General features: G+C 37.9%; 53 protein-coding genes, 1 pseudogene and 2 other annotated features (2 of these 56 cut by a window edge). Of the genes and pseudogenes, 47 read left to right on the forward strand and 7 right to left on the reverse strand.

Going from position 1 to position 57,671, the window contains the following annotated elements:
* From GLW08_RS07725 to GLW08_RS07825, 21 genes are all read left to right on the forward strand, one after another.
* Positions 1 to 224, forward strand: partial view of a response regulator transcription factor gene (locus GLW08_RS07725; protein WP_160848029.1) — the final stretch only. Its footprint begins 487 nt before the window's first position; 224 of the gene's 711 nt are visible here — the last part of the coding sequence; its start codon lies off the left edge, out of view; its stop codon occupies positions 222 to 224.
* Complete coding sequence (gene pnpS, locus GLW08_RS07730) at positions 217 to 1,959, forward strand: two-component system histidine kinase PnpS (protein ID WP_160848030.1); 1,743 nt, start codon at positions 217 to 219, stop codon at positions 1,957 to 1,959. Before GLW08_RS07725 ends, pnpS begins: the two co-directional genes overlap by 8 nt.
* A 395-nt stretch (positions 1,960 to 2,354) precedes the next feature.
* Positions 2,355 to 3,332, forward strand: a complete 978-nt coding sequence (gene hflK / locus GLW08_RS07735) for an FtsH protease activity modulator HflK (protein WP_160848031.1) — start codon at positions 2,355 to 2,357, stop codon at positions 3,330 to 3,332.
* Complete coding sequence (gene hflC / locus GLW08_RS07740) at positions 3,325 to 4,260, forward strand: protease modulator HflC (RefSeq protein ID WP_160848032.1); 936 nt, start codon at positions 3,325 to 3,327, stop codon at positions 4,258 to 4,260. The genes hflK and hflC overlap by 8 nt, the downstream gene beginning before the upstream one ends.
* Before the next feature lie 314 nt (positions 4,261 to 4,574).
* Entirely contained in the window at positions 4,575 to 7,214 is a 2,640-nt protein-coding gene (gene polA, locus GLW08_RS07745) for a DNA polymerase I (RefSeq protein ID WP_160848033.1), read from the forward strand.
* 15 nt (positions 7,215 to 7,229) lie between these two features.
* On the forward strand, positions 7,230 to 8,063 hold the full coding sequence (gene mutM / locus GLW08_RS07750; protein WP_160848034.1) for a DNA-formamidopyrimidine glycosylase: 834 nt from the start codon (positions 7,230 to 7,232) through the stop codon (positions 8,061 to 8,063).
* 113 nt (positions 8,064 to 8,176) lie between these two features.
* Positions 8,177 to 8,818 (forward strand): sporulation membrane protein YtaF, encoded by a 642-nt coding sequence (ytaF, locus tag GLW08_RS07755; protein WP_160848035.1) that lies wholly within the window; start codon positions 8,177 to 8,179, stop codon positions 8,816 to 8,818.
* A 16-nt stretch (positions 8,819 to 8,834) separates the two neighbouring features.
* A complete protein-coding gene (gene coaE / locus GLW08_RS07760; RefSeq protein ID WP_160848036.1) occupies positions 8,835 to 9,434 on the forward strand; it encodes a dephospho-CoA kinase in 600 nt (199 codons plus the stop codon).
* Positions 9,435 to 10,501: 1,067 nt separating this feature from the next.
* Positions 10,502 to 11,533 (forward strand): glyceraldehyde-3-phosphate dehydrogenase, encoded by a 1,032-nt coding sequence (locus GLW08_RS07765; RefSeq protein WP_160848037.1) that lies wholly within the window; start codon positions 10,502 to 10,504, stop codon positions 11,531 to 11,533.
* A 276-nt stretch (positions 11,534 to 11,809) separates the two neighbouring features.
* The gene (gene speD, locus GLW08_RS07770; RefSeq protein ID WP_160848038.1) at positions 11,810 to 12,187 is read left to right on the forward strand and encodes an adenosylmethionine decarboxylase; all 378 of its coding nucleotides are present in this window, start codon (positions 11,810 to 11,812) and stop codon (positions 12,185 to 12,187) included.
* Positions 12,188 to 12,453: 266 nt separating this feature from the next.
* Complete coding sequence (locus GLW08_RS07775; RefSeq protein WP_160848039.1) at positions 12,454 to 12,861, forward strand: cytosolic protein; 408 nt, start codon at positions 12,454 to 12,456, stop codon at positions 12,859 to 12,861.
* A gap of 32 nt (positions 12,862 to 12,893) precedes the next feature.
* The gene (gene nrdR / locus GLW08_RS07780) at positions 12,894 to 13,358 is read left to right on the forward strand and encodes a transcriptional regulator NrdR (RefSeq protein WP_160848040.1); all 465 of its coding nucleotides are present in this window, start codon (positions 12,894 to 12,896) and stop codon (positions 13,356 to 13,358) included.
* A gap of 107 nt (positions 13,359 to 13,465) precedes the next feature.
* Positions 13,466 to 14,881, forward strand: coding sequence for a replication initiation and membrane attachment family protein (locus GLW08_RS07785; RefSeq protein WP_160848041.1), 1,416 nt, complete (start codon positions 13,466 to 13,468; stop codon positions 14,879 to 14,881).
* 34 nt (positions 14,882 to 14,915) lie between these two features.
* Positions 14,916 to 15,842, forward strand: coding sequence for a primosomal protein DnaI (dnaI, locus tag GLW08_RS07790; RefSeq protein WP_160848042.1), 927 nt, complete (start codon positions 14,916 to 14,918; stop codon positions 15,840 to 15,842).
* A gap of 122 nt (positions 15,843 to 15,964) precedes the next feature.
* Positions 15,965 to 16,828: a sporulation protein YtxC gene (gene ytxC / locus GLW08_RS07795; protein WP_160848043.1), complete on the forward strand. Its 864-nt coding sequence runs from the start codon at positions 15,965 to 15,967 to the stop codon at positions 16,826 to 16,828.
* A 116-nt stretch (positions 16,829 to 16,944) separates the two neighbouring features.
* Positions 16,945 to 17,167: a binding site (T-box leader), on the forward strand.
* A 66-nt stretch (positions 17,168 to 17,233) separates the two neighbouring features.
* The gene (thrS, locus tag GLW08_RS07800) at positions 17,234 to 19,171 is read left to right on the forward strand and encodes a threonine--tRNA ligase (RefSeq protein WP_160848044.1); all 1,938 of its coding nucleotides are present in this window, start codon (positions 17,234 to 17,236) and stop codon (positions 19,169 to 19,171) included.
* Positions 19,172 to 19,472: 301 nt separating this feature from the next.
* Positions 19,473 to 19,600 (forward strand) — a sequence feature (ribosomal protein L20 leader region).
* 91 nt (positions 19,601 to 19,691) lie between these two features.
* Positions 19,692 to 20,198: a translation initiation factor IF-3 gene (gene infC, locus GLW08_RS07805; protein ID WP_160848045.1), complete on the forward strand. Its 507-nt coding sequence runs from the start codon at positions 19,692 to 19,694 to the stop codon at positions 20,196 to 20,198.
* Positions 20,199 to 20,246: 48 nt separating this feature from the next.
* Positions 20,247 to 20,444: a 50S ribosomal protein L35 gene (gene rpmI, locus GLW08_RS07810; protein ID WP_160848046.1), complete on the forward strand. Its 198-nt coding sequence runs from the start codon at positions 20,247 to 20,249 to the stop codon at positions 20,442 to 20,444.
* Positions 20,445 to 20,499: 55 nt separating this feature from the next.
* Positions 20,500 to 20,856, forward strand: a complete 357-nt coding sequence (gene rplT / locus GLW08_RS07815; protein WP_160848047.1) for a 50S ribosomal protein L20 — start codon at positions 20,500 to 20,502, stop codon at positions 20,854 to 20,856.
* A 230-nt stretch (positions 20,857 to 21,086) separates the two neighbouring features.
* Positions 21,087 to 21,365, forward strand: coding sequence for a DUF1294 domain-containing protein (locus GLW08_RS07820; protein WP_237458369.1), 279 nt, complete (start codon positions 21,087 to 21,089; stop codon positions 21,363 to 21,365).
* A gap of 42 nt (positions 21,366 to 21,407) precedes the next feature.
* Entirely contained in the window at positions 21,408 to 21,986 is a 579-nt protein-coding gene (locus GLW08_RS07825) for a TVP38/TMEM64 family protein (protein WP_160848048.1), read from the forward strand.
* A gap of 92 nt (positions 21,987 to 22,078) precedes the next feature.
* On the opposite strand, the gene GLW08_RS07830 is transcribed toward GLW08_RS07825, so the two are convergent.
* Entirely contained in the window at positions 22,079 to 22,483 is a 405-nt protein-coding gene (locus GLW08_RS07830) for a sigma-w pathway protein ysdB (RefSeq protein WP_160848049.1), read from the reverse strand.
* A 189-nt stretch (positions 22,484 to 22,672) separates the two neighbouring features.
* Here GLW08_RS07830 and GLW08_RS07835 point away from each other — a divergent pair, with 189 nt between their 5' ends.
* A complete protein-coding gene (locus tag GLW08_RS07835) occupies positions 22,673 to 23,161 on the forward strand; it encodes a dUTP diphosphatase (protein ID WP_160848050.1) in 489 nt (162 codons plus the stop codon).
* A gap of 74 nt (positions 23,162 to 23,235) precedes the next feature.
* Positions 23,236 to 24,321 (forward strand): M42 family metallopeptidase, encoded by a 1,086-nt coding sequence (locus GLW08_RS07840; protein ID WP_160848051.1) that lies wholly within the window; start codon positions 23,236 to 23,238, stop codon positions 24,319 to 24,321.
* A gap of 139 nt (positions 24,322 to 24,460) precedes the next feature.
* Here GLW08_RS07840 and GLW08_RS07845 read toward each other — a convergent pair whose 3' ends face one another.
* Together GLW08_RS07845 and sspI are read right to left on the reverse strand one after the other, a co-directional pair.
* A complete protein-coding gene (locus tag GLW08_RS07845; RefSeq protein WP_160848052.1) occupies positions 24,461 to 24,706 on the reverse strand; it encodes a hypothetical protein in 246 nt (81 codons plus the stop codon).
* A 649-nt stretch (positions 24,707 to 25,355) separates the two neighbouring features.
* Positions 25,356 to 25,580 carry a small acid-soluble spore protein SspI gene (sspI, locus tag GLW08_RS07850; protein WP_160848053.1) on the reverse strand — a complete coding sequence of 75 codons (225 nt, stop codon included), beginning with the start codon at positions 25,578 to 25,580 and terminating at the stop codon, positions 25,356 to 25,358.
* Positions 25,581 to 25,699: 119 nt separating this feature from the next.
* On the opposite strand from sspI, the gene GLW08_RS07855 reads away from it, so the two are divergent.
* The 5 genes from GLW08_RS07855 (at position 25,700) to GLW08_RS07875 (ending at position 32,243) form a co-directional block, all read left to right on the forward strand.
* Positions 25,700 to 26,437, forward strand: a complete 738-nt coding sequence (locus GLW08_RS07855) for a TrmH family RNA methyltransferase (RefSeq protein ID WP_160848054.1) — start codon at positions 25,700 to 25,702, stop codon at positions 26,435 to 26,437.
* Positions 26,438 to 27,013: 576 nt separating this feature from the next.
* Complete coding sequence (gene pheS / locus GLW08_RS07860; RefSeq protein WP_160848055.1) at positions 27,014 to 28,048, forward strand: phenylalanine--tRNA ligase subunit alpha; 1,035 nt, start codon at positions 27,014 to 27,016, stop codon at positions 28,046 to 28,048.
* Positions 28,049 to 28,063: 15 nt separating this feature from the next.
* Positions 28,064 to 30,496, forward strand: coding sequence for a phenylalanine--tRNA ligase subunit beta (gene pheT / locus GLW08_RS07865; RefSeq protein WP_160848056.1), 2,433 nt, complete (start codon positions 28,064 to 28,066; stop codon positions 30,494 to 30,496).
* A 363-nt stretch (positions 30,497 to 30,859) separates the two neighbouring features.
* Entirely contained in the window at positions 30,860 to 31,690 is an 831-nt protein-coding gene (locus GLW08_RS07870; protein ID WP_160848494.1) for a YitT family protein, read from the forward strand.
* A 46-nt stretch (positions 31,691 to 31,736) separates the two neighbouring features.
* Positions 31,737 to 32,243: a hypothetical protein gene (locus GLW08_RS07875; RefSeq protein WP_160848057.1), complete on the forward strand. Its 507-nt coding sequence runs from the start codon at positions 31,737 to 31,739 to the stop codon at positions 32,241 to 32,243.
* A gap of 354 nt (positions 32,244 to 32,597) precedes the next feature.
* Here GLW08_RS07875 and rnhC read toward each other — a convergent pair whose 3' ends face one another.
* Positions 32,598 to 33,548, reverse strand: coding sequence for a ribonuclease HIII (rnhC, locus tag GLW08_RS07880; protein WP_160848058.1), 951 nt, complete (start codon positions 33,546 to 33,548; stop codon positions 32,598 to 32,600).
* Positions 33,549 to 33,789: 241 nt separating this feature from the next.
* Between rnhC and zapA the strand changes: the two genes are divergently transcribed.
* The 5 genes from zapA (at position 33,790) to GLW08_RS07905 (ending at position 39,207) form a co-directional block, all read left to right on the forward strand.
* The gene (gene zapA, locus GLW08_RS07885; RefSeq protein WP_036823119.1) at positions 33,790 to 34,062 is read left to right on the forward strand and encodes a cell division protein ZapA; all 273 of its coding nucleotides are present in this window, start codon (positions 33,790 to 33,792) and stop codon (positions 34,060 to 34,062) included.
* Positions 34,055 to 34,612: a CvpA family protein gene (locus GLW08_RS07890; RefSeq protein WP_160848059.1), complete on the forward strand. Its 558-nt coding sequence runs from the start codon at positions 34,055 to 34,057 to the stop codon at positions 34,610 to 34,612. Before zapA ends, GLW08_RS07890 begins: the two co-directional genes overlap by 8 nt.
* Before the next feature lie 73 nt (positions 34,613 to 34,685).
* Positions 34,686 to 36,410 (forward strand): DNA polymerase/3'-5' exonuclease PolX, encoded by a 1,725-nt coding sequence (polX, locus tag GLW08_RS07895; protein WP_160848060.1) that lies wholly within the window; start codon positions 34,686 to 34,688, stop codon positions 36,408 to 36,410.
* Positions 36,411 to 36,435: 25 nt separating this feature from the next.
* Positions 36,436 to 38,781 carry an endonuclease MutS2 gene (locus GLW08_RS07900; RefSeq protein ID WP_160848061.1) on the forward strand — a complete coding sequence of 782 codons (2,346 nt, stop codon included), beginning with the start codon at positions 36,436 to 36,438 and terminating at the stop codon, positions 38,779 to 38,781.
* A 21-nt stretch (positions 38,782 to 38,802) separates the two neighbouring features.
* Positions 38,803 to 39,207 (forward strand): DUF350 domain-containing protein, encoded by a 405-nt coding sequence (locus tag GLW08_RS07905; protein WP_160848062.1) that lies wholly within the window; start codon positions 38,803 to 38,805, stop codon positions 39,205 to 39,207.
* A 164-nt stretch (positions 39,208 to 39,371) separates the two neighbouring features.
* Here the strand turns inward: GLW08_RS07905 and GLW08_RS07910 are convergent, their stop codons facing one another.
* On the reverse strand, positions 39,372 to 40,928 hold the full coding sequence (locus GLW08_RS07910) for an ABC-F family ATP-binding cassette domain-containing protein (protein ID WP_160848063.1): 1,557 nt from the start codon (positions 40,926 to 40,928) through the stop codon (positions 39,372 to 39,374).
* 248 nt (positions 40,929 to 41,176) lie between these two features.
* Here GLW08_RS07910 and GLW08_RS22235 point away from each other — a divergent pair.
* Positions 41,177 to 41,808, forward strand: a pseudogene (locus tag GLW08_RS22235) (DUF421 domain-containing protein).
* A 41-nt stretch (positions 41,809 to 41,849) separates the two neighbouring features.
* On the opposite strand, the gene GLW08_RS07920 reads toward GLW08_RS22235, so the two are convergent.
* A complete protein-coding gene (locus tag GLW08_RS07920; protein ID WP_160848064.1) occupies positions 41,850 to 42,056 on the reverse strand; it encodes a hypothetical protein in 207 nt (68 codons plus the stop codon).
* A 249-nt stretch (positions 42,057 to 42,305) separates the two neighbouring features.
* On the opposite strand from GLW08_RS07920, the gene GLW08_RS07925 reads away from it, so the two are divergent.
* From GLW08_RS07925 to uvrC, 7 genes are all read left to right on the forward strand, one after another.
* Positions 42,306 to 44,012 (forward strand): long-chain-fatty-acid--CoA ligase, encoded by a 1,707-nt coding sequence (locus GLW08_RS07925; protein WP_160848065.1) that lies wholly within the window; start codon positions 42,306 to 42,308, stop codon positions 44,010 to 44,012.
* A gap of 147 nt (positions 44,013 to 44,159) precedes the next feature.
* Complete coding sequence (locus tag GLW08_RS07930) at positions 44,160 to 44,750, forward strand: TetR/AcrR family transcriptional regulator (protein ID WP_160848066.1); 591 nt, start codon at positions 44,160 to 44,162, stop codon at positions 44,748 to 44,750.
* 14 nt (positions 44,751 to 44,764) lie between these two features.
* A complete protein-coding gene (locus tag GLW08_RS07935) occupies positions 44,765 to 45,538 on the forward strand; it encodes an enoyl-CoA hydratase (protein ID WP_160848067.1) in 774 nt (257 codons plus the stop codon).
* Positions 45,539 to 45,555: 17 nt separating this feature from the next.
* Positions 45,556 to 46,329 (forward strand): electron transfer flavoprotein subunit beta/FixA family protein, encoded by a 774-nt coding sequence (locus GLW08_RS07940; protein ID WP_160848068.1) that lies wholly within the window; start codon positions 45,556 to 45,558, stop codon positions 46,327 to 46,329.
* A 42-nt stretch (positions 46,330 to 46,371) separates the two neighbouring features.
* Positions 46,372 to 47,352 (forward strand): electron transfer flavoprotein subunit alpha/FixB family protein, encoded by a 981-nt coding sequence (locus GLW08_RS07945; RefSeq protein ID WP_160848069.1) that lies wholly within the window; start codon positions 46,372 to 46,374, stop codon positions 47,350 to 47,352.
* A 345-nt stretch (positions 47,353 to 47,697) separates the two neighbouring features.
* Positions 47,698 to 48,012: a thioredoxin gene (trxA, locus tag GLW08_RS07950; RefSeq protein WP_160848070.1), complete on the forward strand. Its 315-nt coding sequence runs from the start codon at positions 47,698 to 47,700 to the stop codon at positions 48,010 to 48,012.
* 216 nt (positions 48,013 to 48,228) lie between these two features.
* On the forward strand, positions 48,229 to 50,031 hold the full coding sequence (uvrC, locus tag GLW08_RS07955; RefSeq protein WP_160848495.1) for an excinuclease ABC subunit UvrC: 1,803 nt from the start codon (positions 48,229 to 48,231) through the stop codon (positions 50,029 to 50,031).
* A 68-nt stretch (positions 50,032 to 50,099) separates the two neighbouring features.
* Here the strand turns inward: uvrC and GLW08_RS07960 are convergent, their stop codons facing one another.
* Complete coding sequence (locus GLW08_RS07960; protein WP_160848071.1) at positions 50,100 to 50,528, reverse strand: DUF2507 domain-containing protein; 429 nt, start codon at positions 50,526 to 50,528, stop codon at positions 50,100 to 50,102.
* Between the two features lie 392 nt (positions 50,529 to 50,920).
* Here GLW08_RS07960 and GLW08_RS07965 point away from each other — a divergent pair, with 392 nt between their 5' ends.
* From GLW08_RS07965 to GLW08_RS07990, 6 genes are all read left to right on the forward strand, one after another.
* Complete coding sequence (locus GLW08_RS07965) at positions 50,921 to 51,535, forward strand: succinate dehydrogenase cytochrome b558 subunit (RefSeq protein ID WP_160848072.1); 615 nt, start codon at positions 50,921 to 50,923, stop codon at positions 51,533 to 51,535.
* A gap of 60 nt (positions 51,536 to 51,595) precedes the next feature.
* Positions 51,596 to 53,356 (forward strand): succinate dehydrogenase flavoprotein subunit, encoded by a 1,761-nt coding sequence (gene sdhA, locus GLW08_RS07970; protein ID WP_160848073.1) that lies wholly within the window; start codon positions 51,596 to 51,598, stop codon positions 53,354 to 53,356.
* A gap of 2 nt (positions 53,357 to 53,358) precedes the next feature.
* Positions 53,359 to 54,126, forward strand: coding sequence for a succinate dehydrogenase iron-sulfur subunit (gene sdhB / locus GLW08_RS07975; protein WP_036816682.1), 768 nt, complete (start codon positions 53,359 to 53,361; stop codon positions 54,124 to 54,126).
* A 190-nt stretch (positions 54,127 to 54,316) separates the two neighbouring features.
* Positions 54,317 to 54,763 carry an acyl-CoA thioesterase gene (locus GLW08_RS07980; protein WP_202406307.1) on the forward strand — a complete coding sequence of 149 codons (447 nt, stop codon included), beginning with the start codon at positions 54,317 to 54,319 and terminating at the stop codon, positions 54,761 to 54,763.
* Positions 54,764 to 55,110: 347 nt separating this feature from the next.
* Positions 55,111 to 57,468, forward strand: a complete 2,358-nt coding sequence (locus tag GLW08_RS07985) for a sensor histidine kinase (protein ID WP_160848074.1) — start codon at positions 55,111 to 55,113, stop codon at positions 57,466 to 57,468.
* Positions 57,465 to 57,671, forward strand: the start of a protein-coding gene (locus tag GLW08_RS07990) for a response regulator transcription factor (protein WP_160848075.1). 450 nt of this gene lie beyond the right edge of the window; the window shows 207 of its 657 coding nt (coding positions 1-207); its start codon is at positions 57,465 to 57,467; its stop codon lies off the right edge, out of view. Before GLW08_RS07985 ends, GLW08_RS07990 begins: the two co-directional genes overlap by 4 nt.

A 57,671-nucleotide genomic window follows, 5' to 3' on the forward strand; every position in this document is an offset into this window, starting at 1 on the left:
TTGAATTACTTCTCTATTTAACAAGAAACAAAGGACGCGTATTATCCAGAGATCAACTTTTGAGCGCTGTCTGGAACTATGACTTCGTAGGAGATACTCGTATTGTTGATGTTCATATTAGTCACTTGAGAGAAAAAATAGAACCTGATACGAAGAAGCCTGTATATATAAAAACCATACGTGGATTAGGCTATAAGATGGAGGATCCTTCTAAAGATGCGTAATTATGATTCACGTCCTTTTTTAAGTTATTCCATACTAGCTATTCTTTTGATGCTTAGCTTAGGGCTTGTGCTAGCACAATTAACCAAAAATTTTGTTACAGATATAGTAGAGGAACGAGTGAAAAATGATGCTCATTATTTGGTAGAATATATTGATTCTGCCTCAGAAGTATCACAATTAGTGGATCTAAGCAATCAGTTAGATATAGGAATAGTTTATAAAGAGAGTAATGAAAAGGAATTGGATACAACTGATCAAATCCTTAACCCTACGAATGATGAAAAATCCAGCATTCAAGAATTTATAACAAATTATGATAGTGATGGAGAACCTCTAAATAAAGGTCAAATCCATGGTAATCTATTCTACTATCCTTTCCAAACCAATGAACTTGAGGGAACTTTAATCATGGTAATTAAAGTTACTTCTCTAACAAATATCACAAAGAATATATGGCTAATAATTGGTATAACTGTGCTTATAGGAATTTTAGTGATGGCGACATTAGGTAGAAGTATTTTCGAGAAGTATATTAAACCTATTCGTTCTGCAGCACGTGTAGCTGATGAATTAGCACAAGGGAATTATCGAGCTCGTACTTATGAAGGCAACTATGGAGAAGCTGCACAATTAACGACTTCAATCAATGTTCTTGCTCGGAATCTTCAAGAGATGACCATGATGCAGGAAATGCAGAAGGACCGTCTTGAAGCAGTAATCAATAACATGGGAAATGGGTTAGTGCTAATAGACGAAAAAGGGTATGTTCACCTTGTGAATAAGGCATTTCTTGAAAGCTTTGGTGGAAGTGGTACAGATTACTTAGGTCACTTGTATTACCATGCTATTGAAGAAGAGGAAATTCATAAAGCAGTGAAGGAAGTGTTTATGACAGAAGAAAGAGTACGGTACTCCTTTATTCGTTCCTTACAAATCGAACGAAGATTTCTAGAAGTCTTGGGTGCTCCAATAATAAATGAATCCAATGTTTGGAAAGGTGTTGTATTGGTATTCCATGACATCACAGAGTTGAAAAACCTAGAACAAATGCGTAAAGACTTTGTGGCGAATGTATCTCATGAATTAAAAACGCCTATTACTTCCATTCGTGGTTTTTCTGAAACCTTATTAGATGGAGCTATGCAAGATGATGCACTTCGTGAACAATTTATTAATATTATTTTAAAAGAAAGCCAGCGACTGCAGTCATTGATTCATGACTTACTAGAGCTTTCAAAATTAGAGAAAGAAGAATTTCAACTTAATATAGAAAATGTGTATGTAAAGGGAATGATCCAAGACATTGTTCCGATTGTGGAACACCAGGCTGATGAAAAAGAAGTACATTTGGAACAGCATTTAACAGATGATGTCATGATAGAAGGAGATTCGGCAAGATTAAAGCAAGTTGTGATTAATCTCCTTACTAATGCTATTAATTACACACCAAAACAAGGCGCGGTATCAGTAGCATTAACAACACATGATACAGAAGTGGAAATAACAGTTACAGACAGTGGTGTGGGGATACCAGAAGAAGATATTCCTCGTATATTTGAACGTTTTTATAGAGTGGATAAAGCCAGAAGTCGTAATTCTGGTGGTACCGGTCTTGGGTTAGCTATTGTAAAACATATTGTGGAAGCTCATCATGGGCATATAAAAGTACAAAGTGTTAACCAAGAAGGAACAACATTCCGTATTTTCCTACCTGAAAAATTTACAAAAAATTAATAACTCCTTAATCCTTTATTTAAACTCTATTGATAAAGTAACAATTGAAACCCTTTCATCCAAGGTGTTTTCTTTTTTTGGACGGAAGCCCATCCCGCTTCCGTCTTTTTTATGGTTTTTTTTAAGTAAAGATAATATAACATTAGTACTTACATTTCTAGCTTCAGCGCTTACCCGCTCGAGGTCATAAGTAAATTCTATTCCTGAGTAAGGTATCTAGCGATGTTATTTATGTACATTATAAAATTTTAAGCTTATTAATTAAGCTTATTCTTTTTGGATAAGCTTTTTTGTAGGTGTAGGTGGATAATAATAAAAAATAAAATGTGAAACAAAAGATGTATTATATTCGTAAATAGATTGTAATGATATTGAAACATAAGGGGAGAGAACCTATGACATTAAGGCAAATCTATACTTGGATTGCGATTTCAATTGGTATCGTGGTACTCGCTATAGTGGGGACGACAAGTTGGTACACCGTAGATGAATCTGAACAAGCCGTCATTCTTACATTCGGTGAAGCGGAGGAAAGTATAACGAATCCTGGTTTACACTTTAAAATGCCATGGCCTATACAAGAAAAACAAAAACTTTCCAAAGAGACGTTCAGTTTAAATTTTGGATACAATCAGGGTCAGGAGGATAAAGGGAAAGCAAATCAAGTTCAAATGATTACAGGGGATGAAAATATTGTCTTAGCTGACCTAGTAGTACAATGGAAAATTACTGAACCTGCTCAATACTTATATCAATCTGCTCAACCAGAATTAGTATTAAACAACGCTACTTCTGCTTCATTGCGTCAGATTATTGGTACATCCAAGATTGATGATGCTCTTACATCAGGTAAAGCAGAAATTGAAAATGAAGTGAGAGAGCTACTCGTATCACTTGTAGAAGATTACAATATCGGTATTTCTGTTATTGATGTAAAACTTCAAGAAGTTGATTTACCAAATTCTGAAGTGAGAACAGCTTTTACGAAGGTAACAGATGCAAGAGAAACAATGAACACAAAAATAAATGAAGCCAAAAAGTACAAAAATGAAAAATATGAAGAAGCGTTAGGGGAAAAAGATGCAATCATTTCGCGTGCTGAAGGGGCTAAAGTAGCCAGGATAGAAGAAGCGAAAGGTGATGTAGCTCAATTTGATGCTTTATATACTGAGTATGAAAACTCCCCAACTGTTACAGAAAATCGTCTTGTTATTGAGACGCTTGAGGATGTGTTGCCTCAAGCTAATGTGTATATCATGAACGATGAAAGCAATACAGTTAAATACTTACCAATTGGAAATAGCCAAGTTCAATCAATGCCTCAACAACAAACACAAAAGCAAGAACAGGAAGGGGGTTCTAATAATGAGTGATGAAAATGTAGTAAACGTGGGAAACGGTTCAACAAATGGAAACTATCGAAAGTATATTAAAGCAGGGGTTTCTTTACTTGTACTTATTCTTCTGTTGGCCGTTTTGTTTACGAGTATGATGATTGTAAAAGAAGGAGAGTATAAAGTAGTCCGTCAATTTGGGGAAGTTGTATCTATTAAGGAAGATCCTGGCCTTCACTTTAAGCTACCATTCATACAAACTGCCACTACATTACCAAAAAAGAAACAGGTATATGATGTAGCTCAAAAAGAGATTAATACATTGGATAAAAAACGAATGATTATTGATAACTACGCGGTATGGCAAATAACAGATCCACAGAATATGATTGAAAACGCCAGAACAGTTATTAATGCTGAGGCACGGATGGGCGAGTTTATTTTTTCTGTTATTCGAACTCAACTTGGTCAAATGAATTATGAAGAAATTATAAACGATGAAAAGTCTTCAAGAGGAAATATTAATTTTCGAGTGACAGAGCAGGTAAATGAATTATTGTCACGATACAATTACGGTATTCAAGTAGATGATGTTCGTATTAAACGAACAGATCTACCAGATGAAAACGAGCAGTCTGTTTTCCGTCGTATGATTTCAGAACGTGAAACGAAAGCTCAGGAATATTTGTCAAAAGGGGAAGCGGAAAAGAACCGTATCATTGCCCAAACCGATCGTGAAGTTCAAGAAATGCTAGCAAAAGCTAATAAAGATGCTGCTGAGATTCGTGCACAGGGTGAGCAAGAAGCGGCACAAATCTATAATGAGTCCTTCCAAAAAGATGAAGAATTTTATAGACTGTACCGTACGTTGGAATCTTATAAGAAAACAATTGATGGCGGAACGACAATTATTCTTCCACAAGATTCACCTTATACACAAACATTATCAGGCTATTTAGGACAGTAAAGGTAGGGCGTTTTTTTCTTCTATCACCGAACATGGTAAAATAGGAGAAAATAACGCCTTTTTTTAAAAGTAAAAAAAGCTGTAGCTCGTCTATTTCTAGCTCAAGTGCCTGCGTGTAGTTTGACTGCCCCCTCATCTTTTTGGGGGGGGAGGTCTGATAAACTTGTTACGTTACACGCCAACATTCATTCTATCTGTGTAGTTCATGTTGCAGTAGATACCGGGTGTTCAAAGCTTTTCATTATACTTTTAGAAAAGACAAAACATTTAGATTGAAATTCTAGTCTGAAACGAATACAAAGGAGTGCCTCTAGATGACGAAGAAATTAATACTAATTGATGGAAATAGTATCGCTTATCGTGCTTTTTTTGCTTTACCATTGTTGAATAACGATAAAGGTGTACATACAAATGCGGTTTATGGATTTACCACCATGTTACTGAAAATCTTGGAGGAAGAACAGCCAAGCCATGCTCTTGTGGCATTTGATGCAGGGAAAACAACATTCCGTCACAAAACATATGAAGAATATAAGGGTGGTAGACAGAAAACACCACCTGAGTTGTCTGAGCAATTTCCATTAGTCCGAGAGTTATTGGATGCCTTTCAAATTTCCCACTATGAACTAGACCAATATGAAGCAGATGATATTATCGGCACTCTAGCTAGAAGAGGAGAACAAGATGGGTTTGAAGTAAAAGTGATCAGTGGTGATCGGGATTTATTACAACTCGTATCCGACCACGTTTCTGTTGCGTTAACTAAAAAAGGCATTACGAATGTGGAGACCTATACGCCATCCTTCATGAAAGAAAAAATGGAGATTAATCCTGAACAGATAATTGATTTAAAGGCACTAATGGGTGATAGCTCTGATAATATTCCAGGTGTACCTGGAGTAGGTGAAAAAACAGCTGTTAAATTACTGCACCAATTTGAAACCCTAGATCAAGTATTTGCAAATGTAGAAGAAGTAAGCGGTAAGAAGCTAAAAGAGAAGCTACAGAATCATAAAGATGATGCATTCATGAGTAAGGAGCTCGTTACAATTGATATCCAATCTCCTATAGCGGTGAAGTTAGATGAGATTCAATATAATGGGCACGATTCGACTAAGGTTGCTCACTTTTTCCGTGACCTTGGATTCCATTCACTTCTTGGACGCATTAATGAAGATGAAGAAGGTGCTGAAGAAGTACAAGATGCCCTTCCAAGTATTGATGTAACTATTGTTGACTCAGTTGATGAAACGATATTAGAAGATCACTCTGCCCTCGTTGTAGAGATGTTAGGTGAAAATTACCATACATCACCTGTTGAGGGAATTGGGTTAGTGAATGATTCCGGAACCTACTTCATTCCAACAAATGTAGCGATGGAATCAGAACTTTTTAAGAAATGGGCACAAGATAAAACGAAGAAAAAGTGGGTATTTGACGCTAAGAAGACGTTAGTTTCTCTAAAACGATTTGATATAGATATTGAAGGAATAGAGTTCGACTTGCTGATTGCTTCTTATCTCATCAATCCTTCAGAAAACCATCATGACATCCCATCTATTAGTCATCGTATGGATAAGAAGGGAATTGCGTATGATGAAGAAGTTTATGGAAAAGGTGCCAAGATGAAGGTTCCTGAGCAAGATTCTCTAGCTGATCACGTAGGTCGTAAAACCACTATGCTTTATGAAATGAAGGATTCTGTTGAGGAACGACTCAGAGAAAATAGTCAGTGGGAACTGTATCATGAGTTAGAAATGCCTTTATCTCTCATCCTTGGTGAAATGGAGCATGTAGGTGTAGCTGTGGATGTAGAACAACTTGAAAGTATGGGAAAAGAACTTCAACGCCGTTTATCTGAGATTGAAGAAGAAGTGTATAAGTTGGCTGGTGAAACATTTAACTTAAATTCACCCAAACAGCTAGGACCAATTTTATTTGAGAAGCTGGAACTTCCAGTTATCAAGAAAACGAAAACAGGTTATTCCACCTCTGCTGATATATTAGAGCAATTAGAAGATAAGCATGAAATCATCCCTAAGATATTACTATATAGACAGCTTGGAAAACTTCAGTCCACATACATTGAGGGATTATTAAAAGTAGTAGATGATCAAACGCATAAAATCCATACAAGATTTAATCAGGCTTTAACTCAAACTGGACGCTTAAGCTCAACTGAACCCAATCTTCAAAATATCCCTATTCGTTTAGAAGAAGGACGTAAGATTAGACAAGCATTCATTCCTTCCGAAGAAGGATGGAAGATTTTCTCGGCAGACTACTCTCAAATCGAACTAAGAGTATTAGCTCATATTGCAAATGATGAAAAGCTAATCCAAGCGTTTAATGATAATGAGGACATTCACACAAAAACAGCTATGGATGTTTTCCATGTAAGCAAAGACGAGGTTACGGATCAAATGAGAAGACAAGCGAAAGCCGTAAACTTTGGTATTGTCTATGGAATAAGTGATTATGGTTTGTCGCAAAGCTTAGGGATAACCCGAAAAGAAGCAAAAAAATTTATAGACCGCTACTTGGAAAGTTATCCAGGCGTAAAAGAGTACATGGATGACGTGGTTCAAGAAGCAAAACAACAAGGCTATGTGACAACGTTAATGATGCGCCGTAGGTATTTACCTGATCTTACAAGTCGTAATTTCAATCGTAGAAGCGCTGCTGAACGTACAGCAATGAATACACCAATTCAAGGAACTGCTGCTGATATTATCAAACAAGCTATGATTGATTTGTACCATAAATTAGCAGATGAAAGGTTGGAAGCGCGCATCCTTCTCCAAGTACATGACGAATTAATTATAGAAGCTCCAGAGCATGAGCTTGAAACATTAAAAGAACTAGTCACCAAGGTTATGGAAGAAACCTTTTCATTACATGTGCCATTAAAAGTAGATCATGCTTACGGTGACACATGGTACGATGCAAAATAAGGAGCGAACAAGTACATGCCAGAATTGCCAGAAGTGGAAACAATCAAGAAGACACTAGAGCACATGGTCATTGGGGAAACCATTAAGAATGTTATCATTTATTGGCCGAAGATGATCAAACAACCTGATGATAGTGAAGAATTTACCAATCTGGTAAAAGGACAAAAGATAAATCGTTTAGAACGCAGAGGTAAATTTCTACTATTTTATTTGGATACACATGTTTTGATATCCCATCTTAGAATGGAGGGGAAATATGGCGTTTTCAGTACGGAAACCCCTCTTGCAAAACACACGCATGTTCGAATCCTATTCGAAGGTGGGCAAGAGCTTCGTTATCAAGATGTACGAAAGTTTGGGACGATTCATCTATATAATATGGGGGAGGAATTTAATGTACCACCATTAGAACAACTAGGACCGGAGCCATTTGAAGACTCCTTCAGTGTTCCATACCTTCATAACAAATTGAAAAGGACCAATCGCCATATAAAAACAGTTTTACTAGATCAAACTATTCTAGCTGGGTTGGGGAATATATACGTAGATGAAGCATTGTTTAAAGCAGCTATTCATCCATTGCGCATCGCTTCGAGTATTACGGAAGACGAAGTACGTTCCTTACATCGTTCCATTCAGGAAACGCTTCGGGAAGCGGTTGCTCAAGGTGGGACAACGATACGATCTTATGTGAATACTCAAGGACAAATAGGAATGTTTCAGCAACAATTAAACGTCTATGGACGCGAAGAAGAAAACTGCAACGTGTGCTCTACCCCTATTACCAAACTAAAAGTAGGCGGAAGAGGAACTCATGTGTGTTTAACCTGTCAGAAAGAGAAAAGATAGTTCAAATTCAGAAGCATCTTAACGTAAATCAATTTATTCAACATGTGGTCAAGGCACAGTGAATTAACTCCTCCCATATACTATTTTAGATTATAGGTGGAAGGAGCCAGCATATGCCTGACATCATGACGTTATTCCTTCTTGCATTTGCAGTGAGCTTAGACAGCTTTACAGTTGGTTTTACTTATGGAATGAGAAAAGTAGGGTTATCGTATCGAGTGATTTTTATCATTGCAGGAGTGTCTGCTTTAACGTTTTTTGTTGCGATGTTAATCGGTAAGACCATAGCTGTTTTCTTGTCCCCTCACTTAACAGAAGTGATAGGAGGAAGCATTTTAATTCTTATTGGATTTTGGGTGATTTACCAGTTCTTTAAAAGCAACAAAACCACCCAATCAAATGAACAGCTAACACCTTATATATTTAAACTAGAGATAAAATCACTAGGAATTGTTATTCAAATCTTGAAAAAACCAATGAGTGCTGACATTGACCGATCTGGTTCTATTAATGGAATCGAGGCTTTATTACTTGGTATCGCTCTTTCACTTGATGCATTTGGAGCAGGTATCGGGGCTGCCATGTTTGGATTTACTCCTTTTCACACGGCGCTTATTATTGCATTTATGAGCAGTTTCTTCTTATGGGTTGGCTTGAAAAGTGGTTACTGGCTATCCTATTGGCGTTGGTTAGATCGACTTTCATTTTTACCAGGTGTACTCTTAATTGTATTAGGTGTTATGAAAATGACATAATTGGAGGCTTTATGTAATGACTGTAGTAATTGGTTTAACAGGAAGCATAGCAAGCGGTAAAAGTACCGTTTCCTTAATGTTTGATGAATTTAATATTCCAGTAGTTGATGCAGATAAACTTTCTCGGAAGGTTGTAGAGCCTGGTAAAAAAGCTTATAACGATATTGTAGAAGAATTTGGTCATGATATTTTGAGAGACGACCAAACGATTGACCGTAAAGCATTAGGAACAATCGTATTTAATGATGAAGAAAAAAGGAAAAAACTTAATTCATTTGTTCACCCAGCTGTACGAGAAGAAATGTTACAGGAACGGGATTATTATGTAGCAGAGGGGTTCAAAGCTGTAGTTCTAGATATCCCATTGTTATTTGAGAGTGATTTGGCTCATTTTGTAGATAAAGTAGTGGTAGTATATGTTGATGAAGAAACACAGTTGAAGAGACTGATGGAAAGAGATGATAGTTCTAGAGAGGAATCATTAAGCAGAATTAACTCCCAAATGCCTGTATCCGAAAAAGCAAACAAAGCAGATGAGGTAGTTGATAACTCTGGTAGTAAATACGAATCTTACAAACAATTAGAGGCAATTCTTCATCGATGGGAGATTATATAGTTGCCCCCAAGCCCGTGAACATTCGTTCACGGGCTTTTTTTACAAGTGAAGAAAGAAGTTTTTGGCTCTTGCATAGGAAAGAAAAGCTATTCAACAAAAGAGGCATAATCTTGAAGACTTGGATTCGAGATAGTTTGGGGGAGTGGGATGTTTCCGTAGGTTTAGTTAGAATAAAGGTGGCCGTGGAACAACTCGCGTCCTGCCAGCGAGCTGGCGATCTACCTTCGGGGAAAAACCCCCTCAGGGGGGCTTGCCTACCCCTTTCTCCGTCGGGAGTCTCCTTGTTCCATGGCCACCTGCTGCGATGTTGGGAGAAACGGAAACATTGCGAACTTAGAGAGGTTGAGGTATTTGAATATCTTCTGACGGTCCACACCCTAGTAAGTTCTAGTATAACAATTGGTTCATAACAAAAAATTCTGTGGCAAGAAAGCTAATGGACAGTAGTTCGCTGTTTGTAAAAAATAAAGTTTTATTTGTCCTTAAGATCCACCCAGACATACAACATTTGGCCTCGGGTCCGATAGCCATTACCAGGTTGGGGTGAAGGGGAACTGCGAGACTCCCGCGGTAGAAGGAGGTTGGTGAGACCGTGAGACCCCGGAGGGAGCAAAGCGACTGAAAAGGCTCACCAGCTCGTCCGCAGGAAAGCGAGTTGCTTCACCGTAACCCTCTTCCACTTTTCAAGTATCGGACCCATCACCTTTTGAATATATCTCGAATCCAAGTCTTCAAGATAATGGGGCTTATATGGATGGTAACTGCATTATGTAAAACCCAAAAAGTAATGAGAGCATAACCTTACTTGTCTAGTAAGTAACTAGTGTGCTTCTATCGTCTTCGATATCTATGACAGACTTACGTTGTGTAGATAGGTGTCTTGGAAGCAATATCTGATATACGTTATGTACGTCGATTTTACAGGTCTCTAATGGGGGACATATGTTTCTCTTTATTTTCTAGCGTCCATTTTTTTATATTTTAACACCCAACAAAGGCTAAATGTGTTATACTATTCATACATAAATGCATTTAGTATATCACATATATGGAGAGGGGTAGTTGTTATGAAGTCACGTGTTGCAATTAATGGTTTTGGTCGTATTGGCAGAATGGCATTCCGTCAGGCCGTACTGGATGAAAATCTTGAGGTGGTAGCGGTTAATGCAAGTTACCCTCCTGAAACGTTAGCCCACCTTTTAACATATGATAGTGTTCATGGTCGTTTTCAAGCAGATGTGAAAGCGCTTCAAGATGGTCTTGAGATAAATGGTAAGAAGATTCATTTGTTCTCTTCTCGAGATCCTAAAGAATTACCTTGGAAAGAACACAATATTGATATTGTTATAGAAGCTACCGGTAAGTTTAAAACAAAAGAAACAGCAGGAGCCCACATTGAAGCAGGAGCTAAGAAAGTAGTCATTACTGCACCTGGAAAAGAAGTAGATGCCACGATTGTTATGGGTGTAAATGAGAGCGTTTACAATCACCAGCAGCATGATGTTATTTCCAATGCATCCTGTACGACCAACTGTTTAGCTCCAGTGGTGAAAGTGTTAGATGAGCAATTTGGTATTGAGAATGGATTGATGACGACGGTTCATGCATTCACAAATGACCAAAAAAATCTAGATAACCCACATAAAGACCTTCGGAGAGCTAGGGGTTGTACACAGTCTATCATCCCGACATCTACAGGTGCAGCAAAAGCACTCGGTCAAGTTCTTCCTCAATTAGATGGTAAATTGCATGGGATGGCTTTACGAGTACCGACCCCAAATGTTTCACTAGTTGATTTAGTTGTTGATTTGAAACAGGATGTTACTGTTGATCAAATAAATAATATATTCCGTCATGCAGCGAAAAATGAGCTAAATGGAATTCTATCTTACTCAGAGGAGCCATTAGTATCAGTTGATTACACAACCACAGAGTACTCATCCATTGTTGATGGTTTATCTACACTTGTGATGGAAGATAGAAAAGTAAAAGTTTTAGCTTGGTATGACAATGAATGGGGCTATTCAAAACGAGTTATTGATCTAGTGAATTTTGTAGGTAGTTATTTGAGAAAAGAACAAGAAGTTCAGGTATCATAAATGTCTATCATTGGAATCCCCCTCTTTCTCATTTATAATGGGAAAGGAAATACCACTTCCACTGGTAAGAGTCTGTTAACCAATTTCAAAAAATCTTTATAGAACTATATTGCAAATTTTAGGGAAACGATATATACTAACTTTTGAGCTTCTGAAAATACTAATAAAAAGATGACTGCTTAAAGGGTTAGGACCTCATCGGACTAACTTTCCCCCGTGGTAGTGCATTAGCTAGATGTATAGAAGTAAACTTATGTGGTTAAAGGGGGACTCCCAATGGATACAATGGGTAGACATGTAATTGCAGAACTTTGGGATTGTAACATTGATAAGTTAAATGATATGAATTTAATTGAACAAATTTTTGTTGATGCAGCGTTAAAATCAGGTGCAGAAGTACGTGAAGTAGCCTTTCATAAATTTGCTCCTCATGGAGTGAGCGGGGTTGTCATTATCTCAGAATCACATCTTACGATTCATAGCTTCCCAGAACACGGGTATGCGAGTATTGATGTGTACACATGTGGTAATCGAATTGATCCAAATGTAGCTGCACAATATATAGCAGACGCTCTTGAATCAAAAACGAAAGAAACGGTAGAAGTTCCACGTGGTATGGGACCTGTCGAAGTGAAAAAATTTAATGTCCTATAATATAAAAAGAGGTGTACAATGTGCATCTCTTTTCTTATTAGCTAGGAAAAAAAGTTGACTTTTGTAGTTATAGAGGTTTAAAACCCGCTCTATAGTACAAATTCCTCCGTCGTGATGCTATATTCCTACCTTCCAATCTCCTGACTAGATTACCCTCAAAATAAATCTCAGCTTCAAGAATTTTGGTGAATTTGTCAAATCACCTCGAGTAATGTATTTAACCTTATAGAATTTTTGATATAATAGATTAGAGGTGTACAAGATATATGAAATTAAAACAAATTTTTTCCACATATTTTACGAATCATGCCGAAACAGAAGAAAATCACTATAACGAGTCATTACGTACCCATTATTTTAAAACAACAAAGGATAAAGCCATCAACATTTTGCACGATATGTATTCGAAATCATCATCTTTTGAAGTGAGATCAGTTTCTGAAGAGCGTGGCGAGTTAAGTGTTCAATTAAAAAAACAAAAGAAAGCATTTATCGTTATCAGTGTCATTATGGTCAAGCCTTATCATACTGCAATTGATTTTTCCGTTACATCGGAAACGACATTACCATTTGATCTTGGTTATAGCCATAAAATAATACGCCAACAATACGATATGCTCAAGAAAGAGCTAACTTTTATAGAAACATCAATGGCTCATAAATTAAATGTGTAGATAAGGCAAACCAGATTTGGAGTTGATATGGAGTGAAGTGCCCCAATTGTAGCTACAAAAGTACAAAAGTATTAGACTCAAGGCCAGTAGAGGAAGGAAAATCTATAAGGCGGAGAAGAGAATGCGAACAATGTGAGTTTCGGTTCACCACTTTTGAGCGCATTGAGGAAGTTCCTCTTATCATAGTGAAAAAAGAAGGAACACGAGAAGAATTCAGTCGCGAAAAGCTCATGCGTGGTTTAATCCGTGCGTGCGAAAAAAGGCCAGTTGCTGTAGAAGAATTAGAAAATATTTCAGGTGATATTGAACGGGAATTAAGAAACCGTGGTGTTTCGGAAGTGCAGAGTAAGGAAATAGGAGAGATGGTAATGGATCGGCTGGCTACAATTGACGAGGTAGCTTATGTTCGATTTGCATCCGTATATAGACAATTTAAAGATATTAATGTCTTCTTAGATGAATTAAAAGATTTAATCAAACATGATTCTGAAGGGTAAATGTTTAGGGCCTTGGTGGCTCTTTTCTTTTTTCTACCCCCCTATTACAACAAGCATTTCACTGAATACTTACCGGCATGGACATCGATGAGAAGGGGAGATCAGGTATGAAGGAAACAAATATTGGAAAGTTGTTGCCGGTAGATGGCTTCAAATTACAAGTACCACACAATATTGCTATAAACATGTCTACCTCTTTAACCCATTTATATCAACCCTTAATTGGTTTGGCTGCAATTTCTTTATACCAAACCCTTCTTTCAGAATATGAGGTTCAAAAACAAGACGACCACCCCAGAACGCATCACTTGTTGATGAATTATCTCCATCTACCATTAGATCAAATATATGAAGCTAGAAAGCGTTTAGAAGCGATTGGACTTATACGTTCTTTCCTCTCAGAGGGAGAGCAACAGAATGTATATACGTATGTTTTACTTAGACCATTTACACCAAATGAATTCTTTGAAGATGATATGTTATCCCTGTTATTGTATCATCATATTGGACAGGAAAAATTTCAGAGGTTACAACATTCATTATATTCTAAACCAATAGTGGAAGAACATTCTACTGAAGTTACGTCTTCTTTTGAAGAAATCTTCTCAATGCGAGAATTGCCGAATGATGTCCCATCAAATCCAGAATCTAACGAAACGACAAAAAACATAATCATGTCGACAACTGGCGCAAATGTACAAGAATCCAGTATAGACTTTGATTGGTTAAAAAAAACGTTTCATGAACGAATGCTTCCAGTTAACGTAATTTTCACTGAAAAGAATAAAAAAGTAATGAATCAATTAGCCTTATTATATAACTTGGCTAATTATGAAATGGAAAAAGCAATTCAATGGGCTCTGTCAGATTCAAATGAGTTACATGTTTCTGAATTAAAGGAAGCCTGTCATGATTTATATCAATCAAAGCATCAAAAAGGTCACGGGAATATTAGGTTAACGGAACACAGAGAAAAAGTTGCTTCTGATGAAGGGGCTTCCAAGCAATCTGACGAAGACCAACAACCTCAAGATAAAGAAGAAGCATTGATTAATCAATTAGAACATATTTCTCCTAGGCAATTGTTAACTGACTTATCTAATGGTGCTGAACCAACAGAAAAAGAACTTAAAATTGTTCGTGATATAATGACTTCACAAGGGTTACCTGCAGGAGTTATGAATGTACTCATTTATTATGTGTTATTGAAAACAGATATGAAGCTTTCTAAGCCATATATGGAAACTATTGCAGGGCATTGGGCAAGACTGAATGTAAAAACAGTACGTCAAGCTATGGACACTGCTAAATCAGAGAATCAAAAATACCAGCAATTGGCTACAAAAGGGAAAAATCGAAGACAAAAGCAAGAAGTTTTGCCTGATTGGTTTAAAGAACAGCAAAAAGAAAAAGAAGCACAATCTAAAACAAAAGGTTCAGAAAAGGCTAGTAAATCTCAACAAGAAATTGAGAAGGAAAAAAAGGAATTAGCTGATGCCTTGAAGAAAATGGATGATGAATAGATATCGTGAATAAATTGATTTAAGGATGAGTGACATGGAACCAATCCAAACAGCTTTGAAAAAATGGATGAGAGAGAGTAAAAACTTTCAAGAGCATTATCAAAATATGCGACAAGCTATTTTGCATGATCAAGACATTCAGAAAGTTTTACAACAAAATTCTCATTTGACTGATGAAGATGTTGAACGACATTTAATGAAATTTTATGAATATCAGTCCCAATCTAAATCCTGTGAGGGATGTCCTTCTCTAGAGGAATGTCAAAACCTTGTACCAGGCTATTCACCTAGCCTTCATGTAGCAGGGAAGGATGTTCGCTTAACTTATGAAATGTGCCCAACCAAGCGCCAATACCAAGAACAGTCAGAAAAGCGTTCTTTTATAAGTAGTCTTTACATGCCAAAGGATATTTTAGAAGCTCGCTTTAAGGATTTAGATCCCGATGATCGCTATGAGGCAATAAGACTTGCAGTTAATTATACTGAGAATGTAGAGACCGAAAAAGCTCAAAAGGGCCTTTATTTCCATGGACGTTTTGGAGTTGGAAAAACACATATCTTAGGAGCTATTGCAAATAAACTTGCAAACAAGCGGATTTCCTCTTATATGATTTACATGCCTGAACTAGTAAGGGAAATGAAGTCCTCACTCCAGGATAATTCATTAAACGAAAAAATAGAAAGATTCAAAACAGCTCAAGTCCTTATGTTGGATGATATAGGGGCAGAATCTATGTCATCTTGGTTCCGTGACGAAGTTTTGGGCTCCATTCTTCAATATCGAATGATGGAACGTTTACCTGTATTCTTTACGTCTAACTATTCTTTAGAGGATTTAGAGAAGCACTTAATGACAAATAACCGTGGTGAAATTGACCAACTAAAAGCAGGTAGAATTATCGAACGAATCAAGGCCGTAAGTACACCAGTTGAAGTAATTGGACAAAATCGAAGGCAATAATCAAAAACATTCATCTTAAAACAACCTTTTGCAGGTTGTTTTTTTATTCTTGTTGAAAAACACACATTTTTTCCTTTCTTGTCCCATATAATGTAACAGTTTCGGGGGAAGGGGGGAACAGTTTGAAAGAAGTCTGCTTTGAGTATAAACAGGAAGCTTTATCATTTTGTGAAAGTATCCTCGATGTACAGGAGGATATTACGATTCAATGGAACCATCAAAGAAAATCGGGTTATATTGTCAACATAGAGAGTGGCAATACATCAGCCATATCGGTTAACAAATGGCTTGTTCACGGGTTGATCCATGTATTCACCCTACATAGAGAACAGTCCTGGATACAAGATATTATTCGTAATTGTTATTATTATAATGATGAAGATGAGGTAGCCCATATTTTTGAATTATGTCAATCTTTCTTAGAAGACAATACAGAGCAACGGATGGTTCCATTGCATGGACTTAGCCATGGACAGCATACAAAATTACTATATCGTGTGTTTGAGAACGCCTTAAATGAAGGAGATAATTTACACTTTGATTCAGTTGTAACCTTTCGATTTCAATACTACAGGGAAGAGTTAATTGATTTTGTTGGCTATGCGATTGATGAATATAAGCGAGAAGAGGAGTACCAAACGTATGTTCAGCAACTTAGAGAATATGTAGGGACTAAGCAATCAAAAATCGACCATCTTATTATCGTGCAGAAGAATGCATCGTTTCTTTTCTTCAATTCATCAGGAAAGCCAATTTCGAATGCCATTATTAAAAACCTCGCGCAACAAGAGCCATTATATTTGTTTGGACTCGGAAGAGAGGAACTTAATTTGACGCCAATCATGGCTCTAGCACCACAACAGATATCTTTTTATGGGGATGATGTAACGGATCCTAAAACACTTACGGTGATGAATGTGTTTCAAGAACGTATGGATATGTATCCATTGAATAAATTTCCCTTTAAAAGATTGTCTTCTTCATAATTCCATATAGCTATCTTGCATAGAAAAAAATATGAATCAAAAAATAGGCTTGCTTTCCAGAATAATTCCACATATAATAAAAAACATAAACTAATTAAACAACCATTCCTTGATATAAAAAAGTTTTGATGAGGATACGAACAACGTGTTCCGACTTAACAGAGAGGGAAGTCATCGGCTGTGAGCTTCCTAAGTACGGCATATTGTTTACCACCTCTGAACTCTAGTCGCGAAATGTAGTAGTGATTAGCGATTTGTCCACGTTACGGATGTACTAATGAAGCCACATTAAGATGTGGAAATTAGGGTGGAACCACGGGTATAACGCTCGTCCCTTCGCTATCGTGCAAGGGATGGGCGTTTTTTAGTGTTTTAAAATAGTAACACATTAAAGGAGTGACAGACATGTCGGAAGCAATTCAACTTACTTTTCCAGATGGCGCAGTCAAGGAGTTCCCACAAGATACGACGACAGAAGATGTAGCTGCTTCCATTAGCCCTGGGTTAAAAAAGCAAGCTGTTGCAGGGAAGCATAATGGCCAGCTTTTGGACTTGCGTCGTGTATTACCTGGGGATGGTTCAATCGAAATCGTTACATTACGTGACGAAGAAGGGATTGAAGTGTTACGCCACTCCACTGCTCACTTAATGGCTCAAGCTGTTAAACGTTTGTATGGAAATGTGAACCTAGGTGTAGGTCCTGTTATAGAAAATGGCTTTTATTATGATATGGACTTAAACGAATCGATTACTGCAGAGGATCTTCCAAAGATTGAGAAAGAAATGCAGAAAATCGTAAGCGAAAACCTTGAAGTGGAACGCTTAGAGGTCAGTCGTGAAAAAGCGAAAGAAATGTACGAAGAAATTGGCGATAATCTTAAATTGGAACTGCTAGAAGATATCCCAGAAGGTGAACAAGTAACGATTTACAAGCAGGGTGAGTTCTTTGATCTCTGTCGTGGACCTCACGTCCCTTCTACAGGGAAAATAAAAGTATTTAATTTATTGAGTGTCTCTGGTGCATACTGGCGTGGAGATAGTGATAATAAAATGCTACAACGTATTTATGGTACAGCTTTTGAAAAGAAAGATCACTTAAAAGAGTATCTTCATATGCTTGAAGAAGCTAAAGAGCGCGATCACCGTAAGTTAGGTAAAGAACTAGACATCTTTACTGTTTCTCAGAAAGTTGGTCAAGGTTTACCTCTTTGGCTTCCTAAAGGTGCTACCATCCGTCGCACTATCGAACGGTATATCGTTGACTTAGAAGAACGTCTAGGTTATGACCACGTGTACACACCTGTTCTTGGCTCTGTAGACTTGTATAAAACAAGCGGACACTGGGATCACTATCAAGAGGATATGTTCCCGACTATGGAAATGGATAACGAGGACCTTGTGCTTCGCCCTATGAACTGTCCACACCATATGATGATTTATAAGAGTCAGTTCCATAGTTATCGTAATTTACCAGTACGAATAGCTGAGCTAGGTACAATGCATCGGTATGAAATGTCAGGCGCATTAGCAGGACTACAGCGTGTTCGTGCAATGACTCTGAATGATGCTCACATTTTCGCTCGACCTGATCAGCTAAAAGAAGAGTTCATTCGCGTTGTTCGTATGATTCAGGAAGTATATAAAGACTTTGGTTTAAATGAGTACTACTTCCGTCTTTCTTATCGTGATAAAGAAGATAAAGAAAAATATGTAGACAACGATGAAATGTGGGATAAGGCACAATCTCTTCTTAAAGAAACAATGGAAGACTTGAAACTTGATTACGTAGAGGCAGAAGGGGAAGCTGCATTCTACGGTCCGAAATTGGATGTTCAAGTAAAAACAGCATTAGGAAAAGATGAAACATTATCTACTGTACAACTCGATTTCCATTTACCAGAACGTTTTGATTTAACCTATGTTGGTGAAGATGGTAACCACCATCGTCCTGTTGTAATACACCGTGGAGTTGTATCTACTATGGAACGTTTTGTAGCCTTCTTAATTGAAGAATATAAAGGAGCTTTCCCAACATGGTTAGCACCCGTGCAAGCGAAAATCATTCCAGTTTCAGCAGATGCTCACCTAGAGTATGCAAAAAAGGTAGAAGATGAGCTTCGATTTGGTGGAGTAAGAGTGGAAGTTGATGAACGGGATGAGAAGATCGGCTACAAGATCCGTGAAGCTCAAATGCAAAAAGTTCCATTCCAACTTGTTGTAGGGGATAATGAAAAAGGGGAAAACGGAGTAAATGTTCGTCGGTATGGTGAACAAGACTCAGAAACAAAACCTCTTGCAGATTTCGTAGATCAAATCAAACAAGAAATCCAAGGCAAATCCTAAAACTTACAAAGTCTCTTTCTTACTTTATAGTGAGGGAGAGACTTTTTTAATGTATCTTACTACGGTTTTAATGGAGGTTTACCTAACCCCATTGCGTTAGGTAACAACTTCCATAGCCTATATGTTGCTCCCAAGTAACCAGCGTTTTTAAAATTTGCAAGTGACTGTTGCATTAACTACGTAAATCTTGTATTCTTAATAGGGATATACACATTCGCACGAAGCAAACGAAAATAGATTTGCTAGTTGACACTTCGTGAAAAACATGCTAACCTTGTGAAAGTGAAATCAAATAACTGTCTGAGACAAGTAGAAGCACCCGCTTCTCACCTGATTGACGTTCTTTTTAGAAGAGCAGTTGACGGGTAACATTTTCTGAACGTAAGGGAAACGTGTGGGTGCAGTGTGTACCGACACTTTTTTAATGTCTTTAAATCCAGCATGATGAAATAGAGCTTGTCGAAGATGACACTATTATTTTTTAACTATACCTTGGAGGTGGCTGGTTATTAGCAAAGAAATGATTGTCAATGAAAAAATCCGTGCTCGCGAAGTACGTCTCATTGATTCAAATGGAGACCAATTGGGTGTTAAATCCAAGAATGAAGCATTAGATATCGCTGCAAATGCAAATCTAGATCTTGTAATGGTTGCTCCGAATTCAAAACCGCCTGTATGTCGTATCATGGACTACGGTAAGTATAAATTCGAGCAACAGAAAAAAGAAAAAGAACAGCGTAAGAACCAAAAAATTATTAACATCAAAGAAGTACGTCTTAGCCCAGGAATTGAGGAGCATGACTTTAATACAAAGCTTCGTAATGCACGTAAATTCCTTTCTAAAGGCGATAAGGTGAAGGCAACGATTCGTTTCCGCGGTCGTGCTATCACTCACAAAGAACTAGGCCAAGAGGTTCTAGATCGTATGGCAGAAGAATGTAAAGATCTTTCCACTATCGAAACGAAACCGAAAATGGAAGGTCGTAATATGTTTATGATGCTTGCTCCAGTTAATGAAAAAGAATAAGTAACTAACTAGGAAGAAGCCAGATAATGCTTAAAGGAGGAACTACTCATGCCAAAAATGAAAACTCATAAAGGTTCACAGAAACGTTTTTCAAAAACAGGTAGTGGCAAGGTGAAACGTTCCCACGCGTTCACAAGCCACTTATTCGCAAATAAGTCTCAAAAGCAAAAACGTAAACTACGTCAATCTACAATTGTAGATCGTAGCGACTATAAGCGTATTAAGGATATGCTTCCGAAAAAATAATGAAATTACATTCTAACGAGATTACTCGAAATTGATATAACAGGAGGGAACTACTATGGCACGCGTAAAAGGTGGAACAGTAACACGTCAACGTCGTAAAAAAGTCTTAAAACTTGCCAAAGGGTATTATGGTTCAAAACATGCTTTATTTAAGCAAGCAAAACAACAAGTAATGAAATCAGGTCAGTATGCTTATCGTGACCGTCGTCAGAGAAAACGTGATTTCCGTAAACTATGGATTGCACGTATCAACGCAGCAGCTCGTATGAACGACATTTCTTACAGCCGTCTAATGCACGGTCTTAAGCAAGCTGGTATCGAAGTGAACCGTAAAATGCTAGCTGACTTAGCTGTAACAGATGAAAAAGGTTTCGCTAACCTAGTAGATCAAGCTAAAACAGCACTTAAGTAAGTTCGACCAAAAAGCCATTCCAGATTGGAATGGCTTTTTTATGTTTACATATTTTCTGTAATATTGGTATGAGAGCTATTCTTTTATAGCCCCATTATAATTACGTAAAGATGGGGCGGGAAATTGGGGCGGTCGCTCCTATTTTTCAAAAATAGCTCCAGTTTTTCGATTCTTGCTCCGAAAGCAGGGAACTTTTCATATAACAAAAAGATTAAGGAGTTACAGAAATTATGATAACTTGGATGATTCTCATTTATGCCATCATAGTAAGTGGGATAGGATTTATATTAATGGGCGTGGATAAAAAACGTGCCCGTAGTAACCACTGGCGCATACAGGAAAGTACGTTTTGGAAGGTAGCGTGGTTAGGAGGAGCAACAGGTAACTGGCTAGGAATGAGTGTGTTTCGTCATAAAACCAAGCATAAATCTTTTGTGATTGGCACCCCTGCTATCATAATTGTACATCTAGTACTGTTTATTGTCATAAAGGCTCGTCTCCTGTCATAAGCTTAAAATAGACCGCTAATGTCTGGAGAGGGGGACTAGACGTTGCAACACCTTGGAGCATTTGTAATGACCATCGTAGAAGCAAGTGGCTTATTTGCTCCATTACTATTCATCAGTTTCCATTTGTTGCGGCCATTATTTTTTTTACCTGTTGCGTTCATATGTGTTTCCGGTGGGGTGCTATTTGGAGCAATAACGGGTTCAGTATACTCCATTGTTGGTGTAACCCTTTCTAGTCTGTTGTTTTATAAACTAAGTGAGTGGATGCCTAAAACCTTAAAAAAACTAGTTGTGTTAAAGAAGAAATTCTTTGGGAAGCATTCATCATTCTCAACAGGCCAGATTGCATTACTACGACTAGTGCCATTTATACACTTTCACCTAATCTCGTTATGCATTATCGAAATGTCAGGTACCTTTAAAGAATACATGAAAACGTCTTTTTACTCTAATATTCCTTTAGCTGTAGTTTATACATCAATCGGTCAATGGATATCAAGTTTATCCCCCTTCTTGATGGGGGCTATTCTGTTATTGTTGCTACCATTATTTTATCTTTTAAGGCGCAAAGAAGTGAGTATAAAATGGCATGACTTTTTTGCCGCAGAAGGAGCTAAATAACAGAAAAGAAGCACAGAGGTTGGTGGGAAACCTTCTGGGCTTCTTTTCTGTTAGGTACTATTCTTGTCATCTAGGTAAAGAGAATGCAAACATTACTGTGTATCGTTATGTTGTTTCGTTAATAATAATTGGTCAATTGGGTTTTTCCATTCAATCTTTGCGTAAGGATATTGAATCAGTATTTCTTCTTCAATAAAATAAAGGTCTCCACGCTCAAACCCTCTTAACTGATTAGGTTGCTTTGCCCAAACGGATATAGAAACGACCTCAAATGAATGCTCTGTGGTTCCTAAATATTTTTCTCCTTCGAATAAAACCCCTTTATAGGTAATTAAAAAATTTCTCTTAACATTGTCAGGGTCATCATAAAAGTAAAACTGCTTCTTCTCTTGTGCAAGCTCAAGTTTACGCTTAGGATTTATGAGATATTTATAAGCTGTATAGATTAATACAAGTATCGCAGCGAAAATGAGCATACGAAATAAAATAATAATCACTGCTATCGACTCCCTTGAAGGTCTTCTATAATAGTATGTACGATTGAAACGAAAAAACGTTTCACCTTTATCATACCAAACCAGACTATAATAAGAAAAAAACATTTGGTACACTTTACTTAGTCGTACATCAAAGGAAAGACAAGCGATTAAAATATAGATAGCTTGTTAAATAGAAGGAGTAAAAAGATGAATTGGAATGAACTATTTCAGATGCAGCAACAATTAGATCAACGTATAGAAGCTGAGCATGGCTTAGAAGACGCGGATTTGTTTTCTAAAAAAGTGCTAGCTTTATTGGTAGAGCTTGGTGAACTGGCAAATGAAACAAGGTGTTTTAAATTTTGGAGCCTTAAGCCTCCAAAGGAGCAGCAAGTTATTTTAGAAGAATATGTTGATGGATTGCATTTCATAATGTCATTAGGATTAGAAAAAACACTATACTATCAAGGGGCATTAGACGCTCAAAACGGCCCATCAAATACAACAGAGCAATTTCAAAAAGTCTTCTCAGGTGTTCACTTGTTCCAAGAATCACCCACTCAAGCTCATTATGAACAGTTGTTCACAGCATTTTTACGACTCGGTATTACACTAGGGTTCTCAGAAGTGGAGATTCAAGAAGCATATTATAAAAAGAATGAAGTGAACCACCAGCGCCAAGAAGAAGGTTATTAGTATTATTTTTGTTTCTAAAAGTAAAAAACGATATAATAAAATATAGTATGAAAGTATTAAGGAGGAATGAAGATATGACTAAGTGGGATGAAACCCTATCTATGCTAAAAGATTTAACAGATGCAAAAGGCATTCCAGGTAATGAAAAAGAAGCACGAGACGTAATGAAAAAATACATAACTCCATTTGCGGATGAAGTGTACACGGATAACCTTGGAAGCTTGATTGCCAAGAAAGTAGGAAAAGAAAATGGTCCGAAAGTATTAGTGGCGGGTCACCTCGATGAAGTAGGGTTCATGGTTACTCGTATTGACGATAATGGCTTTGTTTACTTTCAAACAGTAGGTGGATGGTGGAGTCAGGTTATGCTAGCGCAGCGTGTAACCTTAATGACTCGCAAAGGGAACTTAACAGGTGTGATTGGTTCAAAACCACCGCATATTCTCCCTGCAGAGCAGCGTAAGAAACCAGTTGAAATAAAAGATATGTTTATTGACATTGGTGCTTCATCTCGTGAAGAAGCTCAGGAGTTTGGTGTGCGACCTGGTGATTCCGTTGTTCCATATTTTGAATTCACACAAATGCCTAATGAAAAAATGCTTCTTGCAAAGGCATGGGATAACCGTATAGGTTGTGCCATTGCAATCGAAGTGTTGCGTAGATTGAAGTCAGAAGCTCATCCTAACGTTGTTTATGGAGTAGGTACAGTTCAAGAAGAAGTAGGTACTAGAGGTGCAAAGACGTCTACAAATGCGATTAAACCCGATATTGGCTTTGCGGTAGATGTAGGTATTGCTGGTGATACTCCAGGCATTACAGATAAAGAAGCAGCTAGTAAGATGGGTGAGGGACCACAAATTATTCTTTATGATGCTTCTTTAATCTCTCATAAAGGACTTCGCGACTATGTAATTGATACAGCTGATGAGAAAGACATTCCTTATCAATACGACGTTTTAGCAGGAGGGGCGACTGATGGTGGTTCTATCCACGTTACAGCTGACGGGGTACCAGCTTTAGCAATTACTGTAGCTACAAGATACATCCATTCTCATGCTGCAATGCTTCATCGTGACGATTTTGAAAATGCCGTGAACCTGTTAGTTGAAGTAATAAAAGGATTAGATGACGAAAAGGTAAAAGAAATTACGTTTGATTAGAAATATAAAAGCCACTTCCATTTCAATTTTGGAAGTGGCTTTTGGCATTTAGTCTTAAAGTTTTACTATTACATATTTAAATGATATCTATGTAAAAAGGTGCACGTCTATAGAAGACAGCACCTTAATATCTTTATCCCTACCATTCAGGAAATCTATTTTCTACTGGTGGGCAACCATATGGATAAGGACCGGGAGAATTAGCTGAATACGGGAAAGTTGGAGAAAAGAATGGAGGGTAAAATAATGTGCCAAACACACCCCATACTAAATCACCAGAACCTCCAAATGGAAATCCCGCAAAAGGGAAACCATCTAAAAAGAACCCATCCCCACTTGTTTTCTCTCGAGTTCCAAGAGGAATGAAAGACTTTTGGTTTTGCATTAGGTTGAACCTCCTAACGTGTTGGTATTAGTATGGTATTCAGAGGAAGGAAATTTGTTTTTTCTTTTCGTTATGTATTCTATATATGGGGCATGAGATCTTGAAGACTTGCATTCGAGATAGTTGAGAGGGAGTTTCCGTTGAGCTCTGGAGCGACTTTTCCTCCTTTCGGAGCAAGAATTGAAAAACAGGAGCTACTTTTGGAATATAGGAGCGACTTTTTCAAAATAAGAGTGACTGCTGGTGGGAGGTTGCGATCAACATTTTAAAGTTTCGGAGCAGCTTTTCCAATTTCCGAGCAATATTTCGAATTTGCGACCATCTTTTTACATTTCGGAGCAACCGGGATATGCGGACAGAAATGGTGGGCGACAGCTTACCTGAAGCCCCGTTGCGAACGAGTTATCGGAATAGGACTCTATATCCTGTTAGGCATGTTTGTTATTCCATTACTATTGTTTGGGATTTTTACGGATCGAAAGAACGGTAAGGCTAGTAAAAGAGAGACGAATGAACATAAGGAAAAAAGTTACCATCACATGAGGGAGAACCGTGATTTGTAAATGTGAGAGAGAAAAATAAAAAACGTGCATACTCTAAGGGGTGAGCTTTTGCACGTTTTTTATTTCATATCATATAAGGCAGCGCTTTATGATTCTGTAGAAGCTTGTTGCACACCCTGTTCTAGTGCTTCTAACATTTCTTGTTTTTCGGACTGGTCAGCGTTTTCCCAAATTAATTCAAAAAGAACACCTAGTCCAGGAAGCATTTTTTCTTCCCCGCTATTGATTGCTTCTTTAATTGTCGCTTCAAGCTGGTCAGTATTATTACCAGATACGTTGGATAGGATTGCGTTTCTAAGGTTTAGATTCATCTTTCCACCTCTTTTCTGCATACATTACGTATGAGAATAGTTTGACCATTCCAAACTGAAATATGTATGATGAAAAAGAATATAAAAATGATGTGAATAAATGAAGGATGATCACAAATATGATTACGTCTGTACAAAATGGACAAGTAAAACAATGGAGAAAGTTGAAGCGTAAACGAGGAAGGGAAAAGGAACAGGCATTTCTCGTAGAAGGGTTTCATTTAGTGGATGAAGCATTAAAGAGTGATTGGAAAGTACGAGAGATTATTTTTCGAGAAGATGTGGATATACAAAATGAATGGCAATCATATACTTGGTATCAGGTGAGTCACGATGTATTTGATGCTGTTTCTGAAACAGAGAATCCACAAGGTGTAGCAGCTGTTGTACAAATGGATGAGTTAGAGTGGCAAGGAGGTTCGAGGGTGTTGGTGCTTGACTCCATCCAAGATCCTGGCAACCTAGGTACATTAATTAGAACGGCTGACGCAGCAGGATTTGATGCCGTGTTACTAGGAAAAGGTACCGTCGATCCATTTAATGATAAAGTCATTCGTGCAACTCAAGGTTCTGTATTCCATATACCTCTTTTCTTTGGGGAACTAGATGAGTGGATTCCTAAACTACAAACTCAAGGATTTCATGTCTGGGCAACATCTCTCCAACAAGCAACCGTATATGATGAATTAAAGCCAGTTACACCAATTGCTTTAATAGTAGGAAATGAGGGTGCTGGAGTGAATCAAGACTACATTAACATGGCTGATAACCGAGTAAGTATTCCTATCTATGGCCAAGCAGAATCATTGAATGTTGCCATCGCATCAGGAATTTTAATGTATTATTTACGAAACTAGGGTTGCAAGTTTGCTTTTGCTTTTCTATAATAAGTAATCAGTTAACTAAATATGTTTGAAAGCGAAGAAAGAGCAAGTAAATGATTTGTTCGTTGGCAGTTTGAGGGAAGAAATGTCATAGACTGAAAGCATTTCTACTGTCTGAATCATTGAAAATTCACTCTGGAGCTGGCACTGGGACCTTGCGTGTGTAGCGAGTAAAAGTGTTTCCGGATATACATATCCGTTATCAATAACAAAGTGGACACATAGTAACAAGTGTCAACCAGGGTGGTACCGCGTGATTCGTATATATAAGTCTCGTCCCTTCTAGGGATGAGGCTTTTTTTATGTTTTAGGAAAAAGTGTTGGCCTGTGCATAATTAAAAAATTGTAGAGGCCACGTCCAGCTCAGCGCCCAGCTTATCTCCTACGGAATCAGGTGAAGTTCTGTAGTGATGGAGGATAGATTAAAATCGCTGCATCGTGCAGCAACATCGAATCAACCTACATCGTATAGGCCGCAGCACATACGTCGGTCGCTAACCGGGCGCCCTAGGCTTTTGAAATGTTTTCAAGATAAAAGGAGGATATATAATGAAGGAACGCTTGTTAGAACTGAAACAAGAGGCGCTTGAAAAAGTGACAGCTGCTCAAGATGTTAAAGGTCTTCAAGAAGTAAGAGTGCAATACTTAGGTAAAAAAGGACCAATCACAGAGGTGCTAAGAGGTATGGGGAAACTCCCTGCTGAAGAACGTCCTGTCATCGGTCAATTAGCTAATGATGTTCGAGAAGAAATTTCTAACGCAATCGAAACCAAACAAACGAAGCTTGAAGAACAAGCATTGGAAAAGCAATTGGAGGAGGAAACAATCGATGTCACTCTTCCTGGAAGACCAGCACCATCAGGCGGTCGACACTTGTTGACAAGCATCATTGAAGAGATTGAAGACTTATTTATTGGCATGGGATTCGAAGTTGCGGAAGGTCCAGAAGTTGAATCTGATTACTATAACTTTGAAGCTTTAAATCTGCCAAAAGGACACCCGGCACGTGATATGCAAGATTCTTTTTATATCACGGAGGAAATTCTTATGCGTACACATACGTCCCCTGTACAGGCACGTACGATGGAAAAGCATGAAGGAAAAGGACCTGTTAAGGTAATTTGTCCAGGTAAGGTGTATCGCCGTGATACGGATGATGCTACTCACTCTCATCAGTTCACCCAAATTGAGGGTCTTTTAGTAGACGAGCATGTTCGTATGAGTGACTTAAAAGGTGTGCTAAATGAATTCGCGAAGCAAATGTTTGGAGAGGATCGTGAAATTCGCTTACGTCCAAGTTTCTTCCCGTTTACAGAACCTTCAGTGGAAATGGATATCTCTTGTAAGATGTGCGGTGGAGAAGGGTGTTCGGTATGTAAAGGAACAGGTTGGATTGAGATTCTAGGTGCAGGAATGGTGCATCCAAATGTACTGCAAATGGCAGGGTATGATCCGGAGAAATACACCGGCTTTGCATTTGGTATGGGACCTGAGCGTATTGCCATGTTGAAATATGGTATTGATGATATTCGTCATTTCTACACAAACGATATTCGTTTCTTAAATCAATTTCATAAAGCGTAAAAGGAGGATAATGACATGTTTGTATCATTAAATTGGCTTAAACAATATGTGGATCTTCAAGGATTGACACCTGAAGATTTAGCAGAAAAGATTACGAAAACAGGTATTGAGGTCGATAGTGTAGAAGCATTCGGCGAATACATTGAACATCTTGTAGTAGGGCATGTGAAAGAATGTAGCCAACATCCAAACGCTGATAAACTGAGTGTGTGTCAAGTTGATGTTGGTGATGAAACATTACAAATCGTTTGCGGTGCCCCAAACGTTGCACAAGGACAGAAAGTAGCCGTTGCTAAACCCGGTGCCGTTTTATCAGGTGATTTTAAAATAAAGAAAGCAAAGCTACGTGGTGAAGAATCAGCTGGTATGATTTGTTCCTTGCAAGAGCTTGGAATAGATCCAAAGAATGTACCAAAAGAATTTGAAGATGGAATTTTCGTATTTCCAGAGGATACCCAAGTAGGTGTTGATGCAAATCCATTATTAAATTTGGATGACGTTATATTAGAGCTAGAGTTAACTCCTAACCGTTCGGACGCGTTAAGCATGATGGGTGTAGCGTATGAGGTTGCTGCGATTTTAGATACACCTCTTCATTTCCCATCAGAAGAAGTAGCCATCACGGATGAGAAAGCTATGGATGCAATTTCTGTTGAGGTTGAGAATTCGGAGCTAAATCCTTATTATGGTGCATTTGTGATCAAAAACATTCAAGTAGGTACTTCTCCATTATGGATGCGAAATCAACTCATTTCGGCCGGAATTCGTCCTATCAATAATGTAGTCGATATTACGAACTATGTATTACTAGAATATGGTCAACCATTACATGCATTTGACTATGATCGATTTGGTTCTAAACAGATTGTTACCCGTCAAGCTAAAGATGGGGAGACCATCACAACACTTGATGATGAAGAACGAACTCTATCATCTGACCAGTTAGTTATCACAAATGGAAATGAACCTGTTGCCATTGCTGGTGTTATGGGGGGTGCAGATTCAGAAGTACAAGAAGATACAACATCTATAATCTTAGAAGCAGCTTACTTTAGCCCTCAAGCGGTGCGCAATGCTGCTAAGGAGCATGGACTACGTAGTGAAGCATCCGTTCGTTTTGAAAAGGGTGTTGATCCTGACCGCGTTAAACGTGCTGGTCTTCGTGCATGTCAACTATTGGCTGAATATGCAGGAAGCGAAGTGCTAGATGGTGTTGTGGAGTTTGACGAGTTAAGCTATGAAGAAAAACAAGTTACAATAACAACTTCTCGCATGAACCATGTTCTTGGTACAGAGTTAAAGAATGAAGATATTCAAGACATTTTACGCAAGCTACAATTTGATTATAAGCAAGATGGTGAAACATTCATTGTTTCTGCACCAACCCGTCGACAGGATATTGTGATTGTAGAAGATATGGTGGAAGAAATTGCACGTATGTATGGTTATGACAATTTACCATTTACAATGCCAGGAGGTGCTTCAAAAGCAGGTGGCTTGACGGATCATCAATCCCTTCGTCGTAAGGTGCGAAGTTACTTGGAAGGTTCCGGATTATCTGAAGCCATTACGTATTCATTAACAACAGAAGAACGAGCGAACATGCTTGTTTCTCCTGATATTGAAGGAGAATACACTCGCCCTGTTCACCTTGCTTTGCCAATGAGTGAAGAGCATAGTCATCTGCGACTAAGTATGATTCCAGAGTTATTGACCTCAGCATCCTATAATATCGCTCGTAAACAAAAAGACATCGCATTTTATGAAATTGGCGCTGTTTATGTGACGGAAGAATCTGTGTTAACAACACAACCTCAGGAACAAGAAAGACTAGCCGGAGTTCTTACTGGAAGCTGGTTAGCGCACCCTTGGCAACAAGAGAAGAAAAGCGTTGATTTCTTTGTCGTAAAAGGTGTCTTAGAGGGATTATTCTCATTCTTAGATTTATCTGAGAATGTACGTTTTAAGCAAGCTAGTATTAAAGGAATGCATCCTGGTCAAACGGCGGAAGTTGTGTTAAATGGTCATTCTATTGGTTACGTTGGTCAGGTTCATCCATCCTTACAAAAGCAATTTGATCTAAAAGGAACGTACGTTTATGATTTAAATCTGCAAGCTATTTTAGATACGGTAACAAGGGAAGAAAACTATTCACCAATTCCGCGTCATCCTTCTGTTAGCCGTGATATCGCATTAGTAGTGGATGAACAAGTAAAAGCTGGTGAACTACAGAATACAATTATGCAAACAGGTCAGCCTCTTGTTCAACACGTACTCGTTTTTGATTTATACCAAGGGGAACATCTTCCTGAAGGTAAAAAATCATTAGCATTTACCCTTCGTTATCTTGATCCAAAGCGCACTTTAACAGATCAAGAAGTAGAAGAAACCCATAATGCTATTCTTGAACAAGTTAAAACAACTTACCAAGCTGAATTACGAGGATAAATAAAACCCAGACAGTTTTCTGTCTGGGTTTTTGTATGTGAATAATTGCATGTGTATTACTTAGCTAAGTATAGATGCCTGTCCAGCTCCAGCGCCCAGTGACTAGCAAACTTCCTGATCCTCCTTACGATATGTCAACATCGCTACCGCTCTTAGTGTTTCCATTACTTCCTACGGCTTCAGGGGAAGTTCGGTTAAAATTGCTACATCAGATAGGAACATCGAAGCAACTTACTTCGTATAGGCAGCAGTCCATATGTCGTTAAACGGGCACCCTGAGCTTTTGTTAAAACACTTTTACGAAATGCGATTTATCCCCCATAATAGATACCATCAAGCATAAGTATTAGAGGAGGAGATGTCATCTTGAGACAGGTTATAAACAGAATAGTACTAATCATTTTTGGGTCTATCCTATTTGCATTAGGAGTCAATTATTTTGCAATCCCCAACCAACTTGCTGAAGGTGGCATCATAGGTATTACCATTGTATTGCATTATGTATTTGACTGGTCTACTGGTCTAACTAGTTTTCTGTTAAATATTGCATTAATCGGTGTAGGATATAAATTTTTAGATAAGAAAATGATGGGATATACTTTATTTGGAGTAGTAGCACTTTCCCTGAGTCTATGGGCGACTGAGAACATCGGGAATCCCGTAGTAGACGACACTCTTCTCGCCCCTTTGTATGCGGGTTTATTTGTGGGCGCGGGGGTTGGGGTCATATTTCGCTCTGGCGCTACATCCGGCGGTACGCAAATTATATCCAAAATGTTAAATCAATATTTTGGTTGGAGCATGGCTTCTGCGACACTAATCATTGATCTAATCGTCATTGGTGCATCCGTTTTTGTTATTGGTCAGAAAAAAGCGATGCTAACGTTAGTTGCTATTTATGTAGGAGCCAAGGTTATTGATTTTATTGTTGATGGTATGAATATTCGTAAGGCTATTACAATCATTTCGGATGACTCCGATCATGTATTACAAGAAATCAATGCTAATCTCTCGCGAGGGGTTACAATCCTGAACGGGAAAGGTGGATACTTGAAAGAGGAAAAGAATGTGTTATATGCTGTGGTGAATTGGCAAGAAACTGTTAAACTCCAACGATTAGTGAATCGGGTAGATCCTGAAGCATTTGTTGTCATTCATGATGTACGCGGTGCGTTTGGTGGAGGATTTAAGTAGGAATACTGGTTAAAAAGAAGAAAAGACGTAAAAGGAGTAGATGGATTTGGACGCATTTATTAAGAAGTATGGTAATACGTTAGAAAAGCATATGGGCGAAAAATTAATAGGACAAACGATTACAAATGTATATGATCCCCAAGTATCAGACATGGTTAGGGGGTATATTCAGTACGGAAAGAGGCCACTTTTAGCAGTTCATCACCGCTTTGCAGATGAAACGGAGAAGAACCAAGAGGCAGAAGATGCAAATCGCGCAAAACCTTTCGTTGAGTATGCTACAGAACACTTTGTAGATGAAGAAATTATTAAAGTTGATATTCATGAAGCTGGTGGCCAATATTATGTAGGGCTTTACGTGAATGATGCGAATGAAAGTGGAGAAGACGTATTGCATGTACCCTTGCATATAACGACAGATCAAGTTGATGGGGAAGGAAATCCAGATGTGAAAGAAATTCCTATCTGGATTACAAGAGTTCTTGGTCTTACACCACCAGAAAAAGAAGTCCAACAACAAGAAGTATTAGAACCTGAGGAGCAAGAAGAATAAGTCTTTTATGAGTTTGAGATACGTTTGTACATTATCAAAAGCTTAAACATAAAAAGGGATGAGGGGCTATATATAGCACCTCATCTTTTTTGTTATTTAGCGTACTATAAAATTCAATGCATGTGTATAACTGAAAAAGTGATGTGGCTATGTCCAGCTCCAACGCCCAGCGACTAGCAAATTTCCTGCACCTCCTTACGATAAGTCAACATCGAACGTTTGCGCTCTTCGTGTTTCCTTTATCTCATATCGTGCAGCAATATTGAACCAACCCACGTCCTGTAGGCAGCAGTTTGTATGTCGCTAGCAGGGCGCTTGCGCTTTTGTTCTAATATAAGTAATAGTGGTCCACTATCAATCTTTTTTCATTTGTTGAAACTTTTTTAAGGCTTTATTCGTATTTGCGAAGTGCACCTTCGCATACTTGTCTAGTTCTTCTTGACCTTTGATGCGAATTAATGTCGCTGCTGCCTCATCAACTCGTTGAGATGCACCTTTGGGTAGCGTGATGCCCGCTTGTTGAGATAGTTTGTTCATATGCTTAACGAAAGCTGAGCGAGCAATAATGGAACCAACAGCAACAGCAATAGAATAGGATTCTGCTTTCATAAGAAAATACGCGTTCGATTGAAGACTCGCATTCTCCGTTTTGAGATGTTTTTTATATACTTCCGGTTGTGCGAATTGGTCAATAATCCAACCTTCAGGCTCATGGTCTAGTTTTTTAGCGAGCTTGTTGTAGGCATTATGATGAAGCATGGTTTTCATTTTTCCTTGCGTCCAACCTTTTTTCTGTAGAACATTGTATTTTTCATTATGAAGAATTACAAGCGAATATGGAATTTCCATTTCTACGATGCGTCGTGCGATTTGTTGGATTTGAGGATCTTTTAAATCTTTTGAATCCCTTACACCAGCTTGTTTAAGTGCTTGTATTTGATCTTCTCTTACATAAGCGCAAGCTACTGTGATGGGACCAAAATAGTCGCCTGTTCCCGCTTCATCTGATCCTGCGTGGCTTGTTAAGTATAAAGCCGCTGGTGGCGCATAAGAAGAGGAGGTGGGAGAAGGTTTCCCTTTTTTCTTATTTGTATTCTCTGATGGAGATCCCCATTTCGAAGCTTCTTGGTCGTGTTGTGCTCCTTGAAATAGTACCTTACCTGATTGGTAGGCTGTAATGGAACAGCTTGGCAACTTGGCTGCGAATTTAGCTCCTGCTGGTGTCTTATCCTTTAGGTAAGGTTTATAGTGTTGTTGCATTTTATTGATTTGTGAAGGTGACAACTTTAAAACAGATTGTGACATTCGATGATCTCCTTTATAAAAACGATAATGCTAGTATATCAAAAAAAAGATATGCTTGAATATCGACATTTCACGGTGACTATGCTTACCATACTAATCTATTTTACACACTATATTATAGAAGAAAAGTTTAAGAAAAAACATCTACTTTCAGCATCATTGGTCATAAGAGGTGTTTTTCTGCCATTTTTCATGTTAATATATACGTTAGGATTCTATTGTGGATGAGGGGGATTTCTCTGTGTCGCAATCTGACAAAAAACGAACAACCGTTGAAATACATAATCGCACATATAAAATTGTAGGAGACGAACCACCCCATCATATTCGAATGGTGGCTAGTTTGGTGGATCAGAAAATGAAAGAAATTCAAGAGTCTAACCCCCGTTTAGATACAGCTCAATTAGCTGTTTTAACGGCAGTCAATACAATGAACGATTATTTGAAATTAAAAGAAGAATATACAAATTTAGAATCAAAAGAGAAAGATGAGGACCGAAAAAATCATGATTGATTTGTTGTTATTAGCCATGCTTGTTTTTGGATTTCTAATAGGAATGCGCAGAGGTTTCATCCTCCAGCTTCTCCATATGACAGGCTTCATCGTAGCGTTTGTGATTGCAGTCATTTATTATGATGACTTAGCACCGAAACTGAAACTATGGGTACCTTTCCCTGACCTTCCCGAAGGACAGCAATGGGCTGTCTTTTTGGATAGCGTACCTGAAGGAGCATTCTATAATGCTATAGCATTTTTTATTATTTTCTTCGTAGTGAAAGTAATAATGCAAATTATCGCTTCCATGCTTGACTTTATAACAGATTTACCACTTCTCAATATGGTGAACAATTTATTTGGAGGAGTACTTGGATTTATTGAAATTTATTTTATCATCTTTATTTTCCTTTATTTAGGTGCCTTGCTACCAATATCGTTCATACAGAATGCAGTTGATGGATCTGTTTTAGCAAAAATGATTATTGAACACACGCCGCTATTGTCTGACCAGATTAAAACACTATGGTTTGAACACGTAGCAGAGCGTATTCCAAACTTCTCTTAATGAGAAGTTTTTTCTATACGTTAGGGGGTTGCTTCCTTAGTTGGAAGTGACATTTCGTAAGGGGTGAGATGAAATGAAGTTAGATAAAAAAGAGTTAATTAAAAAATTGGAGCAAATTGCTGTCTATTTAGAATTAAAAGGCGAAAACCCATTTAAAATTTCAGCGTATCGAAAAGCAGCTCAAGCGTTGGAAAATGACGATCGTTCTTTATCAGAAATAGATGATTTCACAAACATGACTGGAATTGGGAAAGGTACAGCAGCAGTCATTCAAGAATTAGTTGAAACAGGTGAAGCAGAAGTGTTGAATCAACTTGAGGAAGACGTTCCTGCTGGGTTAGTGCCGTTATTACAATTACAAGGTCTTGGTGGAAAAAAGCTAGCAAAATTGTACCAGGAACTCGGTGTGACAGACGCAACTTCACTTAAAGAAGCGTGTGAACAAGAACAAGTACAACAGCTTAGTGGGTTCGGCAAAAAGACGGAAGAAAAAATCCTTCAAGCGCTTGAGGATGTATCGAAGAGACCGGAGCGTTTACCGATAGCTGTTATGCTACCGATTGCAGAGCGCATTGAATCTTTTTTACAAACAGTCGAGGGGATTGATGAATTCTCAAGAGCTGGTAGCTTACGAAGAATGAAAGAGACGATTAAAGATATTGATTTTATAATCGCTACTGAAGATTATGAAAAAGTAAGAGAACAATTATTGCAATTAGACAATATAAAGGAAGTAGTTGCGAAAGGCGATACTAAAGTTTCTTTGTTGTTAGCTGAAGGATATGATATTGGTGTTGATTTTCGTTTGGTTGAGCCTCAAGAATTTGCAACGACCTTGCATCATTTCACAGGAGCCAAAGACCATAATGTAGCTATGAGACAATTAGCTAAAGATCAAGGTAAAAAAATAAGTGAGTATGGTGTTGAGAATAGCGAAACAGGGGATATTCAAACGTTCACCAATGAAGAAACATTCTTTGCTCACTTTGGTCTGGAATATATTCCACCGGAAGTAAGGGAAAATCTTGGGGAAGTAGAATCTTTTAGACAAAAGATTACATTACTAGACCATCAAGATATTCGTGGTGATTTACACATGCACACCGCTTGGAGCGACGGTGCGCAATCATTAAAGGAAATGGCAGATCGGGCTATCGAAAAAGGGTATGAATACATCGCCATCACAGATCACTCGAAGTATTTACGAGTCGCTAATGGTTTAGACGAAGATCGCCTGCGTAAGCAACGAGAGGAAATTGATAAGCTAAATGAAACGTTTGAGTCATTTCATATCTTTGCTGGTATTGAGATGGATATTTTACCAGATGGTTCATTAGACTTTTCGGAGGATTTCTTAAAGGAGATGGACTTTGTTATTGCATCGATTCATTCGAATTTTAATCAAACGCAGGAAGAGATAATGAATCGTTTACGAACCGCTCTAGAATGTCCTTATGTCCATTTAATTGCTCATCCTACTGGACGCTTGATTGGTAGACGTAACGGATATGATGTTGATATAGAACAGTTAATTCAAGGCGCTAAAGAAACAGGTACTGCTCTAGAGTTGAATGCAAATCCAAATCGTCTTGATTTATCTTGGGAATATTTAACGAAAGCGCAAGAAGAAGGAGTACGCATTGCGATTAATACGGATGCCCATACCTATTCCATGCTTGAACATATGGAAATTGGTGTAGGGATAGGACGGAAAGGTTGGTTGCGTAAAGAAAATGTGCTAAATACATGGACGAAAGAGCAACTATCCTTATTTATGAACAATAAAAAGCCAGAGTAGAAGAGATAAAGGGGATTCAGAAACCATGAATGACCGCATATATCATGTCTTAGAATACAATAAAATTATAGAACAACTCGCGGCGCAGGCTTCATCCTCATTAGGAAAAGAACAAGCACAGAAGTTGAAGCCCTCCATTGATGTAGATGAAATACGCAAGTGGCAGGATGATACGGATGAGGCAGCAAATGTGCTCCGCTTAAAAGGCCATGCACCACTTGGTGGTATTTTTGATATTAAGCCTATTATTAAAAGGGCGACTATTGGTGGAATGCTTCAGCCAGAAGAGTGCCTTGATGTGGCAAGCACAATCTACGGTGGAAAGCAAATCAAGTCATTTATAGAGGAAATTGAAGAAGCGGATTTGCCTATTCTTAGAGAACTTGTCAGCCATATTGTTGCATTGAATGATTTAGAACGTTCCATTAAGAGTTGCATAGACGATCATGGGAAAGTGATGGATGGAGCATCGGATCAGCTTCGTACGATACGTTCTCGTATTCGAACAAATGAGAGTCGAGTACGAGATAAGTTAGAAGGATGGACAAAATCCAAAAGTAAAATGCTTTCAGACGCCATTATAACCATTCGAAATGATCGTTATGTATTACCTGTAAAACAAGAATATCGTGGGGCAGTTGGCGGTATTGTACACGACCAATCCTCTTCTGGAGCTACGTTATTTGTCGAACCACAAGCAGTTGTGGAACTAAACAACCAATTACAAGAAGCGAAAGTTCAAGAGAAACATGAAGTAGAGCGTATTTTGATGGAACTTTCCGAACGTGTAGCTGCAGATGAAGAGTACTTATACCAAAATGTCGAAGTGTTAGCTCAACTAGATTTCATGTTTGCTAAAGCGCGTTTCTCAAAGACAATAAGAGCTGCAAAACCATCTATTAATGATCAAGGTATTATTAAAATGAAACAAGCACGTCATCCTCTAATAGCAGATGATGAGGTAGTACCAAATGATGTCGAACTCGGTGAGGAGTATTCATCCATTGTAATAACTGGTCCAAACACAGGTGGTAAGACCGTTACATTGAAAATGGTAGGGCTTTGTTCCCTAATGGCTCAGTCAGGGTTGCAAATTCCTGCTCAAGATGGATGTGAGATGACAGTATTTGAGAATGTCTATGCTGATATCGGTGACGAACAATCGATAGAACAGTCATTAAGTACGTTCTCTTCTCATATGACAAACATTGTCGACATTTTGAAGGATGTTAATAATAAGTCCCTTGTCTTGTTTGATGAACTTGGTGCTGGTACGGATCCACAAGAAGGTGCAGCATTAGCCATGTCTATATTAGACGATGTTGTGAATCGTGGCGCAAAAGTAATTGCAACGACTCACTACCCTGAATTAAAAGCATACGGTTATAATAGGGACGGTGTAATTAATGCATCCGTTGAGTTTGATGTGCAAACATTAAAGCCAACCTATCGATTACTCATCGGAGTTCCTGGTCGTAGTAATGCATTCGAGATTTCTCGCCGCTTAGGCTTAGAGGAAAATGTAATTCAGACAGCCAAAGGTCATATGGGACAAGATTCAGAAAGCCTAGAGAATATGATTGCTTCATTAGAAGAATCAAAACGAGAAGCAGATCGAGACTATGAAGAGGCTGAGGCGTTGCTTCAAGAAGCAGAAGACCTTCATAGGCAACTAGAGCAAAAATGGGCTGAGTTTGAAGATAAACGAGAAGGTCTCTATAAAAAGGCTGAGGACAAAGCTCAAAAAGCAATCGATAAAGCTAAACAAGAAGCAGAAGACATCGTTGCTGAAATGCGTGAAATGAAAAATCAAGCGGAATGGAAAGAGCATGAATGGATTGAGGCTAGGAAAACCTTAGATGAAGCACAGCCAGAACTTTCAAAAAAACAAGCCAAACCACAACCAAAAAAGAATACTCAACCTAAACCCCTCAAACCTGGTGATGAAGTGAAAGTCATTTCATGGAACCAAACAGGCCATATCATTGAGAAAACGAATGAAAAAGAGTATCAAGTTCAACTTGGTATTATGAAAATGAAAGTAAAAGCAAATGACCTTGAGTTAATAAAAAGGGAAGAGCCAGTTAAACAAAAGCCAATGGCAACAGTTAAAGGCTCTAGTCATCATGTGAAACCTGAATTAGATTTACGAGGTGAACGTTATGAAGAGGCACTAAGTCGTTTAGAAAAATATATTGATGATGCTACCCTGGCAGGATATCCTCAAGTATCAATTATACACGGCAAAGGTACGGGAGCATTACGTAAAGGTGTAGAACAATTTGCCAAAGGACATCGATCTATTGCTTCATCTCGAGCAGGTGGCATGAAAGAAGGCGGCAGTGGAGTTACTGTATTAGAACTTCGTTAATAGAAATAAGGGAGAGGTTGAATGAACTTTTGGGAGAACCCCTTCGTAGAGACAGCAGCAAGCTTTAGTGTCGTGGTGTTATGTTCGGTAGTGTTTTTGGCAGTGTTTGAAATTGTAACGAAATATAATAATTGGGAAGAAATTAAAAAAGGTAATCTTTCGGTTGCTATGGCAACAGGGGGAAAGATTTTTGGGATTTCCAACATTTTTCGGTTTTCCATCCAGCATAATGACACGCTTGTTGAAATGATGTTATGGGGACTATGTGGCTTCGTTTTATTGTTAATGGGATATTTTATTTTTGAATTTTTAACTCCAAGCTTTCGAATTGATACAGAAATAGCAGATGATAATAGAGCAGTAGGTTTTATTTCTATGGTTATTTCTATTGGACTATCCTTTGTTATTGGAGCGAATATTGGGTAAGGGAGAGAAAAAGTGTGGAGACCCTTGCAAAAGTTTTAGGTGTTGTTTCCGTTGTTTTTATAGTAGCTGGAATCATTTATATGATGTTTTTCGCTTAATTTAGTTATACATAAAGGCCAACTCTTTTGTTAGAGTTGGCCTTTATTCGTTAGTAGATTCTAATTTTAAAATACCTTCGTTGTCCAATCTTCACAGTTCCAAACATCCGTCACAATATCCTGGTAAAATTCAGGTTCGTGGGAAATGAGTAAAATGCTTCCTTTGTATGCTTGAAGGGCTCGTTTAAGCTCTGCCTTAGCGTCCACGTCTAAGTGGTTTGTAGGTTCGTCTAAAACGAGAAGGTTGGTTTCTTTATTCATTAGCTTACATAAGCGAACTTTTGCTTTTTCTCCACCACTTAGCACTTGTACCTTACTTTCAATATGCTTTGGGGTTAACCCACAACGTGCTAATGCAGAACGCACTTCAGCTTGGTTGAAATGTCTGAACTCATTCCAAACTTCTTCTAAGCACGTTTCGTTGTTTTCAAATTTCAATTCTTGTTCGAAGTAACCTATTTCCAGATAATCTCCAAGTTGCACAGTACCTGAAACAGGTTGGATTTCTCCAAGAATCGAACGAAGCAATGTTGTTTTACCAATTCCATTAGCCCCGGAGAGAGCAATCTTTTGACCTCTTTCCATTTCAAGATTTAGAGGTCTAGATAATGGCTCGTTATAGCCTATCACAAGATCTTTTGTTTCAAACAAATACTTCCCAGGGGTGCGTGCTTGTTTAAAGTCGAATTTAGGCTTGGGTTTCTCACCAGATAATTCGATTTTATCCATTTTGTCGAGCTTCTTCTGTCTAGACATCGCCATTTTACTTGTAGCAGCATTTGCTTTATTACGAGCGACAAAGTCTTTTAATTGAGCGATTTCTTTTTGTTGCTTTTTATATGCAGCTTCAAGCTGTTGTTGTTTCATTTCGTAAACGCGAAGGAATTCATCATAGTCACCAGGGTAGCGTGTAATCGTTTGATTCTCCATATGATATATTAAATTCACCACGCTATTTAGGAAAGGAATATCATGCGATATGAGAATAAATGCATGATCATATTCTTGTAAATAACGCTTTAGCCACTCAATGTGTTCAACGTCTAAATAGTTTGTTGGCTCATCAAGTAGGAGAATATCTGGTTTTTCAAGAAGAAGCTTGGCCAGCAATACTTTCGTACGTTGTCCACCACTTAAATCATGGACATCGCGTTCAAGTCCTATATCATCTAAGCCAAGTCCTCTTGCAACTTCCTCTACTTTAGCATCGATAATGTAAAAGTCATTGTTTGTTAGAGCATCTTGAAGTTTTCCGGTTTCCTCTAATAATGTCTCTAACTCCTCTGGTTCGACTTCCCCCATTTTTGCAAAAAGCTCATTCATTTCCGTTTCCATATCGAAAAGGTATTGGAAAGCCGTTTTTAATACATCACGCATTGTCATGCCAGGTTTAAGATCAGCATGTTGGTCTAAGTATCCAACACGGACGCGTTTAGACCATTCCACTTTGCCTTCATCAGGTTGAAGTTTTCCTGTGATAATATTCATAAAGGTTGATTTACCTTCCCCATTTGCACCAATGAGTCCTATGTGTTCACCTTGGAGCAAGCGGAACGAAACATCGTCAAAAATGGCACGGTCTCCAAAACCATGACTCAAATTACTTACTGTTAATAAACTCATATATATATACACCTTACCTCATATTCTTAGTCATCCTTATTCATTATAAAGGTCTAAACCAAGAACCGATAGGGGGAGGAATACTTTTCTTAATGAAAGCCTATACATTCACTTCCATAAACTAACAAAATGTTTTTTGCTTTTTGGTAAATCCTACTAAAAGGGAGGGAGGGGGTTGTAAGAATGTGTTAGAAGTACTTTTAAGAGTATTGATTACGTTTGTAGTGTTACTTATCTTAACGAAGATAATGGGGAGAAAACAAATTAGTCAATTAACTTTTTTTAATTACGTTACTGGAATTAGTATAGGTACAATTGGGGGAAGTCTTACTATTGATGAAAATTTAGAGATGGTTACCGGATACACTGCTTTAATTGGATGGAGTGTACTCACGGTTGTAGCTGGATTTATAAATATGCATTCCAAAAATGTAAGGGGCATTGTTGATGGGCAACCAGTTGTATTGATTAAACAAGGAAAAATAATGGATGATGCAATGAAAAGACTACGATTGATTTAGATGAGGTAGTGCTACTGTTAAGAAACAAAGATGTTTTTTCGATACAGGATGTGGATTATGCGATCATGGAGACAAATGGAAAGATTTCAGTTTTAAAAAAAGAAATGAAATCATCTGCAACTAAACAAGACGTAAATGCTACTTATACTCAGCCTCAGTTCCCGACATCTATTATTATGGATGGGAATATTTTAGGTAAGAATCTCCGAGATCTGGGACTAAGTAAGGATTGGCTGTATAGTCAGTTGAAAATAAAAGGAATAGAAACATCTGAGGCAGTTTTTTATGCAGAAATCCAGAAAGATGGTTCTATCTTTATAGATGAATACAAGGACAACGTAAAAGGACGCCTTTTCTGATCAGCAGAAGAGGCGCTTTTAGAATTAATCTTTTTCTTTGTCTACAAAAGGTTTTCCATAGTCTTTTTGAAATCCTTCATTTTCTCATCAGGTTGCAATTCAATCGGATGATCTTTACGGTTCCAATCGACATTTGATTGGGATGTAACCCCCATCTTTTTTCCAGTTGAATCATTAATCACTCCTTCTTTCTCTCCATCTGGATGTGGAGACGTTTGGGAATGAGTGTTTTGTTTTTGATTTGGCATGAAATCATCCTCCTTCTACATTAAGTTAAGGAGTTTATAGTAAACCTATTCTATAATCGATGTGTTTTTGCCAAAAGACTTACTTATCACTATCCTACCTAGAGCGGAGGACATATGGACTGGTTATTCGAAATAATTCCAACTAAAGTTGTATTTGTAATCTTTTAAAAATTTAAAATAGTGATTCAAAATGTATGAACTTATCGTTATAATAAAGATAAGACTAAGTAAAAAGAAGGGGGTTTTGTAATGGAGAATTCGATAGAAAAACCATGGAGTAATCATTATCCTAAAGAAATTCCTACAACTCTTACGTACGATGAAAAGCCTTTGCAATCATTTTTAGAGGAAAGTGCTAAAGAATACCCTGAAAAGAAAGCGCTTCACTTTCTGGGGAGAGAAATGACATTCCATGAGCTATATGAGCAAGTTAAGTCTTTTGCAAGTTATCTTCAAAAATTAGGGTTAGAAAAAGGTGATCGAGTAGCTATTATGCTCCCAAATACACCACAGTCAGTTATAAGCTATTATGGAGTACTGATGGCTGGTGGGATAGTTGTTCAAACAAATCCTTTATATATGGAAAGGGAACTGGAGTATCAACTTAAAGATTCTGGTGCAAAAATGATTGTATGTTTAGATATTCTATACCCAAAGGTTTCTAATGTAAAAGGTCGTACGGATTTACAGCATGTTGTTGTAGCAAGTATTAAGGAATATCTACCATTTCCGAAAAACATTATTTACCCATTCATACAAAAGAGACAATATAAGCTTGTTGTGAATGTGGAACATAGTGAAGATACTCATGTATGGAGTCGTGCATTAGAGGAAGCTTCTGGTCAGGTAGCAGAAGTAGATATTGATCCTAAAGTGGACTTGGCATTACTTCAATATACAGGTGGAACAACTGGTTATCCTAAAGGTGTTATGCTTACCCATTCTAATTTAGTTTCGAACACACAGATGTGTAAAGCCTGGTTGTATAAAGCAAAAAAAGGTGAAGAAATTGTTTTAGGTATCCTCCCGTTCTTTCATGTTTATGGCATGACAGCAGTAATGAATCTTTCTATCATGTTTGCATCTAAAATGGTCTTATTACCGAAATTTGAAGTAGAAGATGTATTAAAAACAATCCATAAACAAAAGCCTACTTTATTCCCGGGAGCACCAACGATTTATATCGCTCTTTTAAACCATCCATCCTTAGCTAAATATGATCTCTCTTCTATTGAAGCTTGCATTAGCGGATCTGCTCCACTACCAGCAGAAGTACAGGAACAATTCGAAAAAGTGACAAATGGTAAACTAGTTGAGGGATATGGATTAACGGAATCATCACCTGTGACACACTCTAACTTTGTATGGTCCAATCGGGTTGGGGGGAGCATTGGGGTACCTTGGCCAGATACTGATGCTAAAATTTTCAAACCAGATACAACCGAGGAAGTAGAAGTAGGTGAGATTGGAGAAATTGCCGTAAAAGGTCCTCAAATTATGAAAGGGTACTGGAACCGACCAGAAGAGACTGAAAATGTTTTACGTGAAGGTTGGCTGCTAACAGGCGATTTAGGATATATGAATGAGGATGGATATTTCTTTGTAGTGGATCGTAAAAAAGATATGATTATAGCTGGTGGATATAATATTTATCCACGTGAAGTAGAGGAAGTTTTATATGAACACGAAGCTATTCAGGAAGTAGTTGTGGCAGGTATTCCAGATCCTTATCGAGGAGAAACTGTCAAAGCTTATGTGGTGCTAAAGCAACATTTCTCATTGACGGAAGAGGAATTAGATCAATTTTGTAGAAAACATATGGCGGCCTATAAAGTGCCACGTATATATGAATTTAGAGACGAATTACCGAAAACAGCAGTCGGAAAGATTTTAAGAAGAGCTCTGGTAGATGAAGAGAAAAAGAAGCAATCTATGGACAATCAAAAAACGGTCTGAGCCTATGGCTCTTTTTTCTTTTGGAAAAGTAGGACAAGTCTAATACTCATGATTGACAGGTACCATTCAGTTTTGTAAAATATAGATGAATGATGATTCATTCATTTTTTTAGAGACATGAGGTTAGACAGAGTAAGGGGATCGATTATGAAAAAAAATAAACCAAAATACAAACAGATTATAGACGCAGCTGTAGAAGTTATTGCGGAAAATGGATATCATTCTTCACAAGTCTCTAAAATAGCCAAAAAAGCTGGCGTTGCAGATGGAACAATCTATTTATACTTTAAGAACAAAGAAGATATATTGGTATCCTTATTTCAAGAAAAAATGGGACAATTTATCGAAAAAATAGAGGAAGAAATACAAACAAAGTCGAATGCAAAAGAGAAGCTACTATCAATGGTTGAAATGCATTACAGTCAACTTGCCGAAAATCATCAGTTGGCTATTGTTACTCAGTTAGAGTTGCGTCAGTCTAATAAAGAGCTTCGGCTAAAAATTAATGATGTATTAAAGCGTTATCTAGAAGTCATCGATCATATAGTGCAAGAAGGAATGGAGGAGCAACATTTTGATCCATCCTTAGATATGCGTCTCGTTCGACAGATGGTATTTGGAACCCTGGATGAAACTGTTACTAATTGGGTAATGAACGAGCAAAAGTATGATCTGATGCAACAGGCTAATGGTGTCCATCAACTTCTTATAAATGGATTATCACAAACAAGGGAATAAAGGAGGAACATTTAGTGGACCATCTTCAATTTGAAACAAAAGAACAGGTGGCTGTTCTTACAATTCAGAGCCCTCCTGCCAATGCCCTAGCTTCCTACATCTTGAATGACTTATCACAGGCGCTAGATCAAATTGAGCAGGATAGCACCATCAAAGCAGTTGTGCTTAGGGGAGAGGGGAAGTTTTTCTCTGCTGGTGCAGACATCAAAGAATTCACATCATTGCAAGCAGAGAGTGAATATAGCAATCTAGCAAAGCAAGGTCAAAATTTGTTTAATCGCATTGAAAACTACCATGTACCTGTGATTGCTGCAATACATGGTGCTGCACTAGGTGGTGGATTAGAGTTAGCCATGTCTTGCCATATGCGTATCGTTACGGAGAGCGCCAAGCTTGGCCTACCTGAATTATCATTAGGGATTATCCCCGGATTTGCTGGGACTCAACGTCTACCTCGATATGTAGGGCAAGCAAAAGCTTATGAAATGATTCTTTCCGGAGAACCAATCGGTGGAATTGAAGCTGCTTCTCTAGGATTAGCCAACCATGCTGTTGCTGATGAGGAACTGGAAAACACAGTCATGACCCTTGCTGGGAAAATTGCATCCAAAAGTGGACCATCCATTCATGCAGTTATGCGCTTATTACCATACACATTTACATCTAATTTTGAAAGCGGTTTATCAAATGAAGCTGAAGAATTTGGAAAAGTATTTGGGAATGAGGATGCCAAAGAAGGCGTTCAAGCGTTTATTGAAAAACGCAAGCCACAATTTAAAGACCAATAGAACTAGGGGGTAAGGTTATGAATATTTATGTTCTAATGAAACGTACATTTGATACAGAAGAGAAGATTGTGATTGAAGACAGTCGTATTGAAGAAGAAGGTGCAGAATTTATCATTAATCCTTATGATGAATACGCAATAGAAGAAGCTATTCAACTACGCGATGCGCATGGCGGTGAAGTTACGGTTGTTACAATCGGCGGAGAGGATGCAGAAAAGCAACTCCGAACAGCCCTAGCTATGGGAGCAGACAAATCCGTATTGATTAATACGGAAGATGATGTAGAAGATGGCGATCAATACACTACTGTTAAAATATTGGAAGCATTTTTTGCTGATAAAGATGTTGACCTAATCTTAGCTGGTAACGTTGCGATTGATGAAGCAAGTGGGCAGGTTGGCCCTCGCTTAGCGGAACGTATGGATATTCCGTATGTTACGACAATCACAAACATTGAGATTGATGGGGAAACAGTCCATATTGAGCGAGATGTAGAAGGTGATGTAGAGAAAATTGATAGCTCATTACCACTACTAGTTACGTGTCAGCAAGGCTTAAATGAACCTCGTTATCCATCTTTACCAGGTATTATGAAAGCTAAGAAAAAACCTCTTGAAGAGCTCGAACTTGATGATCTTGACTTAGATGAAGATGATGTAGAAATGAAAACAAAAACAATTGAAATCTATTTACCACCTGAAAAAGAGGCAGGTAAAGTACTTGAAGGAGAAACAGACGACCAAGTAAAAGAACTTGTAACGCTTCTACGTGACGAAGCAAAAGTACTATAAACATCTTCCATAATAAACAGCTATTAAGAAAGGGGAATCTTTATGAGTCGAAAAATGCTTGTAATTGGAGAAGCTCGTGATGGAGCTCTACGTAATGTTACATTTGAGGCAATTGCTGCCGCTGCAAAAGTGAGTGATGGTGGAGAAATTGTCGGAGTACTTTGTGGAGCGGAAAATCTAGAAGAAATGGGTCAAGAAATGATTTACCATGGAGCGGATCGAGTCGTAACCATTCAAAATGAAAAATTAAACACCTATACATCAGACGGATTTGGGCAAGCTGTAATGGCTGTAATCGAAGAAGAAAAACCAGAGGGTATTATTATGGGCCATACAGCAATCGGGAAAGATATAACTCCTAAACTTGCAAGTAAACTTGAAACAGGTCTTATCTCTGACGCGGTGGAAATTGAAGAAACCGGAGATAATATTGTGTTTACGCGTCCAATCTATTCTGGTAAAGCATTTGAGAAAAAAATCATAACCGATGGATTAATGTTTGCAACGATTCGTCCGAATAATATTAAAGCACTAGATCGTGATGACAGTAGAAGTGGAAGTGTTTCTGCTAAAGAAGTGGATATTGCTGACTTACGAACGGTTATTCAAGATATCATACGTAAGACATCAGATGGAGTGGATCTGTCTGAGGCGAATATCATCGTAGCTGGTGGTCGCGGTGTGAAAAGTGCAGAAGGTTTTAAACCGCTAGAAGAACTAGCAGATGTGTTAGGTGCTGCGTTAGGAGCTTCCCGTGGAGCGTGTGACGCTGAATACTGCGATTACTCCCTTCAAATTGGTCAAACAGGTAAAGTAGTAACACCTGATTTGTATATAGCATGTGGTATCTCAGGAGCGATTCAGCACTTAGCGGGCATGTCAAACTCCAAAGTGATAGTTGCGATAAACAAAGATCCAGAAGCCAATATTTTTAATGTTGCTGACTATGGAATTGTTGGAGACCTCTTTGACGTAGTGCCTAAGTTGACAGAGCAAATTAAAGAAATCAAAGTAAATTCTTAAGCAACAACAAAAAAGTGCTGTAATATACTTTTATTACAGTACTTTTTACTTTTTACGTCAGTGCTTATAATTAATCAGAGTTGATGCCTTTTATATAAGCGAAGAAGGCATTTAGTTTGTTGCTCATAAGTCCAGCTCCAGCGCCCAGCGACTAGCAAACTTCCTGTCTCCTTCTTACCATAAGTCAACATCGAACGCTTGCGCTTTTGTTATAAGAAATGAAGAATGTTATCATTCTTTATGGGTAAGGTAATATCAAACAGATTATTAGCGTGTGATGTATGAAAGTGATATACTTTGTTAAGAAATTCTAATAAACAGAAATAATTTAGGAGGAATTCACATATGTCTATCGTACATGCAAGTGATCAAAACTTCACGCAAGAAACAGGAGAAGGTCTAGTAATAGCAGACTTTTGGGCACCATGGTGTGGTCCTTGTAAAATGATCGCCCCTGTTCTTGAAGAACTAGATACAGAAATGAGCGATCAGGTTAAGATTGTAAAATTAGATGTAGATGAAAACCAAGAAACAGCAGGTAAATTTGGCGTTATGAGTATCCCAACGCTACTGCTTTTCAAAGATGGTAAAGTAGTGGATCAAGTAATTGGTTTCCAACCTAAAGAATCCCTAGTAGAACTTATTAACAAACATTCTTAATTGAAAAAACACTTGATCTTCAAAAACAGCCTGGGCTCCAGGCTGTTTTTTATATGTTGCGTCTGTTCTAGAGTGGTTTAGGTCTATGATCAAGAGCCGATTGGTTAGTAGTGTAGCAACATATTAAACGGTAAAATAAGAACATCACCTTTCAAAAGGTAGTGCAGATTCATGCTATACTAATAGCATGGTGTCAAACGAGGGAGAGTGATGAGAGTGCATGATAACATCAAAGAAAAACTCGCCGTTCTACCAGATCAACCAGGGTGTTACCTTTACAAGGACAAGCATGGCACCGTGATCTATGTCGGCAAGTCAAAAGTATTAAAAAATCGTGTTCGCTCCTATTTTACAGGTGCGAATGATGCTAAGACACAGCGATTAGTTCAAGAGATAATGGATTTTGAATACATCGTCACTACTTCTGAGCTAGAAGCGTTAATATTAGAAATGAATTTAATAAAAAAATATGATCCAAAATATAATGTGCTTCTAAAAGATGACAAAACGTATCCTTATCTTAAAATTACGTCTGAGAAACATCCGAAATTAATTGTTACGAGAAATATCAAAAAAGATAAAGGGAAGTATTTTGGACCATACCCAAACGTCATCGCAGCTAGAGAAACAAAGAGATTGCTAGATCGATTATATCCATTGAGAAAATGTAATACTATGCCAGATCGAGTGTGTTTGTATTATCATATGAATCAATGCCTAGGACCTTGTGAATTTACCGTTACTCAAGAACAAAACCAAAATATTGTTAATGAAATCACAAAATTCTTGAATGGTGGACACAAGGAAATCAAAGAGGAATTAAAAACAAAAATGTACCAGGCATCAGAGGGTATGGATTTTGAACGAGCCAAAGAGCTTAGAGACCAAATGCAGCATATTGATTCAGTCATGGAACAGCAGAAAATGACACTAAATGATCAAGTTAATCGAGATGTTTTTGGTTATTCATATAATAAAGGATGGATGTGCGTTCAAGTCTTCTTTGTTCGTCAAGGAAAACTGATCGAACGAGACGTATCCATATTTCCTTTTTTCGATGATGCGGAAGAAACGTTCTTAAGTTTTATCGGAAGGTTTTATCTTCATAAAAATCACCCGAAACCCAAACAAGTTCTTGTACCTGTAGGTGCAGATAAGGAAATGTTAAAAGAGTTGTTAGAGGTGGATGTTCATATTCCGATGAGGGGGAGAAAAAAAGAGCTAGTAGAATTAGCGCAAAAGAATGCTCAAATTGCCCTTGATGAGAAATTTTCTTTAATTGAGCAAAATGAAGAACGTACGATTAAAGCAGTGGAAGATTTGGGAGAGAAACTCCATATTGAAACACCCCATCGTATTGAAGCTTTTGATAACTCTAACATCCAAGGTGCAGATCCAGTATCAGCGATGGTGGTTTTTACAGACGGTAAACCCGATAAGAAGGAGTACCGTAAGTATAAAATCAGAGACGTTCAAGGACCGGATGATTACGACACCATGAGGGAAGTTATTCGTCGTCGATATAAACGAGTAGTAAAAGAAGGGTTGCCACTTCCAGATTTAATTTTAGTAGATGGCGGTAAGGGACAAATGACTGCTGCTCAAGAAGTGTTAGAAAATGAGCTAGGCTTGGATATCCCATTATGTGGATTAGCGAAAGATGATAAGCACCGAACTAGTGAATTATTATATGGTGACCCGCCTACTATGGTTGATATGGACCGTCAATCTCAAGAATTTTATCTTATTCAACGTATTCAAGATGAAGTTCACCGCTTTGCTATTTCCTTTCATCGACAATTACGAGGTAAAGGTGCTATACAATCTGAATTGGACGAGATACCTGGAGTAGGTGAAAAACGCCGTCGTCTTTTACTAAAACATTTTAAGTCTATTGAAGGTATTAAGAATGCGGAGATTGCTGACTTTACAAAACTAGGAGTCCCTACCAACGTAGCTCAAGGTATTCTTGATTATTTAAACCAAGATCATGAAGAACCCCACGAAGAAGAACTTTAAATGTAACACCCTGTCTCTTTTAAGGAGTGACAAGGGTGTTAATAAAGCCTATCGCGTGTTTTTTGGTGTTACGTAACAACTTCAAAGTTAACGGATTGATTTTGTTTATCAGCTTCGTAGGCACATTCAGCTTGCTTATCTTTTAAAAGAGAGAGTTGTTCTGCTAGGAAGCCAGCTTCAAGTTTATAAGAGTAGGGTGGGTCATATGATAAGCGCTTGGAGGTCCACTCTCCTTTTAGGGAGAAGTGATACTCGTTCTTTTTCTCCTTTTCTAAGGTTATGTGCCCCCATCCCATTGTGGTAAAGAATGTTTCAATTTCATCTATAGTATGACATGGGTAATAACGTGCCAAGTTTTTGCCCATTATATAGAGAATGGTATCTGTTTCTTTTCCCAATAAATCAGGAAGAAGTTGTGTACGCAATACTTCATGCCCAATCAAGGAAGAAGGGATGTCTTTATATTGGTGGAATAGATTTGCGATTTGATCATTCATTTTGTTCATCCTCTCTATCTTCTTCTACTTAATTATTACAGGCAGATAGGGGTATGCGCAATGGATAAAGATAGCATGATGAGATAAGATAAGAAATGCATTCGAGTTTTTAGACGTTTAGGTCGTCAAATGTTAAGATATATAGTATTACATCAAATGGTCCTGTTAACTGTTTCCATTCTAGATACCATTTTAGTAACAAGTTTTCTTGACGCTTACAGACTATAGAAGTACAATAAACGTGTCACAAATTGTACTTTTTTACAGGCAATGTGGGGGGGATGAAAGCATACCTCTATTTTTTTAAACGTTTGTAAAGCGCTTTATTGTCTGAAAAGTGTGCATACCAAAAATAGGATTTACTTATTTATTGAGGGGGGTAAACGTCACAAATGGCAGCGAATCGAGAGTTTTTGTATCGTAGATTACATTCATTATTAGGGGTAATTCCAGTTGGAATCTTTTTAATCCAACACTTAGTTGTTAACCATTTTGCAACACGTGGACCAGAAGCATTCAACAGTGCAGCACATTTTATGGAGAATCTTCCATTTAGGATTGTGTTAGAACTATTTGTTATTTTCATCCCATTGTATTTTCACGCTATTTACGGAGTGTACATAGCTTTTACCTCCAAGAATAACGTATCGTCTTACGGATATTTCCGTAACTGGATGTTCTATCTGCAACGCATTTCAGGAATTATTACACTGATCTTCGTGACATGGCACGTATGGGAAACACGCATACAAGCAGGATTGGGAAATGTTGAAGTGAACTACGCATTAATGGAGAATATTTTGGAAAATCCATTTATGTTAGTTTTTTACATAATAGGTGTGATTTCAACAACGTTCCACTTTGCTAACGGCCTATGGTCATTTTTAGTTTCATGGGGAATCACAATGTCTCCGCGTTCTCAGGTTATATCAACGTATGTAACGTTAGGTATATTTGTATTGCTTAGTTATGTAGGAGTAGCTGCAATATTAGCATTTGCATTGTAATAAATGAAAACAATAAATGAAACGTTTGTTTTAGAGTATAAAAGGGAGTGAGTAGTAACAATGAGTAATGAAAACATCGTCGTAGTAGGCGGAGGCCTAGCTGGTCTTATGGCTACAATCAAAGCCGCTGAAGCAGGTGTACATGTAGATTTATTATCTCTTGTACCTGTTAAACGTTCTCACTCTGTATGTGCGCAAGGTGGAATCAATGGAGCGGTTAATACCAAAGGGGAGGGTGACTCTCCTTGGGAACACTTTGATGATACAGTATATGGTGGTGACTTCTTAGCAAATCAACCACCAGTAAAAGCAATGTGTGAGGCAGCACCAAGCATTATTCACATGTTAGACCGTATGGGAGTTATGTTTAACCGGACACCAGAAGGTCTGCTTGATTTCCGTCGCTTTGGTGGTACTCAACATCACCGTACTGCATATGCAGGAGCAACAACAGGTCAACAATTACTGTATGCACTTGATGAGCAAGTTCGCCGTCATGAAGTCGCAGGTCTTGTAACAAAATATGAAGGATGGGAATTTTTATCCTCTGTAGTTGATGAATCCGGTGTTAGCCGTGGAGTTATGGCTCAGAATATGACAACACATGAAATCCGTTCCTTCAGAGCTGATGCAACCATTATAGCTACAGGTGGACCTGGTATCATCTTTGGTAAATCAACAAACTCTGTTATAAACACAGGTTCTGCAGCATCAGCTCTATACCAACAAGGTGCTGTTTATGCAAACGGTGAGTTTATTCAAATTCACCCAACCGCAATCCCTGGAGACGATAAACTTCGTCTTATGAGTGAATCAGCACGTGGTGAAGGTGGACGAGTGTGGACGTATAAAGATGGCGAGCCTTGGTATTTCTTAGAAGAGAAATATCCTGCGTACGGTAACCTAGTACCTCGTGATATCGCAACACGTGAGATATTTGATGTTTGTGTAAATCAGAAACTTGGAATTAATGGAGAAAACATGGTTTATCTTGATCTTTCTCACAAGGATTCCAAAGAGCTTGATGTTAAACTAGGCGGCATCATTGAAATTTATGAAAAATTTGTAGGGGATGACCCGCGTAAAGTTCCAATGAAGATATTCCCTGCTGTCCACTATTCTATGGGTGGATTGTATGTCGATTACGATCAAATGACGACCATTCCAGGAGTGTTTGCAGCTGGAGAATGCGACTTCACTCAACATGGTGGTAACCGTTTAGGTGCTAACTCTCTTCTATCATCAATTTATGGTGGTATGGTTTCAGGTCCAAATGCAGTGAAGTACATTCAAGGTTTAGATAAAGTAGCAGAAGACATGTCTTCGAAGCTGTTTGATGATAAACTAAAAGAAGAGCAAGAGAAGTTCGATGCTATTATGAATATGAACGGTTCAGAGAACGCTTATCAAATCCACAAAGAACTTGGTGAGTGGATGACCGATAACGTAACAGTAGTCCGTAAAAATGATAAATTGCTTGAAACAGATAAGAAAATTCAAGAATTACAAGAGCGTTTTAATGATATAAACGTAAATGACACCACTCGTTGGAGTAACCAAGGCGCAATGTTTATTCGTCAGTTAGAAAACATGTTGCACCTGGCTAGGGTTATCACTATTGGTGCTTATAACCGTAACGAAAGCCGTGGAGCTCACTTTAAACCAGATCACCCTGATCGTAATGATGAAGAATGGTTAAAAACAACAAAAGCATCTTTCAATGCTGAAAAGAATGCTCCGGAATTCAGTTACGAGGATGTAGATACTTCCTTTATTGAGCCACGGAAACGAGACTATTCTAAGAGCAAAGGGGGTAACTAATAATGAGTGAAGACAAACAAGTTACACTTATTGTGACGCGACAAGACGATCCGGAATCAGCACCGTATGATGAAACGTTTAAAATTCCATACCGTAACAACATGAACGTGATTTCAGCCCTTATGGAAGTTCGTCGTAACCCTGTTAATGCAAATGGAGAAGCAACCACCCCTGTATATTGGGATATGGGTTGCTTGGAGGAAGTTTGTGGCGCATGCTCTATGATTATCAACGGAAAACCTCGTCAGTCATGTACGGCATTAGTAGATCAGCTTGAGCAACCTATTCGTCTAGCGCCTATGTCTACTTTCCCAGTTATGCGTGACCTTGGTGTCGATCGTAGTCGTATGTTTGATTCCTTGAAAAAGGTGAAAGCATGGGTGCCAATTGATGGTACATACGACCTTGGACCAGGGCCTAAAATGGCTGAAAATAAGCGTCAATGGGCATATGAGCTATCAAAGTGTATGACGTGCGGTGTTTGTTTAGAAGCATGTCCGAATGTGAATAGTAAATCCGATTTCATAGGTCCTGCAGCTATCTCTCAGGTTCGTTTATTTAACTCCCACCCAACAGGTGCAATGAATAAAAATGAACGTTTAGAAGCATTAATGGGAGAAGGCGGCTTAGCTGAATGTGGTAACTCTCAGAACTGTGTTCAGTCTTGCCCTAAAGGTATTCCTTTAACAACATCCATCGCTTCTATGAACCGTGAGACTGCATTACATTCCTTCAAAAGCTTCTTTGGAAGTGACCACGAAGTAGAATAAGAGTATAGTCAAAATCGGATACGCTGGATATTTTTTAACTCCAGGATAGTAAGTAAAGGAAGTTTAAAGGATCCTGACATGTCACCAGATGTGTCAGGATTTTTCTATGTTGTAATATACACATGGACGAAAGTTCTATATCAGCAAGGCAATACATATAGAAAAACGTTTGAAGCTAAGGAGGAAAATAATGAAAAAGATCTCTTATATTGAAAAACCAGAGGAATGGGAGAAGGACTTTATGTTTCATGTTCCGATTAAAGTACGATTTTCAGAAACGGATATGTTTGGTCATATGAACAATACTGCTCCGTTTATATATTTTGAGGAAGCTAGAATTGAATTTATGAAATCTATTGGAATCTTTGACATTGCAAGCTCAGAAATGGAGAGTATTCCGGTTGTAGCAGATTTACAATGTGATTTTCATCAACAAATTTACTTTGATGATCAACTTACATTGTACGTGAAGGTAAACCATATAGGTACAACTTCATATGATCTTCACTATATGGCTCTTAATCGAAGTCAACAACCATGTTTAACTGGTAGAGGAAGAATTGTTCAAATCAACCAAGATACAGGGAAACCTGTCGAAATTCCCCAGGAAATAAAGGGGCTACTTGTTACAAAATAATCGATTAGGATATGATAAGGTCAGGACAAATTTCCTGGCTTTTTTCGTTGTCTAAGAAATTATAAAATGTCGGCTTGTGCATAACTAAATAAGTTATAGAGGCCACGTCCAGCAAGCGCCCAGCGACCAAAATTCCTGCACCTCCTTACGATAAGTCAACATCGAATGCTTGCGCTCTTCGTGTTTCCTGTATCTCATACGAGATAGAGGAAGTTCGATTAAAATCGTTGCCAGGCAGCAACATCGAACCAACCCACGTCCTGTGGGCATCAGTTTGTACGTCGCTAACTGGGCGCCCTGAGCTTTTGTTCTTCTTTTAATTATGTAAGGAAAGAGGTAATTTTATTATGAAGAAAACAAACACATTCATTCAAAAGAATAAGATATATTTCATTCCCATTATATTCTTGCTTCTTTCTATTTATCTTATTACTGTTATATTAAAGTATCCTTATATCGGTGTTACTGTAGATGAGAATCCTAATAACCAATGGGTTGTTTCAGATATAGCTCCTCATAGTTGGGCAGATAAAAATAATATTAAAGAGGGAACCGTGGTGGAATTAATAGATGGGGTGAATCCCGGAGAATATTCGACTGTCCAATTGTTTGAAACGGTTGAAAAGGCATCCACTATTACGATGCATCTTAACGAATCAACAACCTTCACTCAAATTGAGGAAGAGGTTAGTTTAGATCAGTGGCTCTTCTATATTATATTTCCATCTGTATTTATGGTGATAATGTTACTTCTCTCTGTATTCATTCTTATACATAAAAAACATAGTCAGGCAGGACAAAAACTAATCTTATTCTTTCTTGCTTTAGGTCTTGCTTATCTAGCAGGAAGCGGGACCGCTAGAGGGGAATATATCTCTTCCTTAATAAATACATTTATGTTCCTTTCTACCCCGGCACTATTATTGCAATTCATTGATCATTATTTTAAAGAGTTAAATAAAACGTGGTTTTCTAGTCGTATTTATCAGTTTATGATAGTGATGGTTATCGTCATAACTGTGATTGAAGCCATATTCTTTTTTATCCACGTTTATCCTAATTGGTATGCTAGCTTTATCTCTGTTACGTTTGTTTTATTTGCACTCTTGGCATTTAGCGTGATTTTTAAAGGGTTTTTTATCTATAAAGAGTCAGAATACGCTCCAATCTTACAGTACTTGATTTTTGGACTAGTTTCATCGTTTGTCCCATTTACGTTTTTCTCACTTATACCTCAATATTTATTTGGAGTCACGCTTTTATCAGCTGAAATAGCCCTGCTATTCTTATTAACGCTTCCTCTAACATTCATTTATCTTATTAGTGCACAACGCCTATTTGATATTGATTTTGTTATAGGAAGAGTGCGTTATTATGCATACGTATCCATTATTCCTACAGTATTGTTGTTATTAATAATTATGATTGTTGTAGATTATGACTGGCATATTAAGCATGTATTTCAGCTATTCTTTAGCATTATAAATGTACTTATTGTGTTCTTGTATATAAAAGAAATATTTGATTTTCGAATCCAAAGAAATCTATTCGCTGAAAAAAACAACTACCACCAAAGTTTGCAACGATTTGTTCAGGAAATGAAGAAGGAAACAAATGCTATTGATTTATTTAAACGATTGAAACGTGAGTTAATAGATGTGATTGGGGTCGAGAATATATTTATATATTCTAAAAATACAATTTCTAATTATTATTGTGTGTATTATCCTATTGATGGAGATTTAATGGCAGAATGTGAGCAAAGGGTAAGGGAAACAAATGCTGAAGCGGGCACACTAGTAAATCTGAAAGTGCATGAGGGGTATGTATTAATTATAGGACATACCATTAGCAAGATAACCTATTTATATTGTTCAGAGAAACCAAATAAAACAGTATTGAACATTGATGAAAAGGCTTATTTACAAACCATGGCCTATAACACTCATATTGCGTTAGAGAATCTTTTACTAATTGAGGATTTGTTTCAAGAGCTTCAACATATGAAGAATGACGACCAGCAGAAATATCCTTCATGGCTTTCGAGGCTATTGTTTTCCTTATCAGATAATCAAAGGAAGCAAATAGCAGTTGACTTACACGACTCTGTTTTACAGGAACAACTGTATATATATAGACAAATGGATGACTTTATTAATCGGTATCATGATCAATTGCTTCCTGAGGTGTTGGATAAGTTAATCTTATTTAAGGAGCAAATGTTAGATAACATCCATTTGATTCGAGAGACTTGTAACGAACTTAGGCCACCTTTTTTAGAAGAGTTAGGTCTTGTGGCATCGTTAGGTAATTTAATCAATCAGTATCAACTCAGATCTAACTTTACGGTCCAATTTGATAGTAGTAAGTTTCAAGCAGAACTAGACAATGAATATATTTTAGGTATCTACCGTATCGTTCAAGAGCTATTAACAAATGCAATGAAACATTCTAAAGCAGATAAAGTCCTGTTAATTTTGAAGAATAACGAAGAAAATGTAGAACTCCAATATATGGATAATGGAGTCGGGATGGATATGGATAATAAAGTTGAAACATTCTCCCATATGGGACTTTCTGGAATTGAACAGAGAGTAAATGGTCTTAATGGTCAATTCCAGGTAGAAACCAAGCCTAATGAGGGTTTTAGGTTAACAATCATTTTCTATAAAGCGACTATGAATGATGGAAGGGGATCTATATGATTCGAATCTTAATAGTAGATGATCACCCTGCTGTTGGTACAGGGACCAAGACTTTGCTAGAACAAGAAGATGATATGGAAGTAGACGTCATATCTGATAGTTTACAAACTGAAAACCAATTAAACGAAAAAACATATGATGTATTGTTATTAGATTTATATATGCCAGGATTAAATGGTATTGAATTGTCCAAGCAAATCAAA

The sequence above is a fragment of the Pontibacillus yanchengensis genome (assembly GCF_009856295.1).
Classification (GTDB): Bacteria; Bacillota; Bacilli; order Bacillales; family BH030062; genus Pontibacillus; species Pontibacillus yanchengensis_A.

Excerpts from the sequence above, each read along its gene's own strand:
- GLW08_RS07980 (WP_202406307.1), top strand. The coding sequence starts at position 54,317 with ATGAAAAAGATCTCTTATATTGAAAAACCAGAGGAATGGGAGAAGGAC.
- trxA (WP_160848070.1), top strand. The coding sequence starts at position 47,698 with ATGTCTATCGTACATGCAAGTGATCAAAACTTCACGCAAGAAACAGGA.
- dnaI (WP_160848042.1), top strand. The coding sequence starts at position 14,916 with ATGGAACCAATCCAAACAGCTTTGAAAAAATGGATGAGAGAGAGTAAA.
- infC (WP_160848045.1), top strand. The coding sequence starts at position 19,692 with ATGATTGTCAATGAAAAAATCCGTGCTCGCGAAGTACGTCTCATTGAT.
- rplT (WP_160848047.1), top strand. The coding sequence starts at position 20,500 with ATGGCACGCGTAAAAGGTGGAACAGTAACACGTCAACGTCGTAAAAAA.
- GLW08_RS07775 (WP_160848039.1), top strand. The coding sequence starts at position 12,454 with ATGAAATTAAAACAAATTTTTTCCACATATTTTACGAATCATGCCGAA.
- sdhA (WP_160848073.1), top strand. The coding sequence starts at position 51,596 with ATGAGTAATGAAAACATCGTCGTAGTAGGCGGAGGCCTAGCTGGTCTT.
- hflC (WP_160848032.1), top strand. The coding sequence starts at position 3,325 with ATGAGTGATGAAAATGTAGTAAACGTGGGAAACGGTTCAACAAATGGA.
- polA (WP_160848033.1), top strand. The coding sequence starts at position 4,575 with ATGACGAAGAAATTAATACTAATTGATGGAAATAGTATCGCTTATCGT.
- mutM (WP_160848034.1), top strand. The coding sequence starts at position 7,230 with ATGCCAGAATTGCCAGAAGTGGAAACAATCAAGAAGACACTAGAGCAC.
- ytaF (WP_160848035.1), top strand. The coding sequence starts at position 8,177 with ATGCCTGACATCATGACGTTATTCCTTCTTGCATTTGCAGTGAGCTTA.
- sdhB (WP_036816682.1), top strand. The coding sequence starts at position 53,359 with ATGAGTGAAGACAAACAAGTTACACTTATTGTGACGCGACAAGACGAT.
- pnpS (WP_160848030.1), top strand. The coding sequence starts at position 217 with ATGCGTAATTATGATTCACGTCCTTTTTTAAGTTATTCCATACTAGCT.
- GLW08_RS07900 (WP_160848061.1), top strand. The coding sequence starts at position 36,436 with ATGAATGACCGCATATATCATGTCTTAGAATACAATAAAATTATAGAA.
- GLW08_RS07785 (WP_160848041.1), top strand. The coding sequence starts at position 13,466 with ATGAAGGAAACAAATATTGGAAAGTTGTTGCCGGTAGATGGCTTCAAA.
- thrS (WP_160848044.1), top strand. The coding sequence starts at position 17,234 with ATGTCGGAAGCAATTCAACTTACTTTTCCAGATGGCGCAGTCAAGGAG.
- GLW08_RS07945 (WP_160848069.1), top strand. The coding sequence starts at position 46,372 with ATGAGTCGAAAAATGCTTGTAATTGGAGAAGCTCGTGATGGAGCTCTA.
- GLW08_RS07960 (WP_160848071.1), bottom strand. The coding sequence starts at position 50,528 with ATGAATGATCAAATCGCAAATCTATTCCACCAATATAAAGACATCCCT.
- GLW08_RS07925 (WP_160848065.1), top strand. The coding sequence starts at position 42,306 with ATGGAGAATTCGATAGAAAAACCATGGAGTAATCATTATCCTAAAGAA.
- polX (WP_160848060.1), top strand. The coding sequence starts at position 34,686 with ATGAAGTTAGATAAAAAAGAGTTAATTAAAAAATTGGAGCAAATTGCT.
- coaE (WP_160848036.1), top strand. The coding sequence starts at position 8,835 with ATGACTGTAGTAATTGGTTTAACAGGAAGCATAGCAAGCGGTAAAAGT.
- GLW08_RS07920 (WP_160848064.1), bottom strand. The coding sequence starts at position 42,056 with ATGCCAAATCAAAAACAAAACACTCATTCCCAAACGTCTCCACATCCA.
- GLW08_RS07965 (WP_160848072.1), top strand. The coding sequence starts at position 50,921 with ATGGCAGCGAATCGAGAGTTTTTGTATCGTAGATTACATTCATTATTA.
- GLW08_RS07985 (WP_160848074.1), top strand. The coding sequence starts at position 55,111 with ATGAAGAAAACAAACACATTCATTCAAAAGAATAAGATATATTTCATT.
- GLW08_RS07820 (WP_237458369.1), top strand. The coding sequence starts at position 21,087 with ATGATAACTTGGATGATTCTCATTTATGCCATCATAGTAAGTGGGATA.
- GLW08_RS07940 (WP_160848068.1), top strand. The coding sequence starts at position 45,556 with ATGAATATTTATGTTCTAATGAAACGTACATTTGATACAGAAGAGAAG.
- pheT (WP_160848056.1), top strand. The coding sequence starts at position 28,064 with ATGTTTGTATCATTAAATTGGCTTAAACAATATGTGGATCTTCAAGGA.
- pheS (WP_160848055.1), top strand. The coding sequence starts at position 27,014 with ATGAAGGAACGCTTGTTAGAACTGAAACAAGAGGCGCTTGAAAAAGTG.
- GLW08_RS07910 (WP_160848063.1), bottom strand. The coding sequence starts at position 40,928 with ATGAGTTTATTAACAGTAAGTAATTTGAGTCATGGTTTTGGAGACCGT.
- GLW08_RS07840 (WP_160848051.1), top strand. The coding sequence starts at position 23,236 with ATGACTAAGTGGGATGAAACCCTATCTATGCTAAAAGATTTAACAGAT.
- GLW08_RS07845 (WP_160848052.1), bottom strand. The coding sequence starts at position 24,706 with ATGCAAAACCAAAAGTCTTTCATTCCTCTTGGAACTCGAGAGAAAACA.
- rnhC (WP_160848058.1), bottom strand. The coding sequence starts at position 33,548 with ATGTCACAATCTGTTTTAAAGTTGTCACCTTCACAAATCAATAAAATG.
- GLW08_RS07930 (WP_160848066.1), top strand. The coding sequence starts at position 44,160 with ATGAAAAAAAATAAACCAAAATACAAACAGATTATAGACGCAGCTGTA.
- rpmI (WP_160848046.1), top strand. The coding sequence starts at position 20,247 with ATGCCAAAAATGAAAACTCATAAAGGTTCACAGAAACGTTTTTCAAAA.
- GLW08_RS07905 (WP_160848062.1), top strand. The coding sequence starts at position 38,803 with ATGAACTTTTGGGAGAACCCCTTCGTAGAGACAGCAGCAAGCTTTAGT.
- GLW08_RS07835 (WP_160848050.1), top strand. The coding sequence starts at position 22,673 with ATGAATTGGAATGAACTATTTCAGATGCAGCAACAATTAGATCAACGT.
- sspI (WP_160848053.1), bottom strand. The coding sequence starts at position 25,580 with ATGAATCTAAACCTTAGAAACGCAATCCTATCCAACGTATCTGGTAAT.
- GLW08_RS07765 (WP_160848037.1), top strand. The coding sequence starts at position 10,502 with ATGAAGTCACGTGTTGCAATTAATGGTTTTGGTCGTATTGGCAGAATG.
- GLW08_RS07855 (WP_160848054.1), top strand. The coding sequence starts at position 25,700 with ATGATTACGTCTGTACAAAATGGACAAGTAAAACAATGGAGAAAGTTG.
- speD (WP_160848038.1), top strand. The coding sequence starts at position 11,810 with ATGGATACAATGGGTAGACATGTAATTGCAGAACTTTGGGATTGTAAC.
- hflK (WP_160848031.1), top strand. The coding sequence starts at position 2,355 with ATGACATTAAGGCAAATCTATACTTGGATTGCGATTTCAATTGGTATC.
- GLW08_RS07890 (WP_160848059.1), top strand. The coding sequence starts at position 34,055 with ATGATTGATTTGTTGTTATTAGCCATGCTTGTTTTTGGATTTCTAATA.